Origin of the sequence: Pseudomonas sp. OV546, from assembly GCF_900116845.1 — a bacterium.
GTDB classification, from domain to species: Bacteria; Pseudomonadota; Gammaproteobacteria; order Pseudomonadales; family Pseudomonadaceae; genus Aquipseudomonas; species Aquipseudomonas petroselini.
Map to the genome: position 1 here is coordinate 56578 of NZ_FPCE01000007.1, position 56875 is coordinate 113452.

A 56875-nucleotide genomic window follows, 5' to 3' on the forward strand; every position below is an offset into this window, starting at 1 on the left:
GAGTGTCTTTTGGGGTCCAGAACTCGACCAGGGCCTTACGCAATCGCGGGAAATACAACGCGAGCGCGGTAAGGTCGCGGGTACCGGACAGGTCCAGACCGCCATAGCAGGGCTCGTTCTGGGGGATGTCCTCAAGGGCGAAATCGCCCTCGCATGCCAGCCAGACATCAGCCGAGAGCCAAGGATTTTCAGCATCCACCCACTGACAGAAGTTCAGCCGTCGAACGCTCGATTCCTTGGCGGGCATGCCCCTCGCTTCGGTGACTTGTTCGCGCAGGTACTTCAAGCCCGGCAGGCCACCGTTGGCATCGCCGGGTCGGCCGAACGCCAGGCTCGGGTTGGACTTGTACCAGCAGGCTTCGCCTTTGAACGGGTCGTCGCCTTCGTCCAGGGAGCAGATGAAGGCGAAAAAACTGTCGTCGTGTTGCTGGCCTGAGCAGATCGCTCGGCCGTACTCGTGGTACTCGTAGCAGACCGAAGTGCGGTCGTGGCCGCTATTGGTGATCATCACGATCAGCGCTTGGCGACGGCTCTTGGTACCGGCGCGGATCATGTCCACCACGACACGGGTTTTGTGTTCGTGGATCTCGTCCAGTAGCGCGATATGAGGGCGCGGGCCGGATTGGCCATCGTCGGCGCTGATAGGGCGGAAGAAGCTGCCGGAGGCGAAGTGGGCCAAGTTCCAGACTTTTTCGCCGCGACCGGATTTTTCCAAACGCTCGGCCAGCAAAGCAGATTGATCGACCATCGAGACCGCGTCGCGGAACAGGATCATGGCCTGGTCTTTTTTGGTCGCAGCTGCGTAGATCTCGGCGCGGGCTTCGGCGTCCGAGGTCATTCCGTATAGGCCGATGCCAGCGGCCAGCGGTGACTTGCCGGAGCCTTTCGCGGTTTCGATGTAGGCGGTGCGGAAGCGGCGGAAACCGTCCGAGCCTTTCCAACCGAACAGGCTGCCGACGATGAAGGACTGCCAGGGCAACAGCAAAAATGGCTGGCCTTCGTACTCGCCACCGTTCAGGCAGAGGACGTCTTCGAAGTAGCCGATGGCGCGGTTGGCCGCTTCCTGATCCCAGCGTAGACCTCGTTGGGCACCGTTTTCCAGGTCGTTTAGGTGGCGCTGGCACGTGTGACGAACATCCGGCCCGGCGACGATACGACCTTCGATTACCTCCAGGGCAAAGGCGCTGACGCGATCAGAAATACCTGTCCGCGATGCGCTTTTGCTCATTGGGGAATAGCTCACCTTGAGGTGCTGGTGCTTTCAGAGAGCGACGAGCCAAGGGCGACAAGCCGAACCTGGCGCCTGCCCCGTTGGCACGGCGTTCGGCGTCGTTGCGCAGCTTGCGCCATACCGACAGATCCTGGGCGCCGCTGCGGTAGGTTTGTACATCGCCGCGCAGGGATTGGCCCTGGCTCAGTTCGCGGATTTTCAGGGTCCAGAAGCGGTATTCAGCGACGGCTTCGCAGTAGTGAGCCATGGCTTGGCGGTCCAGGCGGGAGATCAGGCCTAGGGATTCCAGGTCGGGCACGATGCGCTCCCATTCGGAGCGGGCCTCCTCACTGAGCCAATCGGGTTTCGCGGGCGCTTCCACTGGCGCCAGTGGTTTCGCCTGCTCGCGCAGCAGTTCCTCGCGGTTGCGCTTGCTGGGGTTGCCATTGAGCAGGTGGACGATGGCAGGCTTGGCTGGACGCCCAGAGTTTTGATTGCCGGCCATTATTCACCTCAGATTTCACCAGGGAGCGCTGAGTGCGTGAAAGGGGCACCCCTCATTTTTCCCGCCGCTGCATAAAAACCGGGGGGCGGGGTCTTGAAGCTGGAGGCTGCGCAACTTTCACCCCACCCTCCCCTGGTTCCATGGGTGGTTTGGGTCGATGGGTTGGCCGTCGGTTGTGCAGCCGAGGATTACGCCTGACTTTTCGAAGCGTTGTTTGTGCGCGTCGTGGCAGTGTTTGCAGAGGGACTGCCAATTGGCGCGGTTCCAGAAGAGGTGCGTGTCGCCGTGGTGGGGATGGATGTGGTCGACGACTGAAGCTTGGGTGATACGGCCGTGGCGCTCGCATTCAACACATAGAGGATGGTGTCGTAACCAGCCTAGGCGGGCCTGCTGCCAACGGTAGCCGTAGCCGCGCTGGGCGGATGTGTTCATCCATCCTCGTCGCGTCGGGGAATTTTGGCACCGGCGAAGCGTTCAGCCAGATTCCGCACCTTGTCGACGCCGAGTAGGCCGACCATGCCACCTACGAACGCAGCAGCCTCTTGTGGGAGTCCTAGCAGGCTTAGTCCAGAGAGGATTGCCAGGGTGATGCAACCACAGAGGACAGACTCCAACAGCACCGCTTTTCGGGTGCCGCCTCGGTAGATGATTCGTAGCGCAGAAATCAATGCTGACAAGCTGGTGGCGTAGATGACTGAGGCATGTTGAGCCAGCCATGCGAGGGCAACGGCCCAAGCGGTGGGGTCTTTACTGGATGGCATATCGACAGTCCTCCGATACATCAAGATTCGTTAAAAACCAGTTACAACTCATCGGATGCACGCTGACGTATACGGGATTAGCATTGCCGAAAACTAAGCCAATGGCGTACATTAGCTATGATTTTCATCGAGACTTCAGGTTTCACCCGTCGCGTCAAAGAACTGATCGACGACGATGCCTATATGGCGTTTCAGAATGTGCTGATCGTGAATCCATCAGCCGGTGATGTAATTGAAGGCACAGGCGGAGTGCGCAAGATTCGGATTGCGGCCAAGGGCCACGGCAAACGAGGTGGAGCGCGAGTGATTTACTACCACTTCGTCTCGGCATCAAAGATCGTTTTTTTGATGATCTACCCAAAGAACGAACAGCAAGAGCTCACCGCTGACGAGCGTAAATCGTTGAAGGTTGCAATCGAACACTGGAGATAACCATGAGCAAATTTTTTGATGAACTGATGGAAAGCGTTGAGGAAATGAACGAGATCCTGCGCGGTGAACGTGAGCCTTCCCGCGAGTTTCACGTTGACGCAATGCGGGTCAAAGAAATTCGTAAGGCGACCGGGCTGACCCAAGCTAAATTCGCAGCGTTGATTGATGTTCAACTGGGTACGCTGCGTAACTGGGAGCAAGGTCGCCGAGACCCAACCGGGCCAGCTAAGGCGTTGCTGAAGGCGATCCACAATGACCCGGTGCATGTGCTGAACGCATTGGCAGGTTGAGTGGAGCTTCTGGCACAACACTCACAACGTAGCGACGTTCTATCACCGAGCGGAAAATCTGAAAACTGCTATTTCGGAGAAATTCAGTCAACGCGGACTTAACCCAAGGATAACTCACACTTAAGGTACGCCCATCCGACGAGCGGCGACATTCTATTACCACCCAAAACAAGAATTGCTTTAGTCGGCTCTAGCATACCGGCCGCTGGTAACAGAGAGCGCTACATATCATCCCGACACCCAATTGCAAACACATCAGATGTCATTTTATATAATTCAAGTGCTTCCCGATACGATGGCTGATTATCCGTGTATATTGAAAAAAACTTAGTCCCACCTGTCGTTGACAGCAGAGTACCCTCAGGCAATTTACTTTTCTTGCTCTGCAAATCATCATTTACTACAAAACGCACTTCTTCGATGTATTCTTTAATAAACACCTCGACCACTCCCAAAACCTCCCTATATACCATATCACCAAAACTCAGAACCTCCTCAGGTGTAGGTATATGCCCCTGATGGATTATTTTATTCCTAGTCGTCGATATATCCTGATTCAACTTGTAAGTCTTTTTAAAAACAATCAAGTATAAAAATAAAAAAGCCCCAACCTGTCTTTCGGACTGTTTAGACACCTGCTTAAATGCTTCATCAGTTTGCTTACGAGTTATACCATGACTCTTACACAAGACTAAAATTGCGAATTCAAAGAAGCGCTCATATGCAGCAGAAATACTAGATGCTGCCTCCAACGTAAAGCCTGCCAAAATTGCATTCGCAGATGACTCAAGCAGTATTTCAAACTTTTGACTATTAAACAGCACAACGGATTTATGACCGGCCTTACAAGTGGTATAAGTCACTTCACTTTCGTAATACTCAACCTCCATCAAACTTCTGAGCGGATTGCCACCAAACAACTGACACTCATGACACATAGCATGAACTTTCACAACATCACCTCTCAACTGAATCATTGCGACAACATACTACGAACCAGACATATTCTACACGCAAAACCAACAAAACAAACAGCAAAAGTCAAGCACTTAACATTTACCCCCAATATTAAGCATCATCAAACCATATAAGCATCAGCTCACAATACGTTTACAACGTATTGCCAATCTCTCTTGAACTATTTTGTGCAGTCTCTGCACAAAATTTCGATACGTCCGATCAGACGATGCTTGCAAGCCCATCAATCGCATCTGATCGTCGATCGTAAGCTTTGGCTCCGGCAAATACCGTAGGCTCGCTAGCTTCGCCAACTTTTGGCCCCTCGCGCCCTGATGTTGCAGCCACGCCAACACCGCTTCTACCTCGCTTGCCATATGGTCCGGTCCAACCCCACACCCATTCAATAAGTCTCGAGGGCCTGGTGTACCGCGAGGCATTAACCCACCGAAGCGTATCAACGTGCCCAACGGACTGCCAAGACTGCGTTCCGCATTGCAGCGTCGAGTCTGTTCTCCCCAATGGCGCATCAGGGTTTCGATTTCAGGAATCATCGTCTTCACCTCACTCATTGATCTGGTGACATTGGTGACGCTAAAACGCCTTTAAATTCAAAGCTGTCGCCAATGTCACTAGTGTCACCAATTAAAAAGTAATTACACGGTACGCAGCCGGTGACGGGGGCGTACCGTGTATTGCACGCACGAATCGGTAGTGACACCGGTGACATTGGTGACACCGTTGATCTGCAACGTTTTTTGAAAGCGTCGGCTGGTGACAAGGCCGGTGACACTGGTGACATCTACGCAACTCGTTCCTCCGCCTGCGGCCGGACATAGGGGCGAATCCGCTCCAAGGTTCCGGCGACGCGTTTTTGCTTTTCCTTCACCCAGCCCAACCGTCGCAGGATATCTGCCACGCGCCTCTGCTCCAGTTTGTTCATCCTCGCCAGGTCCATTTGCAGGGCGTGTTTGAGCAGGCCCATGACCGTCACTTCAGTGATCGGCCCAAACAACCCGTCGGGGTAATGCAGTTGAGGTGCATGCCCTTCCAAGTATTTGATAATTGGCTCCTCCCACGGATCTTCCACATAGCGGGAATCCTGCTCTTCGCGGGCCAGGTCTTGCGGGTAATCCCACCATTGGAAGCCGGTGCAGTACAGGTGCAGCGCCTCAGCCCAAAGCTGGTCACGCCATTGCCGGATATAGGCGACATCGGCCTTGCGGCACAACACCGGTAGGAATCGTCGTGCGCCAGTTGGGTCGCTGAGGTAGGCATCGGCATTGGTGGTACCCATGAAAATGCACTGCCGTGGATGGCTCCGCGCATGGCGATCATAGGGCGCACGGTATTTGTCATCGCGCCGGGTGATCGCCATTTTCACTTGGTTGATATCGGCCTTGGAGAAGCTCTGCATCTCGCCGATCTCGACCACAGAGTTGCCCTGCATGGTCACGTAAAAATCTTTGTTCGTCGGTGGCTCGCTGGTTTCCAGATACCACTCGAAGCCAAACAACTCAGCGATACAGGAGGATTTACCCTGCCCTTGCCCGCCTTCCAGTACCACCATTTCGTCGACTTTGCAGCCCGGAATGAAGATCCGCGCAATCGAGGACACAGGGATGGATTGGCCGATGTGCGCGGTGTAGGGGTTGATGTCGGCACCGAATACCGTGGGCAACAGCATCTCCAAGCGGGGCTGATCATCCCAGGGCGGTAGAGACTCGAGCCAATTGCGTACGGGGTGAAAGCGATGCTCCCAGGCAACCATCCGCACCGCCTCGTCGGCGACAGCACTGCTGCGCAGGTGCAGGCTCCACACCATCTGCAGCCACACCAGCGTCTTGCTGGCATCGACATCCTGCCACGGGCCTTTTTCACCGTCGGGCGTAGGAGGAGGCTTGAGTTTGTCGATGCGGTCGGCGAATTCGTTGTAGGCAAGGACGCCCTGCCATTCGGGTGTGTGCTTGAGGATCAAGTAAGCATTGGCGAGTTGGGACCGTAAGGCGCCCTCCTCGGTACGCCGTAGAAGCGCTCTCCAGTCATCACTTTCGACGGGGACGGCGCTCGGGCGCTTGCGCGATCTTGGAGCTTTTTCTGTAGGAGTTAGACCTAACAGCTTCGCGGCTGTTTTCACCGCCCGCGATACATCACCGTCATGCTCCAGCAAGCAATACACCGAGAAGGCATCGTTCTGGTGACCATTGGCGAGTGGGTCTGACGCGTGATGTGAATACACGCGGCCCTCAGTTACGGTAATACCGGGTAAGCCTGTGCTGCTATGGGGGCAAAGCCACTTTCGTCCATGCTTGGTGTAGCCGTGATCGGCCAGCATTGCCTCAACGTCATGGGCGCGGTTGAACTCATCGATCACCGACGGGTGCTTTCCTGGCTCAGTTTGCTTCGGTTTGCGCACAGGCGGTTTAGGTGTCGGCTTCCACGGGCAACTTGCGTCGGCATCACGCTTGAACAGCTCCCAGTTCTGCCAGGCTTTAAGTAGCTCGGGAAGCAGCACCGGAAAACCTTCAGCCGACGGTGGGTTCTTCCAGGTGTAAGGCTTGCCTGTTCCGGGATGAATGGAGGGCGGCAGCACGTCCTGAACAAGCCCGGCTCGGAGCTCGAAAACCGTGAACGCCTTGTACTTGTCCGCCAGCGTTCTCGCTGCTGCTTCAGCAGCTTGATCACCAGAAGCCTTGGCCTCTTTCGCCATCGCGATGGCGCTTTTGAATTTCGAACTATCAGGATCACTTTCACGTGGCCACGCTAACGCGTGTCGGCTGAGTTCCACTTCGTCCGGCACACGAAACAGAATCCTCATACGTGCAGGGTTACCAATTACGCACGGGAAGGCGTTCGCCATCTCATCCAGATCAAGGCCCAACTGATCGAACAAAACTTGCCGCGTCCACTGCACATCATCCACGTCCAACGAACACAGACAGCTCGGCCCCAGAACCACGCCCATGTTATGTTTTGGATGGTCACGCCAGAAGGCCGCAGCCTGCTCGGCGTCGGTGAGATAGCCACCCGGCTGATTCCAGGCATTGCCCTTGGGCGCTTTCTGACGGGGTTCAATGGGGACGAGCGCCAGGTTGAACAGTTCAACGTAGCGCTTTGCCCAGTCAGAGGATGTTGGCCGTTGCATCGCGCAACCCTACGCAGCCGTAGCTTTTCTACGGCCGCCGACAGGCCGAATCTCGTAGGCCGAGTAACGGCCCTGCTCATCGACCTGAATGCGGATATCACGACCCGAGCTCAGCATCTGTGACACTGCGCTTTGCGAAACACCCAGCAGTTTTCCGAGTTCCGGCTGGGTGCGACCGTGAGCAAAATCCTTCAGCGAAATACCAATATCATCGTCCATTCCTTGATACCTCGAATGGTTTTGGACTATGGATATTAGTAATCCTTCTTTTGCATCTCAACCGCCAAGATGTAAAAGTATGCTGAAATAAGCCGCCCTTATATTTTCAGCCTATGTCAGATCAGCCACCGCATATCCTTGAAGAAGCTGCACGCTTGCTGGCGATTTACAAGGATCGCAAGGATCTCTATCCAGCTCTGACTCAGAAAAAACTTGGGGAAGAATGTCGCTGGAAAGGGCAAAGCATCGTCAGCCAGTACATGACAGGGAAGATTCCTTTAAACATGCCTGCGCTGCTGAAATTCGCCACCCTGTTGGAGTTTCAGCCCACCGACGTTAGCACCCGTCTCTTCTCCGACTTCCCAATTGAAGGTTTCAACGTTGGCTCCCAGCCGACTACCATTGGCACCTCTTTCCTTCGTGCCCTGGGTGAAACCAACGTGAGCTCACCCCCACCTTCCGGCTTGAACAACAAGATTCCAATGGCTCCTGGCGACATCGAAGTCGACCTCTATCACGAGGTTGAACGCCCCGACGGCAAGGGCACGAAGGTGAAATTAGGTGGCGGAAGGACAATGCCGTGCAGTCGTAGGGACTTGTATCTCAAGAACATCAAGCCTGAAGTGGTTGCAGGTGTTTTAGTCGAAGGAAGCAGCATGGACCCCGTGCTACCCGAGGGTAGCCGCGTTGCCATTGATACCTCGGTAACGCAGATCCAGGACGGGAAGATGTACCTCCTCGATTACAAAGGCCAACTCCGACTATACCTGCTCTACAAACTGCCAGAAAACGGATTGCGACTGCGCAGTTACAACAGCGATGAGTATCCTGAGGAAAATCGAGACGGTGATTTTGTTTCGAAAAATATCCAAATTCTCGGCAAAGTGTTTTGGTATTCAGCGTTGATTTAAAGCCTCCCTCAGAATTCCCTGTCAGCTGTATCCGCATCACTCCATCACCACTTATACACCCCGCTCAGAAAGTGCAGTTGACACAAAAAATTAGTGATCCTAATTTTTAATCGTCATCACTTCGCTGCATGAGGTGTAGCGACCATGAAAGTCAGAAAACTAAATGCACAGCCGGTATACCTCCATCCCGCCGTCTCGCAACGAGCCGAGATTGAGGCCCTTCAAAAGCGTATAGGCCAATTGCTGATCATCATCGGTCAGCGCTCAAGTGCGCCAAAACCACCCGAGCCCATCGCCTATCACGATGACACCAATCCATGGGTGGCGACGCCGCCTGAACCATCGCACGTCAACGCCCAGGAACGCGATGACGGGAGGTAACTACATGAACTCAACCCTCGACCAACTCCGCCGTGAATGGAGCACACCCTGCCCCACGCTGTCGGCTGTGCGTCAGCGATACTTTCCGCACATCAAGACAGACAGATACATGCTCCACGAAATCAACGCGGGTCATATCCCGATCAGATACACGCGGTTGCATGGCTCGATCAGGTCTGCACCGGTGATCTATCTGCATGACCTCGCTGACTATCTGGATGCCATGGGCACATCGATAGAACGCCCGTCGCCAACCCTGACTACATGAGGAGAGCGAAATGACTCACTCACAGACTAAATCCGAAGCTGTCGCCACCAGCGCACAGAGTGATCTCGTGCAACTGCTGCCGCCCGAGCAAATCCACGAGCGCTTCCTGAGCCATCTGCGCTGGCGTATCAACGAAGTGCGCCTGGGCGACAAGAAAATGCGTCAGGTCAATTACTGGATCGTCTACGGGCAGATTGAGATGGGCCTTATGGCACGCTGGATCAGCATCGACGAAACAGAAGGCCTCTACGAAGAGTTGAGCGACGCGAGCTACGCCAGTCGCACGGCGGGCCATGGCCCGGAGGCTAAGGAGGCGGCAGCATGAGCACCGCCGAGAAATTGGAGATCAGCGTTACACCCGGAACCTGGTTTCGCCAAGACCTGCTCTTCCCCGTTTTTGGCCTGAGCACCGAAGCGGTCCGAAAGTACCGCTCGAGGGGTATTTGGCTGGAAGGCAAACATTGGCGATGGGACCCTGCCCACGTAATCGTCTACAACCGAGACGAAATCGAAAAGTGGATGGCAGGCCAGCCGTGAGCGGGAGAATGCCAACGGGTGTGGAGCTGAACGGCAAACAGCTCCGCATCTGCTTCATGCTCCACGGCCAACGCTGTCGAGAGCCTCTGGAAGGCGTTGTAACAGTCAACAAGGCCTCTATCGCCTACGCGGACAACAAGCGGCGGGCGATCCTTACAGAGATCAAGGAGAACCGCTTTGACTACGCCGCACACTTCCCAAACTCCTCGAGGGCAAAGACGCTTCCGGGGAGTGCCGGGCATTCAGCCAAGCGAACCGTCAAAGAAGGCATAGACCGGTGGCTGGAGGTGCAGCGCGCACTCAAGGCTGCCAGCACGGTGATCAACTACGAGAGCAAGGCGGTGCATGTCGAGAACAAGTTCGGGAAGTCCCGGATCGTCGACGTCAGCAAGAGCGACATCGAGCTGTTCCAGGCTCAGCTATTGAAGCAAAAGCTGGCGCCGAAAACGGTGAACGACATTTTTACCGTGGTGCGCGGGGTTTGGGCTGATGCGTTTGGTGATGGGATTCTGAAAACCAATCCGCTGGAGAGGATCAGCAACGTCAGTACGGACGCCGATGAGGAGCATGCTGATCCTTTCAGCCGGGAAGAAATCGAGCGGATTGGTGCGGCAGACACAGAGCGAATGGCCGATGCCAGAATGATCGTGTTCAACTGCTGGACGGGACTTTCGCTGTCCGGGCTGATTGCGCTTGCCGTTGAAGATGTGGATCTGAAGGCTGGCACTGTTCATGTTCGACGCGCATTGGTGGTTGGGCAGTTCAAGGTGCCCAAGGAACGCTCCAGGGTGCGGGTGGTGGAGCTGATTGATCCCGCTCTGGAATTGATGCGGGAGATCCTGGCAGCGGCCAGCGATGAGCCGTACGTCGATATCAACGTCACACAGCGGGACAACATCACGACAAAGCCTGCGAGGGTCAGGTTTCTTTTCCGGAGTTCTGCCAGCGGGCTGCTTTGGAACGGCAAGATTTTGAGTAAGTGGTTTACTGCTCATTTGAAGAAAGCTGAGGTCAGGCATCGCGGGGCCAACCAATGCCGGCATACGTTTGCCAGTCAGATGCTGTCGAGCTATGTACCAGTCGAGTGGGTAGCTCGGCAACTTGGCCACGCGGATACGACTATGGTGAGAAAGCACTATGGCAGGTGGATACCGATAGATACTAAGAGCATGGCGGGGATTGTCTCGAAAATGCTCGGATTCAGAAGCTAAAGAAAATTTTTCAATTTTCTCACCTCAAGACACGTCCCGACTAATTTATGCTTGGTAGAAACCTACTTGTCAGGCGCTCCCTCCTGGACAGGGACCAAGTCAAGGTACTCATACCGAGGTTCAGTACGAAGTCCTTCCAAGGGAGCAGTTTTCACCAACCTAGAGTTTACTTGATCATAACTCATGTTCCCAACCAGGCATGCGTCAGCAAGCCTAGGGTTATGAGAGTGAAGTGCGCCGTAATTACTTCTCACCCAAGAAAGCATGGCCAGATGAAGAGCCCGGCTACTTTTACTGTAATCACCCTTCACTGGGACTAAACCCATAACATTTAAACAAAGAGCAAGAATTTTAGCGCCCCTGAAATTTGGAAATCCATTCATCTCCAAAACCTCATTATACAAAAGACGGCGCACCTTAAATTTAATCACTTTCCCAACGCGGGTGGCCAGTTTATGATTATTAAAAAACTTACTCCACACTGAATTATGCTGAACGACCCAGCACTCCCAATTTGGCGACGTGACATTAGATGCAGCGCAAATAACCTCTAAAATCATATCAGCCAAGTGATCATAAAAAGTTTTTTCAAAAATACCGTTCTCAGGACGATTACGCCTTATCAGATCGTCCGACACACCTTTTGTATCAAGAACCTCAACAGCTTTACTTATAAACTCAATCGTAACGCGTAAGCGCGCAAGCACATCTTTATCCCACGCAGAGCTAAGCACGCCGTTAAGCGTGTAGAGATCCGATGCAGCACTTTCGATGTAACCCTTCGCTCGGTATAAAGCAAAAGGATGCCGCCAGAAATGATTTGAGACGTAATCGCTCAAAGTCATCAACACAATACGACTGTACCCCTCCCACTGACTAGCATCCCAATCTTGCTGGGGCATTATATCTGGATCCAGTAGGGTCCCGATGACTTCAACCATTTTGTAATTCGAGAACATAGCTTGAGTAAGCGGCTTATGATAACCAATCAAGCCAGAATCATAGCTTCCAGCCTCGTGAAATATAAAAGACTCTTTGTTGCTAAGAGCCTGATTAAGAATATTTTTTGAAAAAATCTCGACATGCACACACTTATCCGCGTCCTGCATTTCTTGAAAAATACCTAGCGCAGTTGCTGGTGACGACTCCACAATCACACGACAGAACCTTTTATCTGCAATCAACATTAGTAAATCGTTGGCATAGGACTCCACATCAGAAACTTTTCTTTGCTTCTCATCGCCCGGCCCATACGGGGATTTTTTCTCAGTTGCGTGATGAACAAGCGCTCTGGACGAATATGAAAGCTCATCGGCGATCACTGCTAACTCTTCAGCAGATCCTTTGAGAATGAAGTGGTAAAGACTTCGAGCAAACTGCTTAGCATTCCTTTTGCTGTAAATGGGAGGCCTGATAAATGCGAACCATGCCCACATTAGGAAAGTGAGCAAAAAAAATCCTGCAAGAAGGGCTTGCCACGATGCAGGGCTTAAAAGATTTCCTGCAGGTACAAACCACTGCTCGGCACGCCATAAATCAGTGAGCAGCGTAAGCACACCAACGGTAGCAACCACAAAGAAGGTAAAGCCCCTAAGAGGGATAGGTGCCGTTTGAACTCGAAAACGATAGCGCACGTCTCCGATTGTCCAGGCGAGCACCATGAGCGCTAGGCCTGCCAGAAATTCTGAAAACCCGAATAGCTTTGGCGCATTAGCATCCAAAGGAAAAAAGCATACGCCCATATAGCATCGTTCTGACAACACAGCACTTCCTCCGTTGAAATGCCTGCCATACACAGGCAATACCTATTTGCCCTAAATTTGCCCTAAACCAAACCCCAACAACGAAAAAGCCCCTGAAATGTTCAACCATTTCAGGGGCTTAGCCGTATTCAATAATGGCGGAGAGATAGGGATTCGAACCCTAGGTACCGGTGAAGGTACAACGGATTTCGAATCCGTCCCATTCGGCCACTCTGGCATCTCTCCAACGGCGCGCATCATAACAGCGTGGATCAGGAAAGCAAAGCGCCGAAGCGAATTTTTTCCGTGCTATCAGATGCTTGCGTCGATTACAGCGGTACGCCGAGACGATTGGCGACTTCTTCGTAGGCTTCGATAACGTCACCGAGGCCCTGGCGGAAGCGGTCTTTGTCCATCTTCTTCTTGGTGTCTTTGTCCCACAGGCGGCAGCCGTCCGGGCTGAATTCGTCACCCAGGACGATGGAGCCGTCGTGGAACACGCCGAATTCGAGCTTGAAGTCCACCAGCAGCAGGCCTGCGTCGTCGAACAGTTTGCTCAGCACGTCGTTGACCTTGAGGGACAACTCCTTCATGCGCGCCAGTTGCTCAGCGGTGCCCCAGCCGAATGCCACGACGTGGGATTCGTTGATGAACGGGTCGCCCTTGGCGTCGTCCTTCAGGAACAATTCGAAGGTGTAGGGATTGAGCTTGAGGCCCTCTTCCACGCCCAGACGCTTGACCAGGCTGCCGGCGGCGTAGTTACGCACGACGCATTCAACCGGGATCATGTCGAGCTTCTTGACCAGGCACTCGTTGTCGCCCAGCAGTTTGTCGAATTGGGTCGGAATGCCGGCCGCTTCGAGCTTCTGCATGATGAAGGCGTTGAACTTGTTGTTCACCATGCCTTTGCGATCAAGTTGTTCGATGCGCTTGCCGTCGAACGCCGAGGTGTCGTTGCGAAACAGCAGGATCAGGCGGTTGGCGTCGTCGGTCTTGTACACCGACTTGGCTTTGCCGCGGTAGAGTTCTTCACGTTTTTCCATGATGGGCTCCGCTTGCTAAATGGTGGGCTAGGCGATGTGTCGCCAGTCGAGCCCTGAATCTTGATCGGCCAGTTGCAGCCAGTCCGGGTCGCACCCGAGGGTGTCGACAAAACATTGCCGGGCCAGCTGCGGCAGGTTGTTCTTGCTGCTCAGGTGGGCCAGGACCAAGTGTTGCAAGTCTTGCCAGCCCAACTCATACACCAGGTACGCCGCCTGGTGGTTGTTCAAGTGTCCCAGTTCGCCACCCACCCGCTGCTTGAGAAAGTAAGGGTAATGACCGCGAGCCAGCAGGTCTCGGCAGTGGTTGGACTCGATCATCAAGGCATCGAGGTTCCGGTAACCGTCCAGCACCTTGGCGCAGTAGGAGCCCAGGTCGGTGAGCACGCCGAAGCGCCGCTCACCGTCACTGAAGACATACTGCGTCGGTTCCTGGGCGTCGTGCGCCACGGCAATCACATCGATGCTCAAGGCACCGATTTGCAGCTGCTCGCCACCGGCCAGGAAACCTGCGGGTTCAATGGGTTTGCGCATCCCGCGCAAGGTACCGCGACTGAGGTACACCGGAAGATTGTAGCGCCGAGACAGCAAACCCACGCCATGCACGTGGTCGGCATGTTCGTGGGTCACCAGAATCGCGCTCAGCTGCGCGGGGTGAACCCCCAGGCGCAACAGGCGACGCTCGGTTTCTTTTAACGAGAAACCACAATCCGCCAGCACGTACGTGTCGTCGTGGGCGACCAGCGTACCGTTCCCTTGGCTACCGCTGCCGAGAACGGCAAAACGCACCGGATCAGCCCAGGTTGTCTTGAATCACGCCCAACACTTTGCGCGCTGTTTCAGCGGGCGCAACGGTATTGATGTTCTTCTCGACGGTAACCTGCACGCTTTCGCCAACCTTGCTCAAACGAACCTGGTAACGCTCGGCGCGAGTCTCGATTTCTTCCTTGGTCGGCTTACTGCCGAACAGCTTGCCGAAGAAACCGGGCTCTTCATCTTTACGCTCGGCCTTTTCAGCCACGTTGATGTAGTACAGGCCGAGGCTGCGGTTGATGTCTTCTACGCGCCAAGGGCCCTGCTCCAACGCGCGGCCGACACTGGCCCAGGCGCGATCGAGGTCTTCACCCAGGTTCAGCACCACGTTGCCGCTGCCGTCTTCGGTAAGGCTGACACGGCTCGGGGTGTCGTAATCACGGGCGGCGAGCAGGGACACGGAGCCGCCCTTCTCGGAGATACGGCTCATGCTGGCCAGCATTTCGTCGACCAGTGCCGAGTCGACGCCGGTGTTGACCGAGCGGTTGGTGAAATCAACGTTGGCGGTGCTGCCGGCAGGACGCTCGGCGCTGACCACGTAGACTTCACTGGTATTACGCTGCACGCCTGGCTCGATGCGCACACGCACACGGGCTTCGCTGTCGGCAGCTACACCACCGGCCTGCAGGCGCTTGGCCATGGTGGCGGACAATTCGCTGCCCTGCTGCCATGCCGTGGTGAATTCACCGGTCTGCGGGCGCTGCTCGTCGATACGGAAACCGTTGTCCTGGAAGAACTGCACCGCCACTGGCCAGACTTCGGCAGGTGGACGCTGGGCCACGATCCAGCGGGAGTCGCCGCTCTTCTGCAGGCTGTAGTCGCTGGCATCCGCCACGGCCGAGATCGGCTGTGGACGTGGCACCACGTATTCACCTTTGGTGGTGTCGTCGGCGACGTTGCGCGGGATCGGCAGCAACGGGTCAAGGCGCTTGGCGACGTTGACGCCCGGCGGCAATTCCATCGGTTTGGTGGGTTGTGCTTCCAGGTAATCGCTGCCGCGGTCACGGAAGTAGCCTTCCGGGCCCCAGATCCAACCGCAGCCACTGGTGCTGGAGATAATCAAGGCAAGTGCGGAAAGTCCGGCCAATCGCTTCATGCGTAGTGCTTCCTCAATTAAACCAGGACGCCGGACTGGCGCAGGGCCTGTCGCAGCGGTTCGTGACAGGCTTCGCTGAGACGGGTGAGCGGCAGACGGATACCGTCCGGCATCATGCCCATTTCAGTCAGCGCCCACTTCACGGGAATAGGGTTGGATTCGATAAACAGTGTCTTGTTGAGCGGCATCAGCTTCTCGTGGATCGCGCGGGCGGTCACGGCGTCGCCAGCAATGGCGGCGGCGCACATGTCGCTCATGGCACGCGGGGCCACGTTGGCGGTCACGGAGATATTGCCTTTACCGCCCAACAGGATCAGCTCGACCGCGGTGGCGTCGTCACCGGAATACACCAGGAAATCGCTGCTCACGCCGGCCAAGATGTCCTTGGCGCGCTGCAGGTCGCCGGTGGCTTCCTTGATACCGATGATGTTCGGCACGGTGGACAGGCGGATCACGGTCTCGGCCTTCATGTCGCACGCGGTACGACCCGGCACGTTATAGAGGATCTGCGGGATAGCGACCGCTTCGGCAATGGCGCGGAAGTGCTGGTACAAGCCTTCCTGGGTCGGCTTGTTGTAGTACGGGGTCACCAGCAGGCAGGCATCGGCACCCGCCTTCTTGGCGTTTTTGGTCAGCTCGATCGCTTCACGCGTCGAGTTGGCGCCCGTACCAGCGATCACGGCGATACGGCCCGCGACACGCTTGACCACGAATTCGATCACCTGGATGTGTTCTTCCACATCAAGGGTGGCCGATTCACCGGTGGTGCCGACCGCCACGATGGCGTTGGTGCCTTCTTGCAGGTGGAAGTCCACCAGTTTGCCCAGGCTGTCCCAGTCGAGACGACCTTGTGCATCCATGGGTGTGACCAGTGCCACCATACTGCCCGCAATCATGCAACCGCTCCTGCCGGAAAAAGAGAGCCGTAATGGTACTGGCGCCAAGATGCTTGTACAAGCGAAGTACCGCGTGAGGATGCGTTCTGGCGCAACTAAACGACGGGCAATGCCATCATTGGACAAAAGCATGCTCTGACGCACGATGAAATCAGACCGATCACGTAATGAAAACGCCACCTCCTATCCCTTGGCGGCGGTTTTCGCTACCCTTCATCCTTTGATCGATACAGCCCTCACGGTATCGACCGCTCATCGTTTTAGGAAGGCTGCATGTCCACCCCCACAGTTCGCGAACAATTCCTTGTTATCAGTGCCCTCGGCGCCAACCCCATGGAGCTGACCAACGTCCTGTGCCGCGCCAGCCATGAAAACCGCTGCGCCGTCGTGACCTCCCGCCTGACCCGCCATGGCGAGTGCAGCGCGCTGGTCTTGCAGATCTCCGGCACATGGGATGCCCTGGCGCGCCTGGAGACGGGCCTGCCGGGCCTGGCCAAGAAGCATGATTTCACCGTCAATGTGGTACGCAGTGCTGCCCTGGAGAATCGTCCCCAGGCCCTGCCTTATGTCGCCTATGTCAGTTCCGCCTATCGCTCGGACATCGTCAACGAGCTGTGCCAGTTCTTCATCGACCACAACGTCGAACTGGAGAACCTGACCTGCGACACCTACCTGGCCCCGCAAACCGGCGGCACCATGTTGAACGCCACGTTTACCGTGACCTTGCCGGCTGGCGTGCAGATCAGTTGGCTGCGCGACCAGTTCCTGGATTTCGCCGATGCCCTGAACCTCGACGCCTTGATCGAGCCATGGCGCCCACAGAACCCAATGTAAGGAAGTTTTTCATGACGGTAGTCATCGACAAACCTGTAGCCGATTTCGAAGCCCCGGCCACCAGCGGCCAGACCTTCAGCCTCGCAGCTCTCAAGGGCAAGCAAGTGGTGATCTACTTCTATCCGAAGGACAGCACGCCGGGTTGCACCACCGAGGGCCAGGGCTTTCGCGACCAGTACGCAGCGTTCAAGGCGGCCAACACCGAAGTGTTCGGCGTGTCGCGCGACAGCGTGAAGTCCCACGAGAACTTCAAGGGCAAGCAGGAATTCCCCTTCGAGCTGATCAGCGACAAGGATGAAGCGGTTTGCCAGCTGTTTGATGTGATCAAGTTGAAGAAGCTGTACGGCAAGGAATACTTGGGTGTGGACCGCAGCACCTTTCTGATCGACAGCGAAGGTGTGCTGCGCCAGGAATGGCGCGGCGTGAAGGTGCCAGGCCATGTGGATGCCGTATTGGCGGCAGCACAGGCTTTAAACAAGGCCTGAAACGCGGGCGTTTGTAGTGAGCGGGCTTGCCCCGCGCTGGGCTGCGAAGCAGCCCCAATACAGCCGCCGCGGTCTTTCAGATAAAACGCGAATGCAGGTTTTGGGGCTGCTGCGCAGCCCGGCGCGGGGCAAGCCCGCTCACTACAGTAAGTTATTTGTGACGTTACAACAGCGGCGCTACCACCGGCTCTTGTCGTGGCCATGCATCCAGCACCGCCTTGAACAGTGTTGCCAGCGGGATCGCAAAAAACACGCCCCAGAAACCCCACAGCCCACCAAACAACAGCACTGCGCAGATGATCGCCACTGGGTGCAGGTTGACCGCCTCAGAGAACAGCAGCGGCACCAGCACGTTGCCATCCAGCGTCTGGATGATCCCGTATACCGCCATCAGGTAGATGAACTGATCGCTCCACCCCCACTGGAACAAGGCGATCAGGGTCACGGGCACGGTCACCACCACGGCGCCGACGTACGGTACCACCACTGAAATGCCGACCAGCAATGCCAGCAAGGCCGCGTAGTTCAGGTCCAGGGCGATAAACGCGATGTAGGTCACGCCCCCGCAGATGATGATCTCGATAACCTTGCCACGGATGTAGTTGGCGATCTGCCGGTTCATCTCTTCGGCCACGCGTGTGATCAGCGCGCGCTCGCGGGGCAGATAGCCACGTACCCAGCGACCGATCATGGCGCGGTCCTTGAGGAAGAAGAACACCAGGATCGGCACCAGCACCAGGTAGATCATGATGTTGACCAGCAGCGGCAGGCTGGACAAGGAAAAGGTCAGCGCCCACTGGCCGAATTTTCCGATCTCGCCACGCGCCACTTCGATGGCTTGCAACACCTGCTCGTCCGACACCAGATGCGGGTAGCGCTCCGGCAACAGCAACAACAGCGATTGCCACTTGGCGAGCATGCCCGGCAACTCATTGAACAGCGTGATCAGCTGATGCCATAACAACGGCAATACCACCACGATAAACAGCACCAACAGGCCCATGAACAAGGCAAAGACCAGCCCCACCGCAGCACCGCCCGGCAAGCGCAAGCGTTCCAGCGTGGTCACCAGGCCCTGCATCAGGTAAGCCAGCACCATCCCCGCCAATACGGGCGCCAGCATGCCGCCCAAGGTGAGCACGGCCGTAAAGGCCAGAAACAGCAGGACCGCCAGCACCACGGCCTCCTCATCGGAGAAGTAGCGCTGAATCCAGTCTCGTAACACTTTGAACATCAATCAACCTCGGGTGGTGGGGGCAAACGGTTCAGGCCTTGCGCAACCAATAGCGGTACACACCGGCGGCGTCTTCTTCATGCAGCAGGGTGTGGCCGGCCAGTTTGGCAAAGGTTCGAAAGTCGCGCTGGGAGCCAGCGTCCGTGGCGATCACCTTAAGCACTGCGCCACTGGCCAAACGATTGAGTTCCAGCTTGGCCTTGAGCAAGGGCAACGGGCAATTGAGGCCGCTGGCATCGAGTTCGGCATCAAAGGCTACAGCGTCGGTCATGTTTTTACTCCGGGCACGCGTTTGGGTTGCTTAGAATATCTGGTCCGAAGCTCAGTGTCCGGCTACAGTAAGCTCTTTGTCGAAAGGCTCTGTGCATGACTTTTTTGCGCCCTACCCTGCTGACGCTGGCTTGCCTGCTGGCCTCCCCAGGCTTCGCTGACGACCTACCGTCACTTGGCGACGCCAGTTCTGCCATTGTCTCGCCACAACAGGAATACCAGCTGGGCCGTGCGTGGCTGGCTTACCTGCGGGGCCAGGTCTCGCAGCTCAACGACCCGCAACTCAAGGACTACGTCGAGACCAGCGTGTACAAACTGGTGGAGACCAGCCAGGTCAACGACCGGCGCCTGGAGTTCATCCTCATCAACAGCCCGCAACTGAACGCCTTCGCCGCGCCTGGCGGGATTGTCGGTGTGAACGGCGGCCTGTTCCTCAACGCCCAGACCGAAGGCGAATATGCCTCGGTACTGGCTCACGAACTGGCGCACTTGTCCCAACGCCACTTCGCCCGTGGCGTTGAAGCGCAACAGCGCATGCAGATCCCGATGATGGCCGCGCTGCTCGGCGGCATCATCGCGGCAGCCGCCGGTGCCGGTGATGCCGGTATCGCCGCCATTGCCGGCACCCAGGCCGCCGCGATCCAGGAACAACGCCGGTTCTCCCGCCAGAACGAACAGGAAGCGGACCGCATCGGCATCCTCAACCTGGAAAAAGCCGGTTACGACCCGCGCTCCATGCCGACCATGTTCGAGCGCCTGATGCGCCAGTACCGCTTCGATGCCAAGCCACCGGAATTCCTGCTGACGCACCCAGTCACCGAATCGCGGATCGCCGACACCCGCAACCGTGCCGAGCAGTCCAAGCCTGGTGGCAAGGAAGACAGCCTGCGCTATCAGCTGATTCGCGCGCGGGTGCAGTTGCAATACGAAGACACCTCGGGCCTCGCCGCCAAGCGCTTCCAGGCGCAGTTGGACGAGAACCCGAAGAATGATGTGGCGCGCTACGGCCTGGCTATTGCACAAATCAAAGGCTCTCAGTTCAAGCAGGCACGGGAAAACCTGGCGGCGCTGCTGGCCAAGGCGCCCAACGACATCACTTACAACCTGGCGCAGATCCAATTGGACATCGACAACAGCCGCCTGCCGGATGCCCAGCAACGGACGGATCGGATGCTGACCCAGTATCCGGGCAACTATCCGTTGAATCAGGTGCGCGTGGATCTGCTGCTCAAGCAGAACCGCACGGCGGACGCGGAAAAGGCGTTGGACAGCTTGCTCAAGTCGCGTCCGGATGATCCGGACGTCTGGTACCAGGTCGCCGAAACACGCGGGTTGTCCGGCAACATCATCGGCCTGCATCAGGCCCGCGCCGAATACTTTGCGTTGGTGGGTGATTTCCAGCAGGCCATTCAGCAATTGGACTTTGCCAAGCGTCGGGCCGGTAACAATTTCCCACTGTCGTCGCGCATCGACGCACGCCAGCGTGAGTTGATCGAGCAGGAACGCTTGGTTAAAGGGATGATGAGCTAAACCGACCAGGCACAAAAAAGCCCCGCCCTCGTTAAACGAAGGCGGGGCTTTTTGTTTTTACCGATTTACTCAGCCAGTTTGAAGGTGATGAAGCTGGCACGCCCCTGGCGCAGCACGCGCATCGACACCGAACGGTTCTTCGGCAACGCCTTGGCGATGTCGGTGAATTGCTTGGTGTTGTCGATTGCCTGGTTGTTCAGGTGCGTAATCACGTCACCCGGCTGCAGGCCGATCAGGGAGGCAGGGCCGTCCTGCACTTCCTTGATCACGACGCCGCTCTTGAGGTCGAAGCTCTTCTTCTGCTCATCGGTCAACTCGGCCACGGCGATACCCAGGCGATTGCTGCTGCGCTCGGCACCTGGCTTGGCGTTGCCCAGTGCATCCAGCGTTGCGCCTTCTTCAGGGATGGCGCCCACCGTCAGCTCAACATTCTGGCGCTTGCCTTCGCGGATCACTTCCAGCTTGGCCTTGCTGCCAGCCTTGAGTGCGCCTACCAGATGCGGCAGGTCGGCCGACATGACGATCGGCTGGCCGTTCATGCTCAGGATCACGTCGCCGACTTGCAGGCCACCTTTGGCAGCCGGACCGTCGTCCTGGATCTGCGCGACCAGGGCACCGGCCGGTTTGTCGAGGCCAAAGGACTCAGCCAAGTCTTTGTTCACTTCCTGGATGACCACACCCAACCAACCACGACTGACCTTGCCACCGCTTTTCAGTTGATTGGAAACATCCATGGCGACGTCGATCGGGATCGCGAACGAGACGCCCATGAAACCACCGGAACGCGTGTAGATCTGCGAGTTGATGCCCACCACTTCGCCCGCCAGGTTGAACAGCGGACCACCAGAGTTACCTGGGTTGATCGGCACGTCGGTCTGGATGAACGGCACGTAGTTTTCGTTCGGCAAGCTGCGGCCGATGGCGCTGACGATGCCTTGGGTAACGGTATGGTCAAAACCGAACGGCGAACCGATGGCAACCACCCACTGGCCGGCTTTCAGGTCCTGGGATTTACCCAGTTTCAGCACAGGCAGGTCTTTGCCTTCGATTTTCAGCAAAGCCACATCGGAACGTGGATCGGTGCCGACCAGCTTGGCTTTCAGCTCACTGCGATCAGCCAGGCGCACGAGAATCTCATCGGCGTCGGCAATCACGTGATTGTTGGTGAGGATATAGCCATCCGGCGAGATGATGAAGCCCGAGCCCAGAGACTGAGCTTCACGTTGACCACCGCCGCCGCGCGGTGCGCGCTGTTGCGGCATGCCACGCTCGAAGAACTCGCGCAGCATCGGTGGCAGGCCTTCCAGGTCCGGCATCTGCTGGTTGGAGACTTTGCGATCCGGCAGTTTTTGCGTGGTACTGATATTCACAACTGCAGGCGAGGCTTGCTCAACCAATTGGGTGAAGTCAGGCAGCTCGACTGCTTGCGCAGGTAAGGCCTGACCCAGCACCAACACTGTGGCGACTATGGATAGGTAAGACTTCAAACGTGGTATCGACATACAGCTCCCGTTACGACGAGCAGGGTTGAGCGACAGGGTTCAAGAAACGCCGAAAACTGCGACCGACATCTTTGTTCCGCGAACAAATCAAGGCCAGAGCCGACAAGCCCTGACCTATAAAAAACATGAAGGATTTTTGCAAGTGAAAATGCTGATCCAGACATTTCATGCTCTCGGCAGCCAACCTGGCATGGAAATACAGTGAAAGGTCAGGATGAACATAGGATTAACGACTCACGGCTGGGGGACTGGCTTTTTTTCACCGCGCACCGACAACGCGATACGTTCTGCGGTGCCGATGGGTATCTCACCCACCACCGTCACCATCATCTCGCCGTCCACCGTATTGAGGCGACGCGATACTGCAACCGTAGGGCCCAGCTGAGTGCGGGTTTCGGTCACGCTCACATCGCTGATCGGCTCAAGGAACACCGAGAAACGCGCCAGCCCGTCTTCATACATCAGGCTGTCGACAGTCGCTTTGGTGTGGATGTCTTTGTGGGCGCTGCTACGGGTCAGTTGAAAACCGGGTGGCAACCACTCCATATGCCAAGTCTCGGTAGACTGCACTTCTGGCGCCTTGCCATTAGCGACGGCGATAGGCGTGCATTCACCACTAGGTTGCAGATCACGTTCGTCAGGTACCTGCGAGGTATCCAACCGCGTGAACTGGAAGCGCTCCAGCAATTGCCCTTGGTCGTTCAACAACAGGGATTTGAGCGGCAGCGCGGTCTCTCGATCCAAGTGCAATTCAAACCCATAACGGTACTGGTCACGCGGCGTGATCGATACGATGACCGCATTTCTACCGGCCACACGGGATTTGCCAATGACGGCCAGTTCGTAGAATTCATTGAGTTTTTGCGGATCCAGCGCACGTGAAGGTGCATCACGTGAGTTGCCCAAGCCTGCGACGAGGGTGCCGCTGACACATTGTGTACGACCGTCCAACCGCACGACTTCCTGGGCGGAACCGTCGAGTTGCAAGAGCCGCTCACGGACTTGACCATTCTGGACACGATGCCAGATGTCATGGGTAGAAAAACTGCCGTTACGTTCGTAGACGAACGTACCTTGAAAGCTCTGCTGCTGCTCTGCACGCCCAAGTCGAGTCAGCCAATCTTGGGCTTCATCGGCGTGGGCGGGGAGTGCAAACCAACTACTGAGCAAAAGCGTAAGGAGCGGTATGGCTCGCATAGAGCTCCTTACGGATTAGCGGTTTTCCAGACTTGCTGCGCGAGCGTATGGCAGAGCGCTTTCAGTGCCTTTCAGGGCTGATTCCTGTGCGTGTTGACGCAGGTAACCTGGAAGACGCTGGTCTTGCCAGCCGGATTGCCCTTGCAACACACCGTTAGCCATAGGGCCGGTGGTGTCGGAGCTTTCCTTGTAGCCGGCCAGTACCGCTGGGCCTTTGACTTGCGGACCGGCCATGACCGGCTGCTGAGTCTGTTGGGCGAGCTCGGCACCCGCGATTTCGTCTTGATTGTACAGGCGAACACCGGCCAACACGGCAACAGTCACCGAGGCTGCAACTGCCAGGCGACCCAGGCTACGCCATGGACCACGAGTAGCTTTAGCCGGAACGGCTTCATCAGCCAGCGCAGCAGAAACAGCCGCAGCAATATCCAGACGAGGGATTAGAAGATCCTTGTGCATCACCGCCCGAGCGACTTGGTAACGAGACCAGGTGTCACGGGTTTCGGCATCATCAAATGCATTGAGCACTCGACGAAGTTCCAGTTCATCCGCTTCGTTATCCATCACTGCGGACAGCGATTCCTGCAGGGCATCACGACTCATGGCGGTTCCTCTCTTGGCTGTCGCCGCTGTCTTTAGTTCTCTTGCAACAACGGTTGCAAGGCTTTATCGATGGCTTCCCGGGCCCGGAAAATCCGTGACCTTACAGTCCCCACCGGACACTGCATGACGCTCGCAATGTCTTCGTAACTCAGACCATCGAATTCACGTAAAGTTAACGCCGTACGTAAATCTTCTGGCAGTTGCTGAATTGTGCGATGAACGGTGCCTTCGATCTCGTCGCGCAGCAATGCACGCTCCGGCGACTCGAGATCCTTGAGGCCGTGATCACCATCGTAAAATTCCGCATCTTCTGAACTTACATCGCTATCTGGTGGGCGGCGTCCGCGAGACACCAGATAGTTCTTCGCCGTGTTGATGGCGATGCGGTAGAGCCACGTGTAAAACGCACTGTCACCGCGAAAATTACCAAGTGCACGGTAAGCCTTGATAAAGGCCTCCTGTGCAACGTCCTGCGCTTCATGGGTGTCGTGCACAAACCGCACGATCAACCCGAGAATTTTGTGCTGGTATTTCAGCACTAGCAGATCAAAAGCTCGCTTGTCGCCGCGTTGAACGCGCTCGACCAGCTGCTGATCCTCTTCCTGGGTTAGCATGAACACTCCTCGTTGTACTTGAAGGAGGCTTGCATAACTAAACGATCAGGCTTGCAAACATAGACTCGGTCTTTTCGCAAAAGTTCTCCCCCTTCAAGCAAGTTTCCGGCACGCACTGATTTGGCACACACGAAAAACGCAGTACGGGCAACGCCGACTGCGCGAATAATCTTGTCGTCGGTTTTCTGACGCGTCCAATGCTCCCGACGGGCCAATAAACTCAACGTTTTCCCAGCTTTCGGGCAACCTGCTATTGAGTCGAGGCTTATGCAAAAAGTTCCCGCTTCAATAACCAGCCGATTTTACCCCAAGCTGTGCACCGTAATCTCACATTGCCACGAATGCCCGGCTATTGTGCCGCTCCACCCCTCTATATACTAGTAGCCCGTGTGACCCTTTGATTCGCCGATCCAGGCGTCCTGTTTGCGCCCCCTCTTCGGATCGCTTTTTGCGGAATCCTTCCAATGAGCCAACAGTTTCAACACGATGTCCTGGTGATCGGCAGCGGCGCGGCCGGTTTGAGCCTTGCGCTGACCCTCCCGGACCACCTGCGCATTGCGGTCCTGAGCAAAGGCGACCTGGCCAACGGCTCGACATTCTGGGCCCAGGGCGGTGTCGCCGCCGTGCTGGACGACACCGACACAGTGCAATCTCACGTCGAAGACACACTCAACGCCGGTGGCGGCCTGTGCAATGAAGAGGCGGTGCGATTCACCGTCGAGCACAGCCGCGAGGCGATCCAATGGCTGATCGATCAGGGCGTGCCGTTCACCCGTGACGAACACGCAGGCAGCGACGACGGCGGCTTCGAATTCCACCTGACCCGCGAAGGCGGCCACAGCCACCGTCGCATCATCCATGCCGCCGACGCCACCGGCGCCGCCATCTTCAGAACCCTGCTCGATCAGGCGCGCCAACGCCCCAACATCGAGCTGCTGGAGCAACGCGTCGCCGTCGACCTGATTACCGAGAAACGCCTGGGCCTGGAAGGCGACCGCTGCCTTGGCGCTTACGTGCTCAATCGCGGCAGCGGCGAAGTCGACACCTACGGCGCGCGCTTCACCATCCTGGCGTCAGGCGGCGCAGCCAAGGTCTACCTCTATACCAGCAACCCCGACGGCGCCTGTGGCGACGGCATCGCCATGGCCTGGCGCTCCGGTTGCCGCGTGGCCAACCTGGAATTCAACCAGTTCCACCCCACCTGCCTGTATCACCCGCAGGCCAAGAGCTTCCTGATCACCGAAGCCCTGCGCGGTGAAGGCGCACACTTGAAATTGCCCAACGGCGAACGCTTCATGCAGCGCTTCGACCCACGCGCCGAGCTGGCCCCACGGGATATCGTCGCCCGCGCCATCGACCACGAAATGAAACGCCTGGGCGTCGACTGCGTCTACCTGGACATCAGCCACAAACCCGAAGATTTCATCAAGACCCACTTCCCCACCGTCTATGAGCGCTGCCTGGCATTCAACATCGATATCACCAAAGGGCCGATCCCGGTGGTGCCGGCCGCTCACTACACCTGCGGCGGCGTGATGGTCGACCAGCACGGCCGCACCGACGTGCCCGGCCTGTACGCCATTGGTGAAACCAGCTTCACCGGCCTGCACGGTGCCAACCGCATGGCCAGCAACTCGCTGCTCGAATGCTTCGTCTATGCGCGCTCGGCGGCGGCGGACATTCTCGAACAGCTGCCACGCATTGCGGTGCCTGCCGCCCTGCCCCGCTGGGACGCCAGCCAGGTCACCGACTCGGACGAAGACGTGATCATCGCGCACAACTGGGACGAGTTGCGCCGATTCATGTGGGACTACGTAGGGATCGTGCGCACCAACAAGCGCCTGCAACGCGCGCAACACCGGGTGCGGCTGCTGCTGGATGAGATCGACGAGTTCTACAGTAACTACAAGGTCAGCCGCGACCTGATCGAATTGCGCAACCTGGCCCAGGTCGCCGAACTGATGATCCGCTCGGCGATGGAGCGCAAGGAGAGCCGCGGCCTGCATTACACCCTCGACTACCCCCAGATGTTGCCCGAGGCCCGCGACACTATCCTGGTGCCAACCACCTACGGCGGCTGAACTTCAGGCGAACCCGCAGGCGCCGGTGTGCATCGGCCGCCTGCGCATCCCTGGGCACACACATCGAACGCGCCCACCACCCACCCGGCACCCTGTAGCGCAGCACTACGACCAGCGGCAACGCCAGGCTGTCGGGAAGTAGCTGCACGCTGTGCCAGCCCCGCTCTTCACTGAACAGGCACCAGCCATCGTCATCGCGACGCAGGCCACGAATCGACGAACGGTGAGTCAGCAGGATATGGCGCGGCAGCACCCAGGCGGCATGAGCCAGGCATAACAGCATGGCGAGGCTTGAATACGTCAGATCGAGCAACGAAAGCGCACCCAACGCGAACAGCTGGGCAAGGAGATACGCCGCCAGCAACAGCCGTGAGGCCTGCCAGCGGCATTCGAAGCGATTACTTGGGCTGGACACGGTCCAGGATCATCCGGACCATGCGCTGCAGCTCCGGATCTTCAGATTCGGCGCGCTCCATGAACCAGCCGAACATGTCCTGATCCTCGCAAGTCAGCAGCCTGACGTAGAGGTCGCGGTCCACCTGGTTGAGCGTCGCGTACACTTCTTTGGTGAAAGGCACCAACAACACATCCAACTCCAGCATGCCACGACGGCTGTGCCAGTAGAGGCGATTGATTTCAACTTCTTCGACCATGGAGCGCTCCTCAAATAGGCGGCAAGTATACAGCCCCGACGGCACCGGAACAGTCGGCTTTGGTCGCCCCCTACGGAAACTATCCATTTGCCGGGCGCCCCTCTATGATGCACCCATGACTTTTTGACCTGCGATGACCCATGGCTGACTCTGCTTTCTTCTGCCCCCTGTCCCACGAAGGCGTTCTCGCCGTCCGCGGCGCTGACGCTGCTAAATTCCTTCAGGGCCAACTGACCTGCAACCTCAATTACCTGAGCGACACCCAGGCGAGCCTCGGTGCGCGGTGCACGCAAAAAGGGCGCATGCAGTCGAGCTTCCGCATCCTGCTGCAAGGTGACGGCGTGTTGCTGGCCATGGCCACCGAGCTGCTGGAACCGCAACTGGCAGACCTGAAGAAATACGCCGTATTCTCCAAATCCAAACTCACCGACGAAAGTGCCGCCTGGGTGCGTTTTGGCCTGGCGAATGCCGACCAGGCCTTGTACGGCCTTGGTCTGGAACTGCCGGCCGAGACCGACAGCGTTGCCCGCACCGATGCCTTGATCGCTGTTCGTGTGTCCCCCGGCCGCGCCGAACTGTGGGCGCCCGCCGAGCACGCCGATACGGTGCGCAGCCAGCTGACAGAAAGGCTGCAACAAGCGGACTTGAATGAATGGCTGCTGGGGCAAATCCGCGCCGGCATCGGCCAGGTCATGCCGCAAACACGCGAACTGTTCATCCCACAGATGCTCAACCTGCAAGCCGTGGGCGGCGTCAGCTTCAAGAAAGGCTGCTACACCGGCCAGGAAATCGTCGCGCGCATGCAGTATCTGGGCAAACTCAAACGTCGCCTGTACCGCTTGAGCCTCAATGCGACTGAAATGCCCGCGCCAGGCACACCGCTGTTTTCACCCAGCCATAACAGCGCGATCGGCGAAGTGGTCATTGCCGCAAAAGCTGACCAGAGCGTTGAACTTCTGGCCGTATTGCAAGCCGAAGCTGCCGATAGTGGCGATGTGCATTTAGGCAATCTGGAAGGTCCCGGCTTGCAACTGCTTGACCTGCCTTACACGCTCGACCGTGATCGAGAGATCCAGCGTTAGTCGCCGCACCCTTTTGCAACACCCTAGAGATCATGAATGAACAAGCTGGCGGAAAAAGTCCAACAGGCTTTAGTGACGGCCATCGATAACGATGACCTGGTTCTGCCGACATTGCCGGAAGTGGCCCTGAACATTCGTCAGGCCGCCGAAGACCCGGAAATCAGCATCAGCCACTTGAGCAAAGTGATCGGTCGCGATACCGCGCTGTCGGCGCGCCTGATCAAAGTGGTCAACAGCCCGTTGTTGCGCGCGACCCAGGAAGTCACCGACCTGCACACCGCCATCACCCGGCTGGGCACCAATTACAGCAGTAACCTGGCGATCGGCCTGGTGATGGAGCAGATATTCCACGCCCGCTCCGACGTGGTCGAACAAAAGATGCGTGATGTGTGGCGCCGCAGCCTCGAAGTCGCGGGCGTGAGTTACGCCTTGTGCCGCAGCCATAGCGAGCTCAAACCGGACCAGGCAGCCCTCGGCGGCCTGGTGCACCAGATCGGTGTGCTGCCCATCCTGACATACGCCGAAGACCACTACGAGCTGCTCGCGGACCCGGTCAGCCTCAACCACGTCATCGAGAGCATCCACCCGTTACTGGGTGACAAACTGCTGGGTGGCTGGGACTTCCCGGAAATGCTGGCGAAACTGCCCGGCCAATACCTCGACCTGGAGCGCGATTCGCCCAGCCTCGACTACATCGACCTGGTGCAGGTCGCCGTGCTGTATTGCCATCGCGGCACCGATCACCCGCTGGCTAACATAGCGGTTTCCACGCTGCCGGCGATCAAAAAGCTGCGGTTCGACCCCTACAGCGACGCCTTGCGGGCCGAGTTGGATGAAGCCCGCTCGATGTTCTACTGATCAACCCGCGATAAAACTCACCCGCACCTTCAACCCGGCCTGCTCCCCATCGTGCAGGCTGATCTGCGCCAGATGCGCCCGGCAGATTTCGCCGACAATCGCCAACCCCAGCCCCGAGCCCATGCCCTGCTGACTGCGTCGGTAAAAACGCTCGAACACTCGGTCCCGCTCGTCCAGCGGAATGCCTGGACCATCATCTTCCACTTCCAGCACCGCCGGCGCCGTCACCCGCAGGATCACATTGCCACCCGGTGGCGTGTGGGCCAGGGCGTTGTCCACCAGGTTGCTCAACAGCTCATTCAACAGGGTGGGCTCACCGCGCAGCCACACCGGCTCATCGGCCTCCAGCGCCAATGCCACGCCACGTGCGTGAGCCAACGGTGCCATGGCCATGCCCAGTTCACGGGCCAATTGGCTGAGGTCGAGTAACTGTGCGCCACCCTCGGCAATCGCGCGGGCACCATTTTCGATGCGGGCCAGGGACAACAATTGATTGGCCAGATGAGTCAGGCGGTCAGTGCCCTGGGCGGCGGTTTCCAGGGTGCTGCGCCACGTGGCGGGCTCTTCGGCACGCAAGCCCAGTTCCAGCCGGGCCTTGAGCGCGGCCAGTGGCGTGCGCAACTCATGGGCAGCGTCGGCAATAAACTGCGCCTGGCGCTCGAACTGGCCGCGCAAGCGCTCGGTGAAGTGGTTGAGGGACCGCACCAGCGGGCCAAACTCGTGCTGCACTTCCACCAAGGGCAACGGCCGCAGATCGTCGGGTTGGCGCTCTTCCACCGCCGTGCGCAATCGCTCCAGCGGGCGCAATGCCGCGCTCACCGCAAACCACACCAATAACAAGGCGCCAATCGCAAGCATGCCCAGGCGCAGCAACGTGTCCGCTGCCAGGCTGCGGGCCATGCTGACGCGTGCTTCGTCGGTTTCAGCCACGCGTATCTCCGCCATGCCGTTCATGTTCGGCTCGGAAACGGCCTTGAGCAGGCTGACCACCCGCACCTCCTGCCCTTGGTAGATGGCGTTGTAGAATCGTGCCAAGGCCGGGTAATCATCGGTTCGTGGGGTACCCGGCGGTGGGCCAGGAAGGTTTTCGTAGCCGGAGATCAACTTCTGGTTGATGTCATTGACCTGATAGTAAATACGCCCGGCGCTGTCGTACGCGAACGTGTCGAGCGCGACATACGGCACATTCGCGCTGAGCGTACCGTCCACCTGGGTCAACCCGGCGGCAATGGTACGCGCCGAGGCCAGCAGCGTACGGTCGTAGGCCGTATCGGCGGCCTCGCGACCATTCCAATAGGCACTCAGGCCACTGGCGATCATCAACAACACCAGCAACAGCGCCAAGTTCCACAACAGGCGCCAGCGCAGGCTGCTGGGCTTATGCATCGCGGGCTTCCAACAGGTAGCCAAGGCCGCGGAAGGTCACGATGGCGATGGGCTGGCCGTCGAGCTTCTTACGCAGTCGATGCACATAGATTTCGATGGCGTCGGGGCTGGCCTCTTCGTCCAGGCCGAATACCTGGGAAGCCAACTGCTCCTTACTCATCACCCGGCCCGGACGGGCGATCAGCGCCTCAAGCACCGCTTGCTCACGGGAAGTGAGCGTCATCAGCTCGCCGCCCACGGTAAAACGCCGGGTATCGAGGTCATATACCAGCACACCACAGGCCTGCTGACGCTCGCCACCCAACACGCTGCGCCGCAGCAGCGCCTTGACCCGCGCCTCCAACTCCGTCAGCTCGAAAGGTTTAGCAAGGTAGTCGTCCGCCCCCAGGTTCAGGCCGTGCACGCGGTCTTTCACGTCACTGCGCGCCGTCAGCATCAGCACCGGCAGATTTTTCCCACGGGCCCGAAGGCGCGCGAGCACCTCGAAACCGTCCATGCGCGGCAGCCCCACATCGAGGATCGCCGCGGCGTATTCCTCACTGCTCAGGGCCAGGTCCGCGGCCACGCCATCGTGCAGCACGTCAACGGTCAAACCCGTGCTCTTGAGCGCTTGCGCGACACTTTCAGCGAGTTGCAGATGGTCTTCAACCAGCAAGACACGCATGGATTTCTACCTCAGTCAGGGGTGGTTGGCACCACGCTTTGCCGGGCAGTTTACAGGCGCCGACTGCCCTGTGAAGCCCGAAAACATTGAAAGGCAGCTGAAAGGTTAGTGAAAGCTTCGCCCTTTAGCATCCAGTCACGGTGGTCTATGCCCACCGAGTTGCCTGAACCGCAGCGCCCGAAAAACGCCTCGAAGCGTTTTCGCCAAAATAAGAACAATAACGGAGTACACAACGATGCTGTCGACACAGCCCCAGGCCCCCTCGCCTGTTCGTTCTTCTCGCCTGACCCAAACCGCCCTTGCCAGTGCTGCTACCCTTGCCGGCTTTTCGCCGCTTAGCCAGGCTGCCCTCTTCGAAGACAGTAGCGCGACCCTGGAAACCCGCAACATGTACTTCAACCGCGACTTCCGCGACGGCACTAGCGCGCAGCAATCCAAGCGCGATGAATGGGCCCAGGGCTTCATGCTCAACCTGCAATCGGGCTACACCGACGGCACCGTCGGTTTCGGCGTGGATGCGCTGGGCATGCTCGGCGTCAAGCTCGACTCAAGCCCCGACCGCACCGGCACCGGTCTGCTGCCCACGCATGACGACGGTCGCGCCGCCGATGAGTACTCCAAGCTGGGCCTGACCGGCAAAGTGAAGATCTCGGCCACCGAGCTGAAAATCGGCTCGCTGATCCCCGAACTGCCGATCCTCAAGCCCAACGACGGTCGCATCCTGCCGCAGACCTTCAATGGCGGCCTGATCACGTCCAAGGAATTCAAGAACCTGGTGTTCACCGGTGGTCGCCTGGACAAAGCCAAGGACCGCGACGACAGCAACTACGAAGACATTGCCCTCAACAACAAGAACAGCCGCTTCCTCAGCGGGGCCACCGGCAAGCACTTCAATTTCGGCGGGGCCGACTATAAGTTCGCCGACAAAATCACCGGCAGCTACCACTTCGCCCAACTCGACGACGTGTACCGCCAGCACTTCCTCGGCCTGGTGACCGCGCGCCCGATGGGCCCCGGTACGTTCGGCACCGACCTGCGCCTGGCGATCAGCGATGACACCGGCAGTGCGCGTGGCGGCAAGATCGACAACACCTCCCTCAACGGCCTGTTCAGCTATGCCCTCAATGGTCATAAGCTCAGCGCCGGTTACCAGCACATGTCCGGCGACAGTGCGTTCCCGTATGTGGATGGCAGCGACCCGTACCTGGTCAACTTCGTGCAGATCAACGACTTTGCCGGCGCCGAAGAGCGCTCCTGGCAAGCGCGCTACGACTACGACTTCGCCAAGCTGGGGATCCCCGGCCTGAGTTTCATGAGCCGTTACCTCTCAGGTGACAACATCAAGCTCAAGAACGGCGAGACGGGCAAAGAGTGGGAACGCAACAGCGAGATCAAGTACGTGGTGCAGACCGGCACGTTCAAAGACGTGGCCGTGCGCCTGCGCAACGCCACCTACCGTTCCAACTACTCAGCCCGTGATGCGGATGAAATGCGCTTGCTGGTGAGCTATAGCGTTGCGCTTTGGTAGTAACAACTCATAACAACAAAGACGGAGATAACCATGACCCCTTCACTGCGTAAATTGGCCCTCGCCGCCGGCTGCATGCTGTTCGCCGGCCAACTGCTGGCCGCCGACGAACCCAAGCGCCCGGAATGCATCGCCCCGGCCTCGCCTGGCGGTGGTTTTGACCTGACCTGCAAACTGGCGCAAAGCGCGCTGGTCAACGAGAAACTGCTCAGCAAGCCGATGCGCGTGACCTACATGCCTGGCGGCGTAGGCGCGGTGGCCTACAACGCCGTAGTGGCCCAGCGTCCTGCAGACGCCGGCACCTTGGTGGCCTGGTCCAGCGGTTCGCTGTTGAACCTGGCCCAGGGCAAGTTCGGTCGTTTCGATGAAAGCGCCGTGCGTTGGTTGGCCGCCGTCGGCACCAGCTACGGGGCTATCGCGGTGAAAGCCGATTCGCCCTACAAGAGCCTCGACGATCTCGTCAAAGCACTGAAGAAAGATCCGGGCAGCGTGGTGATCGGTTCCGGCGGCACCGTCGGCAGCCAGGACTGGATGCAAACCGCGCTGATCGCGAAGGCCGCCGGGATCAACCCGCGCGAACTGCGTTACGTGGCACTCGAAGGCGGCGGTGAAATTGCCACCGCCCTGCTCGGTGGCCATATCCAGGTGGGCAGTACCGATATCTCCGACTCCATGCCGCACATCTTGAGCGGCGACATGCGCCTGCTGGCGGTGTTCTCCGAGCAACGCTTGGACGAGCCAGAAATGAAGAATATCCCGACCGCCAAGGAGCAAGGCTACGACATCGTCTGGCCAGTGGTACGTGGCTTCTACCTCGGGCCAAAAGTCAGCGATGCGGACTACGCCTGGTGGAAAGACGCCTTCGACAAACTACTGGTCTCCGAGGAGTTCGCCAAGCTGCGTGACCAGCGCGAGCTGTTCCCGTTCGCCATGACCGGCCCGGAGCTGGACACCTACGTGAAGAAACAGGTGGCTGACTACAAAGTGCTGGCCAAAGAGTTCGGCCTGATCCAGTAATCGCCCCTCTGTGGGAGCGGGCTTGCTCGCGAAAAACGTCAACGATGACGCGTGTGGCCTGATACACGCGACGTCCTTGCGTCCTTCGTGAACAAGCGCGCGCCTACAAGAGTCTCCAAGGAGTTTCCTATGCTCTTACAACGCATTTTCGCCGCCGTGCTCTTGCTCGCCTGCGCTGGCCTGGCGCTGATGGCCTGGCCGTATCAAGCGTCGTTTTCCTACGAGCCGGTAGGGCCACGTGCCTACCCGCTGCTGATGCTCGGGCTGATGAGCCTGGCACTGATCTACATGCTGTTTCGTCCACAGCCGACCCAGCACACCGAAGAAGAGCCTGCGCTGGACCGCGACACCCTGATCAAGATCGGCGTGTGCGTCGCGCTGTTGATCGTGTTCGCCGCCACCTTCGAACCCCTGGGTTTCATCCTCAGCAGCATGCTGATCGGCATCCCGATGGCGCGCCTGTATGGCGGCCGCTGGGTGCCCAGCGTGGTGATCGTCAGCCTGATGGCGATTGGTCTTTATCTGCTGTTCGATAAAGCCATGGATGTGCCGTTGCCCCTCGGCCTGCTCGACGTTCTGGAGAACTGATATGGATACTTTCGGCTACTTGGGCCAGGGCTTCGGCGTTGCACTGTCCCCTTACAACTTGGTGACCGCACTGTGCGGCACCCTGATCGGTACTGTCGTCGGCTTGTTGCCGGGCCTGGGCCCAATCAACGGCGTGGCGCTGTTGATCCCCATCGCCTTCGCCCTGGGCCTGCCGCCGGAATCGGCGTTGATCCTGCTGGCAGCCGTGTACCTGGGCTGTGAATACGGCGGCCGTATCAGCTCGATTCTGCTGAACATCCCAGGCGAAGCTTCCACCGTAATGACCACACTCGACGGCTACCCGATGGCCCGTAAAGGCCTGGCCGGCGTGGCACTGTCGTTGTCGGCGTGGAGTTCGTTCATCGGTGCGTTTATCGCCACCTGCGGCATGGTGCTGTTTGCGCCGCTGCTGGCTAAATGGGCGATTGCCTTCGGCCCGGCGGAATATTTCGTACTGATGGTGTTCGCGATTGTCTGCCTGGGAGGCATGGCCGGTGACAAACCGTTGAAGACCTTTGTGGCGGCGCTGATCGGTCTGTTCCTGTCGGCGGTCGGCATCGACGCCAACAGCGGCGTGTACCGCTTTACCGGCGATAACATTCACCTGACTGACGGCATCCAGTTTGTGGTGCTGGTGCTGGGTTTGTTCTCCATCAGCGAAATCCTGTTGCTGCTGGAAAAAACCCACCGCGGCCAGGAAGCGGTAAAAGCCACCGGGCGCATGATGTTTAACCTGAAGGAAGCCGGCGCCGTCTTCGTCGTCAACATCCGCTGCGGTCTGCTTGGCTTCATCATGGGCGTGTTGCCGGGTGCCGGTGCTACCTTGGCCTCGGCCGTTGCCTACATGACCGAGAAACGCCTGGCCGGTGCCAGCGGTAAATTCGGCCAAGGCGACATGCGCGGCCTGGCGGCTCCGGAAACGGCCATCGGCGCCTCTGCCTGCGGCGCCCTGGTGCCGATGCTGACCCTCGGCGTACCCGGTTCGGGCACTACGGCGGTGATGATCGGCGCGCTGTCGCTGTACAACATCACCCCGGGCCCGCTGCTGTTCCAACAGCAGCCGGACATCGTCTGGGGCCTGATCGCCTCGTTGTTCATCGCCAACATCATGCTGGTGATCCTCAACATCCCGATGATCCGCATCTTCACGCGCATCCTCGCCGTGCCGAACTGGGCGCTGGTGCCGGTGATTGCCATCATCACCGCGATTGGTGTGTACGCGGTTCACGCCACCACCTTCGACCTGTTCCTGATGGTCGGCATCGGCATCTTCGGTTACATCCTGCGCAAGCTGGACTTCCCGCTGTCGCCGGTGTTGCTGGGCTTTATCCTCGGCGGCTTGATGGAACAGAACCTGCGCCGTGCACTGTCGATCTCCAACGGTGACCTGCAGATCCTCTGGTCGAGCCCGATCACCTTTGGTGTGTGGGTGCTGACCGCGCTGATGCTGGCCTTTCCGCTGATCCGCATCTACCGCAAACGTGCCCTGCAGCGTCGTGCCGTGGCCGATGTCTGAGGTCACCTTTAAGCAATGGTGGGGAACACCGCTGGTCGGCCTGGCCGGCGGTTACCTGGCTAGCCTCGTCGGCTGGCCTTTGCCGTACATGGTCGGCTCGTTGCTGGCGATCATCCTGGTGCGCTGCCTAACCCCCTGGCAGTTGGCGGAGATTCCCGGCGGACGCAAATGCGGCCAATGGGTAGTGGGCATCGGCATCGGCCTGCATTTCACGCCCGTGGTGATCGAGCAGGTGATGAGCCACTTCGGGCTGATCTTTTTCGGCGCGCTGGTCACCAGCCTGTCGAGCGTGGTCGGCGTATGGTTGATGCGCCGCAGCGGTGAAGACCGCGCTACCGCGTTCTTCTCCAGTATGCCGGGCGGTTCCGGCGAGATGGTCAACCTCGGCGCCCGCAATGGCGCCGTGCTCAGCCGTGTCGCGGCAGGGCAGAGTCTGCGCGTGCTGGTGGTGGTGCTGTGTGTGCCGGCGATCTTCAAGTACCTGCTGGAAGGCGGTACACCGCAGTTTCATCCGGCGCCCGTGAGTTGGCCTTGGCTGTTAGCGCTGTTTCCGATGGGCGCACTGGTCGCCTGGGGTTGGCAGCGTTTGCGTCAGCCGAACCCGTGGCTGTTCGGGCCCTTACTGGTAAGCGCCACTGCCAGTGTGGTCTGGAACCTGCACATCGGCCTGCCCGATGGCGGCAGCCAAATCGGCCAATGGTTGATCGGTAGCGGTTTGGGCTGCCACTTCAACCGGCAGTTCTTCCGTCGGGCGCCGTCGTTCATGGGCCGCACCCTTATCGGCACGGCCTTGACCATGGCGCTGGCGACCCTGGCAGCGGTGGGTTTGAGCGCCTTGACCCACCTGGACCTGCGCTCGCTGACCTTGGGCATGATGCCGGGGGGGATTGCCGAGATGAGCCTGACCGCCGAGACGCTGCAGTTGTCCGTCCCCCTGGTAACGGCCATGCAGGTGATGCGTTTGTTGTTCGTTCTGTTTCTCGCCGACCCCCTGTTCCGGCACTGGAACCGCCAACCCTGACCACCGCAACGTGAACGGCTCGCCAGCGGGCCGTTGCCGTTTGTCGGCACTGTCATTTCTCACAGCTGGTTGCTCCCCAGATTCCGCGTTACACCTCTTCGCAACTACTCCCACTCAGTATATGGGCCGTAGACATTGAGTTCCTCACTGACTGCAGAGGGTTTCATCATGGGTAACGACGAAGAGCTTTCCAACCATCCAAACCAGCGCTTGATCAAGCTCCCAGAAGGGCGCTCACTGCTTGCGTCTTACTCAAACCAGCAGCCACCTGAAAAGACGCCGCCCGTGCAGCGTACTTTCATCGACCCTCGTTACCTGGTGCCATGCCCCTCCGACCTGTCTCTCAATTCGACGGAAGCCTTCAAAAAGGTTCGCCTCGAAGATTTGGTACTGTACATCCCCGCAAATACCCAGCCGGTGCAAGGCGTCGATGCAGGTATCAATCTCGTCGCGATCACGATGCACAAGGAGGGACTACTGATTGCCTTGCTGCCATTTCTGGAGATGGCAGCCCTGGATTTCGTGGAACTGTTCTGGGGCGATCTGAGCAACCCCGTCGCATCCACCACCATCCACCAGCATGAAGTGGATAACGCTGAGGTGATTCCCCTGTTCGTACCGTCGGGTGCGATCACCGACGGTAATGTCTATCCGGTGTTCTTCCGGGTGACACGCCTCGGCCTGGCGGTAGGAGAAACAAGAAAATTCGCACTGAAGGTTGATAAGGTGAAACCCGCCGGGGACAACCCGGACGGCTACAGTTTTGTAAACACGAACCTGCCCAAGCCGATCATTCCCCAAGCGTTTCTCGACTTTGGCGTTACAGAAGAAGATGCCCAAAACTGCATAGAGATTCGCGTCCCCTACTACCCTGCCGATACCTCATTGTCACCACGCACCCACCGCGCGGTGCGTGATGTTGTTCGCCTGAAAATCGGCGACGCACTATTCGAGCACACCGTGTCGCAGCCAGAAGCGGATCACCATGACGACATTGTCTTCAGGCTGTGCATCGAACACTGGCTTCAGATCGGCAGCGGCTCTCACGTCGCTGAGTGGAACGTGATTGATGAGTGCGGAAACTACTCGGATGGCTGGTCGGTCGCCGAATTCCTCGAGGTCTTCCTGAACGATGGTTCAGAGCCATTGTTGCCCCATTGCTTCTTCGATGAGGCTCCGGAAGACATCCTCAACCTCGATGAAGTCAGTGGCGATTTTGTGACGATCGTCGTTCCAATCGCGGGTAACGGCTACCGATTGGGCGACGTGATCAAGGTGACCCTCACCGGCAGGACGGCGGATGGGCAAACGGTGAGGAAAACCTACAGTTCCGATCCACTGACATCCACCACGACGCGCCAACTCAGAATTCCATGCCCGGTAAGCGACCTGATACCGTTGATCAGAGGGCAGGCTCGACTTCGCTATGAGCGAATCCGCTTTGGCGCGCCGAATAGAGGCTCACACCTCACGCTGGTCAGTGTGATCGGCACCGCCATTCCCGGTGGGCTTTACGCCCCGACATTTCGGGAGGCTGTCGATGGGATTCTGATTGCGGATACCCCCATCATTAACATCGACATCCGTAAATATCATGGACAGGACTTCTTTGACCGCATCACGCTGAAGCTGTTGGGCCGCTACCCTAACGGTAAATTTTACTACCACGAAGAATTCAAAAATGCAGGTACAGGCAATGTGGTGTTCTCGATTATCAATGGCCCCGAGGGTGATATTGCCAAATTGGCAGGTGGCAGCCTGACTGCTTCTTATACCCGTCAGAATAGCGAGGGAACAATACCATCCCCGGACACAACCGTTTATGTCGGTGCCTCTACGGCCGTACTGCCCGAACCGAGGGTGCATGAGGCTCCGCCGCCTGATTACGTATTTGATCCGAACCAATCCACCGGTGATGCCACCATTGAGGTTGACCCCCACAACGATATCAAAGTGGGGGATACGGTCACCCTGCACGCTGAAGGCACTGCGCCAGGTGGAAGCGCTCCGCCACAACCCTTCTTTGTCTCAAACATTTGGAAAGACCGGCCGCTGCCTTTCACGCTTAAGCGCCAGTACATCCTGCTCAATCAAAGCATGAATATTTTCTACGACCGCGCCCGCCCAGGCGTTGCACCACGCACGTCGAACACCGCACCCATGAAGATCCTCGCAGTGCGCCATTTGCCCGCGCCTTTGGTTTACAACAGCACCCCCGTGGACGACGGAAACGCGACCATCAACCCGGTCATTGCTGACAACACGCCAGAGGTGACGGTACGCGTGCAATTTGCACCGATGTCTTCGAACGACTTCATCAAGCTCGAACTGCAAGGCAAGCCCGGTGCGACGCTGCCGTCCATAACGCCCCAATACGGCAACCCAACTACGGGTTTCGTCGATTTCAAATTCTCCAACAGCGTCATCGGCGACTACATTGGAAGCGTCCTGCGTCTTCAGTATCACGTCACAACCAACGGCGTCACCGATGACTCAAGGGTGCTGAATCTGCGCGTACTGGACTTCAATGAATTACCCGGCGGCAATCCACTGCCGCAGCCAAGACTCAATGGCCTGCCATCCGGCTCAACCATCGACTTGAATACATTCAACACCGATTGCTGGGTGAGCCTGGTGCGCTGGACGCTGAGCCGGAAGGGCCAACGGATCTGGCTCAAACTCCATAGTGTTGGCGCAACCCCTTTGACACTGTTGAACGGCCATCCGATCGACCAGACGCAGGTCGATAATGGGATAGTGAATGAAAAGGCAATGCGTGATTGGTTTACCGTACTTGCGGATAGCAGCCAGGTGACGGCAACGGCAGCCGTCACTTTCAATGGCGATTCAAATGAACTGACCGCCAAGCCCTTTCCGTCGAGCAACTACACCATCACAGCGCTTCGGCTCTATGATTTGACAGACTTTGAGTTATTGTCCTGGAATGGCTGGGTCAACATCATCAATGTCTTGGGCGCGATCAGAAACGTCAACAACAACAATTTCTGGTATGTGAAACTCAATAATGGCAGCCCTCTCTTTCCCGGCGTCATTAAAACCTTTTATATCAAGAGCGGTAAAACCTACGACTTGAGCTTCAAAATGAAGGTGGACTTGAACCCCTATCTACCCCAGGTATTCATAGAGTTCGGCACTCAGTCACAATCTTTCACCCATGTTAATCCCGGTGTGTGGACCTCACACTCCCGGACCTTTGCATTGCCTGCCGGGGTTCCCTCTCAGTTCTTGCCTATGCGCATCTACTTCAAGAGTATTACCTCAGGGGCAGAGTTTTCACTGGATGATATTTTGGTTGTGGAGCGGCCATAGATTCATTGCTCAAGACCGCTGCCGGGTGGCGACATAGCCACCCGACAGCAGCACATTGAAGGCAATAAAAAAGGCCTCTCTACCGTCAGGAAGAGAGGCCTTTCAATGGGTTATTATCTGGGTATGCATCGTTGAAGAGTTTCATTGAAATCTTGTCCAGCCGGGCACTGTCTTGGCTGCCTTATCCACCGTTGGGAATCAGTGTCGTACCTGCAGGTGTAATACCAACCCGGCGATATGCTTTTGAAGGTGCCTGCACGAGTGCAGACAGGATCAAGCCCTGGGTACTCACTCGACACCGTCTCGGAAGGGCCACTGGCACAAGCGGCAAGCAGCACAGCGACACCTGCCGCCAGTAATACCTTGGGGACAGTACGCATAACTTTCTTACTCATAAAATGATGCATGGGAATCTCCTGATTAGGAATGCCCCTCCAGTTAGCCCCCAAAAAAATAAACCGCCTACTGTCAGATTTGACAGGTTGGCGGTTTGTCCGACAAGCGGAAAGTACTGCACCGGCCGCGCTTAGAACGCGTAGCGCAGCCCCACATTCACACCCAGGGGTTGCTTGATGTTCTTGCCCACGCTGCGCTCCAGGTCCGCATGCATGCTCAAGTTCTGCGACACCGACATCGCCATACCCGCCCCCAGCTTCAAACGTGAGCCCGACAGGTCGTTGTTGAACGAGTTGTCATTAACAAACACTTTGTTGCTCTGGTCGAACTCATGGGTGACTGCGGCTTTCAAGTAAGGCTGCAGCACGCCGCCGCTGTCGAGTTGGATATTATTGCCGGCAGTGACGCCCAACTCACCGATCACCGAACTCGAACGATCCCCTTTGGCGCTCAGGCCGTTGTCCAGTGTGTAGCTCTGGGCCTGGGTGATCACCGCCGCCAATTGGCCGTAGGGTTCGACGAAATAGCCGTCATCCAGCGTGATATGACGACCGAACTCAGCCGAGGCACCTGTGGCATTTTGCGTGTAGTTGCCCTTGCTCTTCTTGCCATCGCTCATGGCCACGTTGGACTCATTGTGCAGGCGGTTGAACTTGAGCACGCCGTCGAAGTAAAAGCCGCTTTCGCTATCCAGCCACGTTGCATAGCCGCCCACGTAGTAGCTGTTGATGGTGGCTTTGCTGCCCAGGTTCAAGTCCAGGTCCGATTGGCTGTGGCCGGCCATTGCACCGATCAGCCACTGCCCATCGCCGGCCTCCAGCGGTGCATCCGCACCCAAAGTGAAACCGCGTTGGGTCTGGTTATAACCCAAGCCAGTCTTGTCGTTGGACACTTCATACTTATTGCCGTAGGCACGGGTCCACAAGCCAGCGGTCTGTCCACCGTTGAAACGCAGTTCGCCCATGCGCGTACGCAGGTTAGTCATTTCCCCCAACAACACGCTCGGCGCCGCGTTGAACAAGGCCAACACCGAGTTGGTGCTCGGGCTGATGACCTTGCTATCCGGGTCCAGGTACCAATCATGATTCTGGTTATCCGCCGCCAGGTCGTAAGAATAGGTACCGCGGTCGACCCGACCGCCCACCAGGCTGAAATCCGCCACACCGTCGGCGGTGTGCACCATGTGCAGGCGCTCGTTCAACGGGTCGGCCCCCGTGGCGGCGAGCAGCAACTGATGGTGACCAGCAGACGTGCCCGTGACGTTTAGGAAGTCGCCGGTCAGCGAGCCGAAATCCGCCTTCATGATGAACGTACCGCCGGTGCCGGAGAGGTTAGCCACGTCCAGCTTATAGAAGGCTCCGGACTCGCCGAACTTAACGTTACCGCCGTTCATCGACAATGTGTTGAGCGCTTGTTGGCCATCCACCATCACCCAGGTGGCGTCGCTGTTGACCGACAGTTTGTCGACATTGTCCAGGCGACCGGTCAGCACCGAGCCATTGTTCAGGCCAACGTTGGCGCTGCCGCCGCTGTTGATGATGTCGCCGTTCATGAAGGCGAAATCCATGTTCATGTCCAGGGCGCTGTCTTTGCCGACTTGGATATTGCCACCCAGCGTCGTGTTGGAGACATTGACATCGGCCGCGCCGCCGTGGGCAAGCTCAAGCATGTTGCCGTTGCCGCCGACCAAGGTCGTGCCATTGTTGATGTTGATCTCGGTGCCACCGGGGTAGTCCACCAGGATGGCAGCCCCTGTTCCGCCCACCACTTCAGTCTGGTTGAGGTTCAGCACGGAGGGGTTATCCACCGTAGGCAGGCGATACGCCACAATGCCGTTGGTGCCGCCGTAAATTCGGCCGCCCTGGGTGGTCAATTGCCCGTCGTACGCTCTCAAACCAGCGTTTGCACCGCTGACCTGAGTGTTATGCAGGGCCAAAGTGCTGGAGCCGCTGAGCACAATGCCATCTGTGGCGCCAGTCACGTCGCTATCGAACACTTCCACGGCAGAGCCGCGGTCCGAATTGGTGCCGACAATCATGCCTTCGGCACCGCCGCTGTAGATCGAAGCATCGCGCACGGTACCTTTACTGCCATAAAGCGCCACACCCACTTCAGTACCGGCGGTGTTCTTGACAGTGCCACCGCTCATCGTAAAGGTCGAATCATAGGCTTTAACCCCCAGGATCCTGGCCCCATTCGAGGTCAGGGTGGCCTCGGTCACGTGGTAGCGATCAACTAACGTGTCAGCGTCAATGACGACGTTTTGCCCAGGGTAGATATTCAACGCCTTGACCTGTGTCGCCGCCAAGGCAACAGGCATGACGGCCAATACTCTAATAGCTAGTGATAAACGAGAAAGAAGAAATGTTTTTTCAGTGGACATGCTTAAGTACCTCTAGTCGGTGACTGAACAAGCCAAGCGATTTAAAGGTCCATCGACTCTGGCTTTCAGAAGCGGCAAGGGTACGGATCAGGCAGGGAGGTTCATGTAGGGATCGTCCAAGGCGACGTAGGACTTTCCTTAATCACAGCAGGTCGTGAAATTTGAGCCTGCAGGGGCTCGCTAAAAAAGAACGGTACAAACCGTCACGGCTACCCATGACGGTTCATACCGGGCGACGCGTTTAAGGAGTAGGCAGAGCACCGCAAACGGTGGTATCGGCGTTACGGCGGCTGACATAGAGAATCGTCGGTAGGGATTGGCCTGTCGTCACCCCGTCGGCTTTGAGTACGGTGTAATAGAACTCTACTCGCCCCAAAATCGCCGGTTGGACATACGTGGCGAAATCCGCGACGAATTCTTCGCCATTGTGGCCCGGCAGGCTGTGATCATTTACGACCACAATCGGAGGCAGCATTTCTGCTTGGACCAGTATGTTGGAGGACTCCAAGCCCTCTCCATACAGGGTCCAGAAACGCCTGATCGTGTCACCTGTTTTCAGATTGACCGCATCCTTGATTCTAGTGTCGATGCCAAGCTCAACAAACTGCTTGCAACTGATCGAGCGCAAGGTGCCGCCCGCACTCACGGATTTAGGGAATTGTGCCAGCGCCAGGTTCGTCAGTTCACTGGCAAACACATCAACCGGCGTAGACAGGGACGTGTCCACGTTGGGGTTCACACCATTCGTCAGGCTGTACCAGACGGGTTTGTCCAGTCCGTTAAGGCCGGCAGCGATGATTGAGGCAGGAATAGTGAAGGAAAACGTCCCTGAGTCAATTTCAGGCTGCGTCACGGTATGAGGGGTAGGGGTGAAAATCGGTATCCCGTCCCAGTAGAGCTGAAGTTGGTGCCCTGGCATCGCTCCGATATACACACCAAATGCGGCGGTAGCAGGGCCGTCATCACCCGGTCCAATCTCGTTGGTGAGTCCGTCGAAGGAGGTTACCGTAATCTGCGGCAGGTAATCCCGGATGGGACCGGGGCCTCCAGGTTCTCCAGCGGCTGACCGGAAGTCTGCAGCCACCGAAATAGAGTTGGACCATGCTGAAGCCGTGCCGCCATCCACCACTTGGTAACGTAGGTTGGCTGTACCGGCAACAGTGATCCCATAGGCCGCGAAGAGAATGAGCCATGGAATTTCAATCTTTGCGGGGTTTGCAAGGGTCGGCTCGGACGACAATGCAGCCGGGAACACGTGCCCACCCAAGTCGATGTTCAGGGTTTGGCCAGGTCTATAATTGGTCCAGCCAAAAATATACACTTCCGCCAATTTCAACTGCGCGTCCCGAAGGTCCAACGGTGCCGCCGGTACTGCGGGGTCGGTCAAGTTCGTCGGCTGGGGCGTTAAAAGATACTCAACCTCTCTCAACTTCGTCGGATAAATTGTTGAGTTCTCGGAGTAGTCAAAGTAACGGAACGACAGGTGCTCTACACGTGACCCCTTAGCGACAACTTCATCTTTAGTGAGAGAGACAACGACAGGCAAAGTATTAACCGGCAGACTGCTAACAACTTTTATTGGATCCGCATCTGTAACATTCCCATACAACCAAAGCTCATCCATTGCACGTGCAATTAGACGCCCTGGAACAGTAATATCAAGTGCATCGCCATTCGCGGCCAGTGACTCCAGCGTGACCTTCCCACCCACTGCACCGCCTGTCAACGTCACAGCATCCAATAAAATCCCACCGGCAGGGCCAATAGTATCGACGTTCACCAATGTAGTGTTGGACTGCTCGTTACCCCCCGATCCCAAAGCGATCTCATAACTGACACGATACTCCCCATGGTTCGATACATCGACATCCTTGATAGTTACTGCCAATGGCCAAACCAGACTCGACAATGGCTTAGGTCGTTCTATAGGATCTCCATAAACGACGCCATTCACGAACAACCGAAACACATCAGGGTTGCTTCCAGGAAGCGGAAAGGTATCGTCCCACATATCAACTTCAAGCTTGACGCCTTCCGTTTGCGCAACGATAGTTTTCATCAGATTAGGCGGTAAACCGACCACTGGAGGCAGGGCATTGGTAACTCTGAGGTCATCCACAGCTCTAGGTCCGTGGGGCGCAAGACCATGGGGAACAGGGGCCTCCAAGGGATTGACGCATTGAGTAGCGCTACTATCGTTGCCCTTCGACTTCTTTTTTTGATCGACTGAAGCTGCTTGAGTGTTATTTGACTTAGCCATCACTGCTTACTCCTGTAAGTTAAATGATTCACGCTCGTCACCCGACGCACGCGAGGGATGAGAGCTTAATTAGACATCACTCAATCAACTTGCACAGCCTGTGAAACTTGACAGCTGCACAAATGCACAAACTATGCATCTGAATGACAGACCACTTAAACAGCTGCCTTAATAACAAACACGCTAAAAACCAAACACCTTTAACACCAATTACTCTAAACAAACCTAAGTCTTCGGCTCACTCCAATGCAAAAACATCATCAGATTTTTCATAAATAAAAAAGAGGGCTTTCGCCCTCTTTTATTTCAGCCAACGTTTAAACGCCGCCACTATGCGGCCCCAGGCACGTTCCACCACCCGGTATCTTCAAATCGATATAGATAAGTTTCCTGGAGGACAACCCGGTCTCCCCCGTTGCCTTGAACAGACGATACTGCACAACCGCCGAGCCGAAATCCTTCACCAAACCCGGCAATGTGATCAAGCTGAATGGCTCGATACGGATCTCAACTTGGCCTCTGTCACGATCATCCGATGTCAGGCGATGCTCAAAACTCACCTCGGTACCACTGAAGGGCTCACCACTGCCATTTTTTGACGGGTAACTTTTCCAATATAAATGCACGTAATCACCGGTACTGAAATGAGTAAAATCCCAGAGTATGCCAATGAACACCCCTTCATAAGGTTCCGGTTTGGTACCGCACGCAATAAAGAACAGAGGGCTGTCATTCAATAGCACCGGACTCTTGAGGCCGGTCAGCGTGTCGAGGGTTACCCGTACAGGCGTTGAAGGGCTGCGCTGCCGGTTTATGCCGTTGTCTGTCCAGTAATAGACTTCAGCGAGGTTGACGGACGACGCCACTGCCCAGGGCACCCACAGCGTGATCAACTTCCCGGCCACGTCCCCCAGCTGTACGTCATAGGCCGCGACGATAACGTCGTCGCTGTTCCAGCACAGTTCAAGGCGTTCGCCTTGTTGCGGGTTTTCAAACAATCGCACTTCTACCCGCACCGGCCCGGGGCTATCAACGGAAGTCAGCACATTGTCGCCGGTCTTGCCCTTTATGATGGGGACGGCCAGCTTGCGATTGATCGGATCAGGCCCGCTGGGGTCCGGACCGGCCACACGCATATCTACATCATAAAAGCTGTCCGGTGACGGCTTGGAAGCGCTGCCTTGCTCATACACATAGCGCACACGCAATGGATAACGCGTAGAGAAACCACCGGCAGCAATAACAGACCACGGCACAGGCCTGAGAATCGGCCAGTGCTGCACATCGCCAATCTCTTGGATGCCGAGGGAATGAGTATTCCAATAGGTGTAAATTTTGGCCCCCGCTTCTGCGCCCTCTATCCGAGGGATGGTGACCGCCAGCTCTTTCGGCGGCCAGGTATCTTCAAAGAGGACCACACCCGTCAGCTCAGCCGGCTCAATGTAAGGACGAGGCAGGTCCGGCAACACAACCGGAGAGGCCTTGAGCTTGAGTGCATCAGAAAACTGCCCCACATTGCCGCCTCGATCCTCAAGCCGACAGGACACGAACCTGTCACCGCTACCGCTGGCACGCACGTGCGCCTCAGGAAGGGTGAACGCGATGGGCGCGCCTTGCACATGCGCTCTCGTAATGACAAAGGTGGCAGCCAGGCTTAGATCAGGAAGTGTTCCGTAATAGACGTAGATCAAATCGCCAATACGCATATCAAACCAACGCACCAGCCAGAACGGTATGCCACCGTGCGTGACCAAGTACCCATCCGTCACCTCAGTGCGAGCCTCGTCATCCACCTGCACATCCGGGGCAGGGTTACCACCATTCGGAGCGGTTTTGTCGACATTGACGAAGGTTGGAAATGAGTCGCTCGGCCCAATCAATCTGGCGCTGACATTATAAGTCAGCCGATGGATGCCCTCGGTCGACAAGATCGATTTGGGTAAGTACTGCACCAACGGAAAGATGTCGTCAGGGTTGTACGGACCTTTAATAGGGTGGGTATGCACAGTGTCGCCATTCCAACGATATTCCACCGTTGTCACCATGTCCTCCTCATGGAGGTTGAATGGCCAGACCCGTGCAATCGTAACTTCCAGATCCTGATCATGAAGAGCAAGCGGCAAGGTCCGAGCTGCTTCGTCCCACTCCAAATCCAGTGCCTGGGAAGGGTTAGGCGCGTCCAGCTCAAGTATCGTCGGGTCACGCATCGGCTTCGTGGCCGCTCTTGACCCATGAGGGGGCCGCCGGCCTGAGGGCAGGTTCGAATCAGACATGGTCACGCTCCTTGAGCAATCAATCGAGGATCGACCCGGGCGATCAGCGCGCTCAGGTCCGGATACTTATTGAATGCGCAAAAAAAGCGCGCGGATACTGTCAGAAATAACAGGGCTCCGCCGTTACCGATGAACGGCAGCCTGCCGCCCCAGGGGATTCAGGCAGGTGGCAACACCCAATTGATCGGCGTCTCGCCATTCTGCTCAAGAAACTTGTTGGTGCGACTGAAATGCCCGCACCCGAGGAACCCGCGATATGCCGACAGCGGCGACGGGTGCACCGAGGTCAACACCAGGTGCTTGGTGGCATCGATCAGCTTCTGCTTGCTCTGGGCATGGGCGCCCCACAGCAAAAACACCAGGTGCGGTTGATGCTCGCTGACCACTTCGATAATCCGATCGGTAAAGAACTGCCAGCCCTTGCCCGCATGGGCGTTGGCGTTGGCGCGCTCGACGGTCATGGTGGTGTTGAGCATCAGCACGCCCTGGTCCGCCCAGCTTTGCAGGTAGCCGTGATTGGGGATGTCGATGTTCAGGTCGCGCTTGAGCTCTTTATAGATATTGACCAGTGAAGGCGGCGCCGGCACGCCCGGTTGCACCGAGAAGCACAGGCCGTGGGCCTGGCCGGGGCCGTGGTACGGGTCCTGGCCGAGGATCACGACTTTGACCTTGTCCAGCGGCGTGGAATTGAGCGCGTTGAAAATCAGCGGGCCGGGCGGGTAGATCTCTTTGCCGGCGGCATGTTCCTGGCGCAGGAACTCGCGCAACTGCGCCATGTACGGCTGCTCGAACTGATCCCGCAGGGCGTGTTTCCAGCTGGGTTCGAGTTTGATACGGTCGTCTTCGGTCATGGTTGAATAGTCTTGTCAAAAAGAATGAGGCGAACCCTAGGAAAGCCGACCCCGCTTGTCAATTGATCTGACACACCACCGACACTTTCCTACGAAGCGATCATACTCATCCTTCAACGTATCGATTGAGGTCACGATGAACCTGCACTTCGAAGAGCTGACCGGCAGCGACGGTGCCCGCATCGGCATCGCCAGCCTCGACGCTGAAAAATCCCTCAATGCCCTTTCCTTGCCGATGATCCTCGCCCTGGGCGAACGCCTGGATACCTGGGCCAAGGACCCGAACATCGTCTGTGTACTGCTGCGCGGCAACGGCCCCAAAGCGTTTTGCGCCGGTGGCGAAGTCCGCAGCCTGGCGCAGGCCTGCCGGGAACAGCCAGGGGTTGTGCCGGACCTGGCCGCGCAGTTTTTTGCCGCGGAGTATCGCCTTGATTACCGCCTGCACACCTACCCCAAACCGCTGATCTGCTGGGGCCACGGCTACGTGCTGGGTGGCGGCATGGGCCTGCTGCAGAGTGCGGCAGTGCGCATCGTCACCCCCAGCAGCCGGTTGGCCATGCCGGAGATCAGCATCGGCCTGTACCCGGACGTCGGCGCCAGTTGGTTCCTGTCACGCCTGCCAGGCAAGCTCGGGCTCTTCCTGGGCCTCACGGGTGCCCATATCAACGGCCGCGACGCTTTGGACCTGGGCCTGGCCGACCGCTTCCTGCGCGACGACCAGCAAGACGAACTGCTCGATGGCCTGCTGCAGCTGAACTGGCAGGAACAGACCTCGATGCAACTCAACAGCCTGCTCAAGGCGCTGGCCCAGGAAGCCGTCGATCAGCAACCCGAAGCACAATGGCTGCCGCGCCGGGCACAGATCGACGAATGGCTGGACGTGGGTGATGTGCGATGCGCCTGGCGCGCCTTGAGTCAATTGCGCGAACACGCCGACCCACTGTTCAGCCGGGCCGGCAAGACGCTCAGCGAAGGCTGCCCGTTGACCGCGCACCTGGTATGGGAACAGATCCAGCGTGGCCGGCATCTGTCCCTGGCGCAGGTGTTCCAGATGGAATACACCCTGAGCCTCAATTGCTGCCGTCACCCCGAATTCAGCGAAGGCGTGCGTGCGCGGCTGATCGACAAGGACCAGGCGCCGCATTGGCATTGGCCGGATATCAACGCGATTCCGGAGGCGGTGGTGCAGGCGCACTTCAATAAGGCGTGGGAAGGCCGCCATCCGCTGGCAGACCTGTCCGATTATTGATTAATTGTGGCCAATAAAAAGCGGCGCTTCCTGCGCCGCTTGCACTACAGACCGGTCAGCGATGACCGCCGCGACCGCCTCCATGGTCACCGCGGCCGTGCCCGCCATTGCCCCAACGATCGCCGCCCCAGCCTTGGTTCGGATAAGGCCGGTAACCGGCACGCGGTCCGTAGTAACGCGGGGCCGGCTGGTAGTAGCGCGGGGCCGAGTAATAACGCGGTTGGGGCGCGTAATAGCGCTGCGCAGGGTAGTAATCACGGCGGTACGGGTACGCCGTGCCACCCCCGTAGTAATACACCGGTGCCGGTGAGGTGTAGACCTCGGATCGATAGTAGCTCTGGCCTCCATCGTAATAAGGCACACAAGCAGAAAGGGTCAGACCGAGTAAAGCGCTGAGCAGCAGTCGTCGATACATGGCGGCCTCCTGGACCGCGGAAGAGCACCTCCAGCGACGCGGGAGGGCGGCATCCAGCTTTCGCTGAATGACGAAATATCTGACATCAAAAACGGAATCTGGTGCGTTCTTGCAACAGCTTGATACATCTGCGCAGGCTTTATCGATTCAGTTAATTTGTCTGGATCGAAACTTTGTCGATTGCGATGATGTCACTATGACACTGCACCAGGCCAGGGAGGCTCTACCGTGCGTCCTCCGTTACTACCGTCGGATTCAAGCCATGAAAATCTCAACCAAGCTGCTGCTTTCATTTCTACTGTGTGCGCTGGTCACCCTCGGGGTCGGCTTGTTGGGCATCAAAGGCGTGGTGCGCCTCGCCACGGCATTAGAGCTAACGTTCTCCAACAACCTGGTTTCCGTGAGCAACACCGCCGCTACCCTCAATGGCTTGGTGGCCCATAACCGGGGCCTGTACCGATTGATGGATGCCAGCAAAGGCGAAGTGTCCGCCCAGGATCGTGAACGCGTGCGCCAGGATATCGCCCAGGAACTCAAGCGCAGCCAAGCTGCGTACGCCACCTACCGCGCAACGCCGCTGGAAGATGATGAACGCGCAGCGGGAGACAAACTCGACCAGATCCTGCCCACCTACATCAGCAGCTCCGAACGCATCATGTCGCTGCTCGACGGCAACAAGGTCGATGAGGCCCGCACCCAGCTCAATACCACCAACAATGAAGTCTTCCGTCAGGCGCGCGAGCTGATCCGCGTGATGATCGAATCCAATAACCGCCAGATCAAAGAGGGGGCGGTCGCCGCCGACGAACTGCGCAACAGCGCGTTGACGTGGATGATCAGCGGCATTGTGCTGGCCTTCATCATCGCCCTGACTGTCGGTGTATTGATCACCCGCCTGATCACTCGCCCCATCGCTCAGGCCGTGCAGAGTGCACAACGCATTGCCAAGGGCGACTTGACCCAAGCCATCACCACCGAGCGTACCGACGAAGCCGGGCAACTGTTGGTGGCGCTGTCGGATATGCAGGGCGGCTTGAAAAGCACCCTGGTGGAAATCGCCAACGCGTCCGACCAGCTTGCATCGGCCGCCGAAGAACTGAGTGCGGTCACCGATGAAAGCAGCCGTGGCCTGACCCGTCAGAATGATGAGATCCAGCAAGCGGCCACCGCCGTCAACCAGATGACCGCAGCCGTGGACGAAGTGGCCAGCAACGCCGTCTCGACCTCTGAAGCCTCGCGCCAGGCCACCACCGAAGCCGAAGATGGCCGTCAGCAAGTGGAACAGGCCGTGTCCGGCATGAGTTCGATGGTGGTCGAGATTAACGACTCCACGCAGTCGGTCGCAGACCTCGCCGGCCAGGTGCGGGAAATCGGCAAGGTGATCGATGTGATCCGCGGCATCGCCGACCAGACCAACCTGCTGGCCCTCAACGCCGCCATTGAAGCGGCGCGGGCGGGAGAGCAAGGTCGTGGCTTTGCGGTGGTCGCCGATGAAGTGCGAGCGCTGGCCCATCGCACCCAGACGTCCACGGTCGATATTGAAAAGATGATTGGTGAAGTGCAGACCGGCGCCGACGATGCGGTTGCGGCAATGAATAAGAGCCTGACCTGGGCCAACAACACCCAGACCCTGGCGCAGAACGCCGGCGAAGCGCTGCAACGGATCACCGCCAGTGTGGCGAAGATCAATGAACGCAACCTGGTGATCGCCTCCGCCTCGGAAGAACAGGCCCAGGTGGCCCGCGAAGTCGACCGCAACCTGCTGAACATTCAGGACCTGTCCACCCAGACGGCGGCCGGTGCCCATCAGACCAGCGCGTCCAGCCAGGACCTGTCGCGCCTGGCCACCTCGTTCAACGTACTGGTCAGCAAGTTCCAGCTCTAAGTAGCCCGGGCGGGGTCGGCCCTGTATCGTACAAGGCACAGCGGGATTCTCCGCAACCTTGCCCGATCCAGCCCGAACCTGCCCATGACCACGCCAACCCTTTGCCCCGCCTGCGGGGCCCGCAACGACTGCACCCTGGCTGACCCACGTACGGTCGACCAGGCCTGCTGGTGTTACAGCGTCACCATCGACCCCGCCGTGCTCCAAGCCCTGCCCGATGAGTTGCGCAACACAGCCTGCCTGTGCCCGCGTTGCGCCCAGGTCGATGCGCAGTTGCGTGGCGCTGAGCCGACGTAATGCGGGTTGATCGCTTCCTCAGCAACCTGCCTCGGTTCAATCGCAAGCAAGTGCGCCTGTTGCTGGTTGAGCGGCGCGTGTCGATCGACGGCATGGCCGTCAGCGATCCTCATCATGAGGTGCGGACATTCAGCCGCGTATGCGTGGACGATGAAGTGCTGCAGGCGGGCAAACCGGCGCGCTACTTCATGCTGCACAAGCCCCAGGGTTGCGTGAGCGCCACGGCGGATCCGCAACACCCGACCGTCCTGGATTTACTCGACGAGCCGGACAAAGATGAACTGCACATCGCCGGTCGCCTGGATTTCAACACTACCGGCCTGATGCTGATCACCAACGACGGCCAATGGTCGCGGCGCCTGACGCAGCCGCAGACCAAACTGCCCAAGATCTACCACGTGGAGACCGAACAGGACATCGGCCCTGAGTATGCGACCACCTTTGCCGACGGCCTGTACTTCGCCTTCGAGGACCTCACGACTCAACCCGCCGAGCTGGAATTGCTTGGGCCAACAACGGCGCGGCTGAGCATCATCGAAGGTCGTTACCATCAAGTGAAGCGCATGTTCGGACACTTTGATAACAAGGTAATCGGCCTGCATCGCGAGCGCATGGGCCCGTTGGTACTGGATGCGACCCTCGCGCCGGGCCAATATCGTGCACTGACTGACGACGAAATCCGCCAGGTCTGACGACCGTTCAGCCGGTGATGGGCAAAAAACGGCTCCATCGCCTTGCGGGGCACCCGCTCTGCTGCTTGAATCAGAATCACCAGTTTAAATATGACTGGCGAGTCGCCTATAACCTCCAAGAAACACCTTGCCCCGCCCGCGCTTGATCTACGGGCCTTCCCGGCAAACAGCCCGCCATAACAACACCCGTCGGCCAGCCGTCATCGGATCGACATGGGCCCTCACTTTCCAGGCGTATGCCTACCTGTCACATAGCTCGTGCAGAGTGATCTGCGCGCCCTACCCGCTTGCCAGGAGTCTTACGACATGAGGCCAGAAATCGCTGTGTTGGATATACAGGGTCAATACCGGGTTTACACGGAGTTCTATCGCGCGGACGCTGCTGCAAAGACCATCATCCTGGTCAACGGCTCCATGGCCACCACGGCATCCTTCGCCCAAACCGTGAAAAGCCTGTACCCACAGTTCAATGTGGTTTTGTACGATCAGCCCTACGCCGGTCGTTCCAAAATCCATAACCGCCATGAGCAAATGCTGACGAAGGAAGTCGAAGGCCAGCTCCTGCTGGAACTCATCGACCACTTTGCCGCCGAACACGTGCTGTCATTTTCCTGGGGCGGCGCCGCCACCCTGGTCGCCCTCGCGCACCGCCCTCGTCGCGTGGAAAAAGCCGTGATCAGCTCGTTCTCCCCGGTGATCAACGCACCGATGCGCGACTACCTGGAACGAGGCGTCGACTACCTCGGCAACCTCGACCGCGACCGTGTCGGCCACCTGGTCAACAGCACCATCGGCAAACACCTGCCGTCACTGTTCAAGCGGTTCAACTACAAACACGTGAGCAGCCTGGCCGAGCATGAGTACGGGCAGATGCACTTTCACATCAGCCATGTGCTGAACAGCGATCGCCTGTGCTACCTCAAGGCGGCCAAGCAGATCGATATTCCGGTGTTGTTCCTGAACGGCGAATGGGACGAGTACACCAGCGCCCAGGATGCCAAGTTGTTTGGGCAGCATGTTTCTAACAGCAGCTTCAGTACCATCCAGGCTACCGGGCATTTTCTGGACATGGAGCACAAAGCAGCATGCCGCGACAGTCGGGATGCGGTGGTGGGCTTCTTGAAACCGGAGCGGCAGGTCAGCCGGTTGCGTTATCAACATGGCCAGACGCAGCATGCATTTGCAATCTGAGGTACAAGCTTGTGTCGGAGCTGGCTTGCCTGCGACAGCCTTACTGAAGTGTGACTGACACACCGAGGTGTCGATATTGCAGGCAAGCCATCTCCCACACACATTTTTGAAGAAAAACTTCAAATCCCGGTGAACATCTGGTACAAAGTCAGCCGCTCTGAGCGGGTATAGTTTAATGGTAGAACAGTAGCTTCCCAAGCTTCCGACGAGGGTTCGATTCCCTCTACCCGCTCCACTCAAATTCGTGTTCCACGCCAGGTTGTTTTTGACGGGGGATGCATAAAAAAACCGGTCCTTTGAGACCGGTTTTTTTATGGCCGCGATTTGACGTATCAGCGACTTGCGTCGAGCATACCTGTACAAATCAATATTTTTGTACAACTATCACTCCAAGCACTGACACACCATCACGGAGCCGAGCAATGACACGTCTATTGGTTTCATTGTTGCTGGCCTTGAGCTTGGGCAGTTGCGCCAACGTAGGCGTCGAGCACTACGCTGGCCAACAGCCGCAACTGGACCTGGAGCGATTCTTCAGCAAGCCCGTCAAGGCTTGGGGGATTTTCCAGAAGCGCTCGGGCGAAGTGGCCAAGCGCTTTGAAGTGAATATCGCCAGCCGACGCGAGGGGAACGCCCTGATTCTCGACGAGCGCTTCCTGTACAGCGACGGCACGCGTCAACAGCGGGTGTGGACGCTGACACCGGACGGCCCGGGGCGCTGGCGCGGTCGAGCGGGTGATGTGGTCGGCGAGGCGATCGGCGAAGTGGCGGGTAACGCACTGCGTTGGCGCTACCGACTCAACCTGCCGGTGGACGGCTCGGTCTACGAGGTGAGCTTTGATGACTGGATGTACCTGATGGACGAAGACACCCTGATCAACCGCTCCAGCATGACCAAGTTCGGCGTCGAATGGGGCCAGGTCACGTTGTTCTTTCGTCGTCAGTGAATGACCCACCACGGGAGAGAATCATGAATCTGCACAGGCTGACTGAATTGGCAGTGAAAGGTGAAATTCGCGAGCTTCAGCTGCTGTCGCTGGAGGGTGGTTTCTACCTCGCGCGCGTCAAGCTGGATCATGCCGAAATGACATTGCAGGGCGATGATGCCAAGCCGCTGCGCATCCGCTCCACCACGCATTTGCGCGATTTGTTGCAACGGGTTCCGCCGTTTCCCTGTGTGCTGGTGCAGCACTGCGTACACGATGAAATGTGCGGTGTTCGGGAAGGGCCTATTGGTGCGTTGCGAATTCCGTTTACGCTGGATTCGTCCGTTTAGGGCTGCGTATGTGTAGGACAGAACTGCGTTTCCGGAAAAGAGGCAATCAATCCTCCCTCTCCATCCCCCGCTGCACCACCCACGCCAACGGCAACGTCACCCACAACACCCCCGCCAGCACCATCACCGCTACCGGCACGCCCAATGCGTCCCCCACCCCGCCAAACACCACCGGCGCCAGCGCCCCACCACCAATCGTGCCGGTGTAGAACACCGCAAACGCCTGCTCCCGCTTACCTGCACCCGCCAGGTCTGGCACCGCGCCGTACAGCACCGACGACGTGCCATTGAGCACTAGGCCCAGCAACGGCAACATCACCATCAGCCTGGTCAGCGGCAAATACACGGCGGCGACGATCAGCAACGCCGTGCTGCTTTCCGTCAACCACACCGTCCTCATCATGCCGATGCGCGCGCCCAGGTAGCCGCAGAATAATTTGCCGAACGCGCCACCGATAAACAGCAGGGTCAGGGCCAGGCCGATACCGGCGGTGCCCGCACCTTTGGCTTGCAGCAGAAACGGCAGGAAGGTAAGAAATCCCATGCGCACGGCGCTGTCGAGGGTGCCGGTGAGGATCAGTGCGCGCAGGCCGGTGACAGAGCCGGCTCCGATAGGCGACTTGTTTTTTTGGGTCGCCAACGAGGCGTCCGGCTGACGGGGAATCAGCCACCACAACAAGCCCGCCGCAGCCAACCCCAGCAATCCCAGGAACGTGGCACTGGCGCGCCAACTGATGACCGTGAGCAACAAGCCGACCAGACCGGGAACCAGGGTTTTGCCAATGTCACCGGAGAAGTTGTACTGGGCCAAGGCCTGCTTGATTCCGCCACCGTCCTCATAGGCATCGCTGATCATCGAGGACGCCAGTGGGTGTTGGGTACTGGCGCCCAATCCGCCCAACAGCAACGCCAGCAGTAGCATCACCAGTCCAGTGGCTTGCCCCACCATTAGATAAGCCGCCCCCGCGAGGGCGGTTCCGCCCACTAGCATCGGCACACGGCCCCAGCGTTTCGCGGCGCGGCTGGCCATGAGCTGGAACACCGCCATCATTCCCGAATAAGCCCCACGTAAAAGTCCGACCTGAGCGTAGGACAGCGCGAACTGCGTTTGCCAGATCGGCAGCAGCACGTAGATGACGTCGGTAAGGCCATCATGCACGGCATGGGCGCTGCAGCCGGCGATCAGCGTGCGTCGACGGGTTGATGAGGCGGGAGCGGGCATAGCGACAGTGTCGTTCATGGCGTCGGGATCAGTTCAGGTTCAGAGGGCTTCCAGCCGTTCAGGGCGATCAGCAAGGTC

At 57.9% G+C, this 56875-nt stretch carries 57 protein-coding genes and 2 tRNA genes (2 of these 59 running past the window's edge); 29 read left to right on the forward strand and 30 right to left on the reverse strand.

The annotated features are described in order from the left end of the window. The 4 genes from BM403_RS16990 to BM403_RS17005 all read right to left on the reverse strand — a co-directional run. On the reverse strand, window positions 1–1228 hold the 5' portion of the coding sequence (locus BM403_RS16990; RefSeq protein WP_093543879.1) for a terminase large subunit. Its footprint begins 533 nt before the window's first position; only the first 1228 of its 1761 coding nucleotides appear in the window; it begins with the start codon at window positions 1226–1228; the stop codon falls past the left edge of the window. Beyond that, window positions 1194–1715, reverse strand: a complete 522-nt coding sequence (locus tag BM403_RS16995) for a phage terminase small subunit P27 family (RefSeq protein WP_093543881.1) — start codon at window positions 1713–1715, stop codon at window positions 1194–1196. Before BM403_RS16995 ends, BM403_RS16990 begins: the two co-directional genes overlap by 35 nt. 117 nt (window positions 1716–1832) lie before the next feature. Then, entirely contained in the window at window positions 1833–2147 is a 315-nt protein-coding gene (locus BM403_RS17000; RefSeq protein ID WP_093543883.1) for an HNH endonuclease, read from the reverse strand. Then, a complete protein-coding gene (locus BM403_RS17005; protein ID WP_093544173.1) occupies window positions 2144–2476 on the reverse strand; it encodes a phage holin, lambda family in 333 nt (110 codons plus the stop codon). The genes BM403_RS17000 and BM403_RS17005 overlap by 4 nt, the downstream gene beginning before the upstream one ends. A gap of 117 nt (window positions 2477–2593) precedes the next feature. Between BM403_RS17005 and BM403_RS17010 the strand changes: the two genes are divergently transcribed. Then, entirely contained in the window at window positions 2594–2908 is a 315-nt protein-coding gene (locus BM403_RS17010) for a type II toxin-antitoxin system RelE/ParE family toxin (protein WP_016975179.1), read from the forward strand. A gap of 2 nt (window positions 2909–2910) precedes the next feature. Beyond that, complete coding sequence (gene nadS, locus BM403_RS17015; protein ID WP_016975178.1) at window positions 2911–3198, forward strand: NadS family protein; 288 nt, start codon at window positions 2911–2913, stop codon at window positions 3196–3198. 221 nt (window positions 3199–3419) lie between these two features. Here nadS and BM403_RS17020 read toward each other — a convergent pair whose 3' ends face one another. From BM403_RS17020 to BM403_RS17035, 3 genes are all read right to left on the reverse strand, one after another. Continuing rightward, window positions 3420–4151 (reverse strand): hypothetical protein, encoded by a 732-nt coding sequence (locus tag BM403_RS17020; RefSeq protein ID WP_139237986.1) that lies wholly within the window; start codon window positions 4149–4151, stop codon window positions 3420–3422. Between the two features lie 806 nt (window positions 4152–4957). Further along, complete coding sequence (locus BM403_RS17030) at window positions 4958–7300, reverse strand: VapE domain-containing protein (protein WP_093543890.1); 2343 nt, start codon at window positions 7298–7300, stop codon at window positions 4958–4960. Window positions 7301–7309: 9 nt separating this feature from the next. Continuing rightward, complete coding sequence (locus BM403_RS17035) at window positions 7310–7519, reverse strand: Cro/CI family transcriptional regulator (protein WP_093543892.1); 210 nt, start codon at window positions 7517–7519, stop codon at window positions 7310–7312. 155 nt (window positions 7520–7674) lie between these two features. Here BM403_RS17035 and BM403_RS17040 point away from each other — a divergent pair, with 155 nt between their 5' ends. The 6 genes from BM403_RS17040 (at window position 7675) to BM403_RS17060 (ending at window position 10827) form a co-directional block, all read left to right on the forward strand. Continuing rightward, window positions 7675–8430 (forward strand): S24 family peptidase, encoded by a 756-nt coding sequence (locus BM403_RS17040; protein WP_093543894.1) that lies wholly within the window; start codon window positions 7675–7677, stop codon window positions 8428–8430. A 144-nt stretch (window positions 8431–8574) separates the two neighbouring features. Next, a complete protein-coding gene (locus tag BM403_RS31585; protein WP_139237988.1) occupies window positions 8575–8811 on the forward strand; it encodes a hypothetical protein in 237 nt (78 codons plus the stop codon). Between the two features lie 4 nt (window positions 8812–8815). After that, entirely contained in the window at window positions 8816–9079 is a 264-nt protein-coding gene (locus BM403_RS17045; RefSeq protein ID WP_065886457.1) for a pyocin activator PrtN family protein, read from the forward strand. A 10-nt stretch (window positions 9080–9089) separates the two neighbouring features. Continuing rightward, window positions 9090–9404 (forward strand): hypothetical protein, encoded by a 315-nt coding sequence (locus tag BM403_RS17050; protein WP_093543896.1) that lies wholly within the window; start codon window positions 9090–9092, stop codon window positions 9402–9404. Next, window positions 9401–9616 (forward strand): excisionase family protein, encoded by a 216-nt coding sequence (gene xisR / locus BM403_RS17055; RefSeq protein WP_093543899.1) that lies wholly within the window; start codon window positions 9401–9403, stop codon window positions 9614–9616. The genes BM403_RS17050 and xisR overlap by 4 nt, the downstream gene beginning before the upstream one ends. After that, window positions 9613–10827, forward strand: a complete 1215-nt coding sequence (locus BM403_RS17060) for an Arm DNA-binding domain-containing protein (RefSeq protein ID WP_093543901.1) — start codon at window positions 9613–9615, stop codon at window positions 10825–10827. The genes xisR and BM403_RS17060 overlap by 4 nt, the downstream gene beginning before the upstream one ends. Window positions 10828–10889: 62 nt before the next feature. On the opposite strand, the gene BM403_RS17065 is transcribed toward BM403_RS17060, so the two are convergent. The 6 genes from BM403_RS17065 to dapA form a co-directional block, all read right to left on the reverse strand. Continuing rightward, window positions 10890–12590, reverse strand: coding sequence for a hypothetical protein (locus BM403_RS17065; RefSeq protein ID WP_175538083.1), 1701 nt, complete (start codon window positions 12588–12590; stop codon window positions 10890–10892). Window positions 12591–12725: 135 nt separating this feature from the next. Continuing rightward, window positions 12726–12815, reverse strand: a tRNA-Ser gene (locus BM403_RS17070). Between the two features lie 83 nt (window positions 12816–12898). Continuing rightward, window positions 12899–13612 carry a phosphoribosylaminoimidazolesuccinocarboxamide synthase gene (purC, locus tag BM403_RS17075; RefSeq protein WP_010212191.1) on the reverse strand — a complete coding sequence of 238 codons (714 nt, stop codon included), beginning with the start codon at window positions 13610–13612 and terminating at the stop codon, window positions 12899–12901. A 27-nt stretch (window positions 13613–13639) separates the two neighbouring features. Beyond that, a complete protein-coding gene (locus BM403_RS17080; RefSeq protein WP_093543903.1) occupies window positions 13640–14398 on the reverse strand; it encodes an MBL fold metallo-hydrolase in 759 nt (252 codons plus the stop codon). 4 nt (window positions 14399–14402) lie between these two features. Beyond that, complete coding sequence (gene bamC / locus BM403_RS17085; protein WP_012722775.1) at window positions 14403–15518, reverse strand: outer membrane protein assembly factor BamC; 1116 nt, start codon at window positions 15516–15518, stop codon at window positions 14403–14405. A 17-nt stretch (window positions 15519–15535) separates the two neighbouring features. Then, window positions 15536–16414 (reverse strand): 4-hydroxy-tetrahydrodipicolinate synthase, encoded by an 879-nt coding sequence (dapA, locus tag BM403_RS17090; protein WP_012722774.1) that lies wholly within the window; start codon window positions 16412–16414, stop codon window positions 15536–15538. Window positions 16415–16687: 273 nt separating this feature from the next. Here dapA and BM403_RS17095 point away from each other — a divergent pair, with 273 nt between their 5' ends. Further along, window positions 16688–17248 (forward strand): glycine cleavage system transcriptional repressor, encoded by a 561-nt coding sequence (locus BM403_RS17095; protein WP_012722773.1) that lies wholly within the window; start codon window positions 16688–16690, stop codon window positions 17246–17248. 11 nt (window positions 17249–17259) lie between these two features. Then, the gene (locus BM403_RS17100) at window positions 17260–17733 is read left to right on the forward strand and encodes a peroxiredoxin (protein ID WP_046034529.1); all 474 of its coding nucleotides are present in this window, start codon (window positions 17260–17262) and stop codon (window positions 17731–17733) included. 163 nt (window positions 17734–17896) lie between these two features. Here BM403_RS17100 and BM403_RS17105 read toward each other — a convergent pair whose 3' ends face one another. Then, a complete protein-coding gene (locus BM403_RS17105) occupies window positions 17897–18967 on the reverse strand; it encodes an AI-2E family transporter (RefSeq protein WP_012722771.1) in 1071 nt (356 codons plus the stop codon). 31 nt (window positions 18968–18998) lie between these two features. Beyond that, window positions 18999–19238 (reverse strand): sulfurtransferase TusA family protein, encoded by a 240-nt coding sequence (locus tag BM403_RS17110; protein WP_010212198.1) that lies wholly within the window; start codon window positions 19236–19238, stop codon window positions 18999–19001. A 95-nt stretch (window positions 19239–19333) separates the two neighbouring features. Here BM403_RS17110 and BM403_RS17115 point away from each other — a divergent pair, with 95 nt between their 5' ends. Further along, window positions 19334–20767, forward strand: coding sequence for a M48 family metalloprotease (locus BM403_RS17115; RefSeq protein ID WP_012722770.1), 1434 nt, complete (start codon window positions 19334–19336; stop codon window positions 20765–20767). Window positions 20768–20832: 65 nt separating this feature from the next. Here the strand turns inward: BM403_RS17115 and BM403_RS17120 are convergent, their stop codons facing one another. After that, window positions 20833–22269 (reverse strand): DegQ family serine endoprotease, encoded by a 1437-nt coding sequence (locus BM403_RS17120; RefSeq protein ID WP_046034528.1) that lies wholly within the window; start codon window positions 22267–22269, stop codon window positions 20833–20835. A gap of 25 nt (window positions 22270–22294) precedes the next feature. On the opposite strand from BM403_RS17120, the gene BM403_RS31590 reads away from it, so the two are divergent. Then, entirely contained in the window at window positions 22295–22474 is a 180-nt protein-coding gene (locus BM403_RS31590) for a hypothetical protein (protein WP_102061808.1), read from the forward strand. Between the two features lie 29 nt (window positions 22475–22503). Here the strand turns inward: BM403_RS31590 and BM403_RS17125 are convergent, their stop codons facing one another. Genes BM403_RS17125 through rpoE form a run of 3 tightly spaced genes read right to left on the reverse strand, consistent with a single transcriptional unit; the run spans window position 22504 to window position 24683 of the window. Further along, window positions 22504–23466: a MucB/RseB C-terminal domain-containing protein gene (locus BM403_RS17125; RefSeq protein WP_046034527.1), complete on the reverse strand. Its 963-nt coding sequence runs from the start codon at window positions 23464–23466 to the stop codon at window positions 22504–22506. A gap of 15 nt (window positions 23467–23481) precedes the next feature. Then, the gene (locus BM403_RS17130; protein WP_012722767.1) at window positions 23482–24069 is read right to left on the reverse strand and encodes a sigma-E factor negative regulatory protein; all 588 of its coding nucleotides are present in this window, start codon (window positions 24067–24069) and stop codon (window positions 23482–23484) included. Between the two features lie 32 nt (window positions 24070–24101). Then, window positions 24102–24683, reverse strand: coding sequence for an RNA polymerase sigma factor RpoE/AlgU (gene rpoE, locus BM403_RS17135; RefSeq protein WP_003172477.1), 582 nt, complete (start codon window positions 24681–24683; stop codon window positions 24102–24104). Between the two features lie 464 nt (window positions 24684–25147). Between rpoE and nadB the strand changes: the two genes are divergently transcribed. After that, window positions 25148–26764: an L-aspartate oxidase gene (nadB, locus tag BM403_RS17140; protein ID WP_093543905.1), complete on the forward strand. Its 1617-nt coding sequence runs from the start codon at window positions 25148–25150 to the stop codon at window positions 26762–26764. Here nadB and BM403_RS17145 read toward each other — a convergent pair. Next, window positions 26733–27179: a protein YgfX gene (locus BM403_RS17145; RefSeq protein WP_093543908.1), complete on the reverse strand. Its 447-nt coding sequence runs from the start codon at window positions 27177–27179 to the stop codon at window positions 26733–26735. The two genes, nadB and BM403_RS17145, sit on opposite strands and share 32 nt — an antisense overlap. Then, window positions 27163–27417: an FAD assembly factor SdhE gene (locus BM403_RS17150; RefSeq protein WP_012722757.1), complete on the reverse strand. Its 255-nt coding sequence runs from the start codon at window positions 27415–27417 to the stop codon at window positions 27163–27165. The genes BM403_RS17145 and BM403_RS17150 overlap by 17 nt, the downstream gene beginning before the upstream one ends. Window positions 27418–27557: 140 nt before the next feature. Between BM403_RS17150 and BM403_RS17155 the strand changes: the two genes are divergently transcribed. Then, on the forward strand, window positions 27558–28499 hold the full coding sequence (locus BM403_RS17155) for a CAF17-like 4Fe-4S cluster assembly/insertion protein YgfZ (protein ID WP_093543911.1): 942 nt from the start codon (window positions 27558–27560) through the stop codon (window positions 28497–28499). 36 nt (window positions 28500–28535) lie between these two features. Beyond that, the gene (locus BM403_RS17160; RefSeq protein WP_093543914.1) at window positions 28536–29357 is read left to right on the forward strand and encodes an HDOD domain-containing protein; all 822 of its coding nucleotides are present in this window, start codon (window positions 28536–28538) and stop codon (window positions 29355–29357) included. On the opposite strand, the gene BM403_RS17165 is transcribed toward BM403_RS17160, so the two are convergent. Both BM403_RS17165 and BM403_RS17170 read right to left on the reverse strand, forming a co-directional pair. Beyond that, window positions 29358–30743, reverse strand: a complete 1386-nt coding sequence (locus tag BM403_RS17165) for a sensor histidine kinase (protein ID WP_093543917.1) — start codon at window positions 30741–30743, stop codon at window positions 29358–29360. Beyond that, entirely contained in the window at window positions 30736–31407 is a 672-nt protein-coding gene (locus BM403_RS17170) for a response regulator (protein ID WP_010212220.1), read from the reverse strand. Before BM403_RS17170 ends, BM403_RS17165 begins: the two co-directional genes overlap by 8 nt. A 235-nt stretch (window positions 31408–31642) precedes the next feature. Between BM403_RS17170 and BM403_RS17175 the strand changes: the two genes are divergently transcribed. The 6 genes from BM403_RS17175 (at window position 31643) to BM403_RS17200 (ending at window position 40407) form a co-directional block, all read left to right on the forward strand. Beyond that, window positions 31643–32935, forward strand: a complete 1293-nt coding sequence (locus BM403_RS17175) for an OprD family porin (RefSeq protein WP_093543919.1) — start codon at window positions 31643–31645, stop codon at window positions 32933–32935. Window positions 32936–32968: 33 nt separating this feature from the next. Continuing rightward, window positions 32969–33952, forward strand: a complete 984-nt coding sequence (locus BM403_RS17180; RefSeq protein WP_012722752.1) for a Bug family tripartite tricarboxylate transporter substrate binding protein — start codon at window positions 32969–32971, stop codon at window positions 33950–33952. A 129-nt stretch (window positions 33953–34081) separates the two neighbouring features. Next, window positions 34082–34540: a tripartite tricarboxylate transporter TctB family protein gene (locus BM403_RS17185; protein WP_043204945.1), complete on the forward strand. Its 459-nt coding sequence runs from the start codon at window positions 34082–34084 to the stop codon at window positions 34538–34540. Window position 34541: 1 nt separating this feature from the next. Next, window positions 34542–36056: a tripartite tricarboxylate transporter permease gene (locus BM403_RS17190; protein ID WP_012722750.1), complete on the forward strand. Its 1515-nt coding sequence runs from the start codon at window positions 34542–34544 to the stop codon at window positions 36054–36056. Continuing rightward, window positions 36049–37077 (forward strand): AbrB family transcriptional regulator, encoded by a 1029-nt coding sequence (locus tag BM403_RS17195; RefSeq protein ID WP_093543921.1) that lies wholly within the window; start codon window positions 36049–36051, stop codon window positions 37075–37077. The genes BM403_RS17190 and BM403_RS17195 overlap by 8 nt, the downstream gene beginning before the upstream one ends. A 168-nt stretch (window positions 37078–37245) precedes the next feature. Continuing rightward, window positions 37246–40407, forward strand: coding sequence for a hypothetical protein (locus tag BM403_RS17200; protein WP_093543923.1), 3162 nt, complete (start codon window positions 37246–37248; stop codon window positions 40405–40407). A gap of 526 nt (window positions 40408–40933) precedes the next feature. On the opposite strand, the gene BM403_RS17205 is transcribed toward BM403_RS17200, so the two are convergent. From BM403_RS17205 to ung, 4 genes are all read right to left on the reverse strand, one after another. Then, window positions 40934–43123 (reverse strand): autotransporter outer membrane beta-barrel domain-containing protein, encoded by a 2190-nt coding sequence (locus BM403_RS17205; protein ID WP_371914026.1) that lies wholly within the window; start codon window positions 43121–43123, stop codon window positions 40934–40936. 304 nt (window positions 43124–43427) lie between these two features. After that, window positions 43428–45446 (reverse strand): hypothetical protein, encoded by a 2019-nt coding sequence (locus BM403_RS17210; protein ID WP_093543927.1) that lies wholly within the window; start codon window positions 45444–45446, stop codon window positions 43428–43430. A 317-nt stretch (window positions 45447–45763) separates the two neighbouring features. Continuing rightward, entirely contained in the window at window positions 45764–47719 is a 1956-nt protein-coding gene (locus tag BM403_RS17215; protein WP_093543929.1) for a hypothetical protein, read from the reverse strand. 158 nt (window positions 47720–47877) lie between these two features. After that, complete coding sequence (ung, locus tag BM403_RS17220; RefSeq protein ID WP_093543931.1) at window positions 47878–48570, reverse strand: uracil-DNA glycosylase; 693 nt, start codon at window positions 48568–48570, stop codon at window positions 47878–47880. 136 nt (window positions 48571–48706) lie between these two features. On the opposite strand from ung, the gene BM403_RS17225 reads away from it, so the two are divergent. Further along, complete coding sequence (locus BM403_RS17225) at window positions 48707–49819, forward strand: enoyl-CoA hydratase/isomerase family protein (RefSeq protein WP_012722743.1); 1113 nt, start codon at window positions 48707–48709, stop codon at window positions 49817–49819. A gap of 55 nt (window positions 49820–49874) precedes the next feature. On the opposite strand, the gene BM403_RS17230 is transcribed toward BM403_RS17225, so the two are convergent. After that, the gene (locus BM403_RS17230) at window positions 49875–50234 is read right to left on the reverse strand and encodes a hypothetical protein (RefSeq protein ID WP_093543933.1); all 360 of its coding nucleotides are present in this window, start codon (window positions 50232–50234) and stop codon (window positions 49875–49877) included. Between the two features lie 262 nt (window positions 50235–50496). Here BM403_RS17230 and BM403_RS17235 point away from each other — a divergent pair, with 262 nt between their 5' ends. From BM403_RS17235 to BM403_RS17265, 7 genes are all read left to right on the forward strand, one after another. Continuing rightward, window positions 50497–52119, forward strand: coding sequence for a methyl-accepting chemotaxis protein (locus tag BM403_RS17235; RefSeq protein WP_093543935.1), 1623 nt, complete (start codon window positions 50497–50499; stop codon window positions 52117–52119). An 84-nt stretch (window positions 52120–52203) separates the two neighbouring features. Then, entirely contained in the window at window positions 52204–52416 is a 213-nt protein-coding gene (locus BM403_RS17240) for a cysteine-rich CWC family protein (RefSeq protein ID WP_046034519.1), read from the forward strand. Beyond that, window positions 52416–53108: a 16S rRNA pseudouridine(516) synthase gene (locus tag BM403_RS17245; RefSeq protein ID WP_093543937.1), complete on the forward strand. Its 693-nt coding sequence runs from the start codon at window positions 52416–52418 to the stop codon at window positions 53106–53108. Before BM403_RS17240 ends, BM403_RS17245 begins: the two co-directional genes overlap by 1 nt. A 306-nt stretch (window positions 53109–53414) precedes the next feature. Next, a complete protein-coding gene (locus tag BM403_RS17250) occupies window positions 53415–54299 on the forward strand; it encodes an alpha/beta fold hydrolase (protein WP_012722737.1) in 885 nt (294 codons plus the stop codon). A 161-nt stretch (window positions 54300–54460) separates the two neighbouring features. Continuing rightward, window positions 54461–54534, forward strand: a tRNA-Gly gene (locus BM403_RS17255). A gap of 187 nt (window positions 54535–54721) precedes the next feature. Further along, window positions 54722–55246 (forward strand): DUF3833 domain-containing protein, encoded by a 525-nt coding sequence (locus tag BM403_RS17260; protein WP_046034517.1) that lies wholly within the window; start codon window positions 54722–54724, stop codon window positions 55244–55246. A 23-nt stretch (window positions 55247–55269) separates the two neighbouring features. Further along, the gene (locus tag BM403_RS17265; protein ID WP_046034516.1) at window positions 55270–55575 is read left to right on the forward strand and encodes a DUF6482 family protein; all 306 of its coding nucleotides are present in this window, start codon (window positions 55270–55272) and stop codon (window positions 55573–55575) included. Between the two features lie 46 nt (window positions 55576–55621). Here the strand turns inward: BM403_RS17265 and BM403_RS17270 are convergent, their stop codons facing one another. Then, complete coding sequence (locus tag BM403_RS17270) at window positions 55622–56815, reverse strand: MFS transporter (RefSeq protein WP_093543939.1); 1194 nt, start codon at window positions 56813–56815, stop codon at window positions 55622–55624. After that, window positions 56812–56875, reverse strand: the 3' end of a protein-coding gene (locus BM403_RS17275; RefSeq protein ID WP_046034514.1) for an MFS transporter. It continues 1100 nt past the right edge of the window; 64 of the gene's 1164 nt are visible here — the last part of the coding sequence; the start codon falls outside the window, past its right edge — the gene reads right to left on this strand; it ends in the stop codon at window positions 56812–56814. The genes BM403_RS17270 and BM403_RS17275 overlap by 4 nt, the downstream gene beginning before the upstream one ends.

Excerpts from the sequence above, each read along its gene's own strand:
- BM403_RS16995 (WP_093543881.1), bottom strand. The coding sequence starts at position 1,715 with ATGGCCGGCAATCAAAACTCTGGGCGTCCAGCCAAGCCTGCCATCGTC.
- BM403_RS17000 (WP_093543883.1), bottom strand. The coding sequence starts at position 2,147 with ATGAACACATCCGCCCAGCGCGGCTACGGCTACCGTTGGCAGCAGGCC.
- BM403_RS17005 (WP_093544173.1), bottom strand. The coding sequence starts at position 2,476 with ATGCCATCCAGTAAAGACCCCACCGCTTGGGCCGTTGCCCTCGCATGG.
- BM403_RS17010 (WP_016975179.1), top strand. The coding sequence starts at position 2,594 with ATGATTTTCATCGAGACTTCAGGTTTCACCCGTCGCGTCAAAGAACTG.
- nadS (WP_016975178.1), top strand. The coding sequence starts at position 2,911 with ATGAGCAAATTTTTTGATGAACTGATGGAAAGCGTTGAGGAAATGAAC.
- BM403_RS17030 (WP_093543890.1), bottom strand. The coding sequence starts at position 7,300 with ATGCAACGGCCAACATCCTCTGACTGGGCAAAGCGCTACGTTGAACTG.
- BM403_RS17035 (WP_093543892.1), bottom strand. The coding sequence starts at position 7,519 with ATGGACGATGATATTGGTATTTCGCTGAAGGATTTTGCTCACGGTCGC.
- BM403_RS31585 (WP_139237988.1), top strand. The coding sequence starts at position 8,575 with ATGAAAGTCAGAAAACTAAATGCACAGCCGGTATACCTCCATCCCGCC.
- BM403_RS17045 (WP_065886457.1), top strand. The coding sequence starts at position 8,816 with ATGAACTCAACCCTCGACCAACTCCGCCGTGAATGGAGCACACCCTGC.
- BM403_RS17050 (WP_093543896.1), top strand. The coding sequence starts at position 9,090 with ATGACTCACTCACAGACTAAATCCGAAGCTGTCGCCACCAGCGCACAG.
- xisR (WP_093543899.1), top strand. The coding sequence starts at position 9,401 with ATGAGCACCGCCGAGAAATTGGAGATCAGCGTTACACCCGGAACCTGG.
- purC (WP_010212191.1), bottom strand. The coding sequence starts at position 13,612 with ATGGAAAAACGTGAAGAACTCTACCGCGGCAAAGCCAAGTCGGTGTAC.
- bamC (WP_012722775.1), bottom strand. The coding sequence starts at position 15,518 with ATGAAGCGATTGGCCGGACTTTCCGCACTTGCCTTGATTATCTCCAGC.
- dapA (WP_012722774.1), bottom strand. The coding sequence starts at position 16,414 with ATGATTGCGGGCAGTATGGTGGCACTGGTCACACCCATGGATGCACAA.
- BM403_RS17095 (WP_012722773.1), top strand. The coding sequence starts at position 16,688 with ATGTCCACCCCCACAGTTCGCGAACAATTCCTTGTTATCAGTGCCCTC.
- BM403_RS17100 (WP_046034529.1), top strand. The coding sequence starts at position 17,260 with ATGACGGTAGTCATCGACAAACCTGTAGCCGATTTCGAAGCCCCGGCC.
- BM403_RS17105 (WP_012722771.1), bottom strand. The coding sequence starts at position 18,967 with ATGTTCAAAGTGTTACGAGACTGGATTCAGCGCTACTTCTCCGATGAG.
- BM403_RS17110 (WP_010212198.1), bottom strand. The coding sequence starts at position 19,238 with ATGACCGACGCTGTAGCCTTTGATGCCGAACTCGATGCCAGCGGCCTC.
- BM403_RS17115 (WP_012722770.1), top strand. The coding sequence starts at position 19,334 with ATGACTTTTTTGCGCCCTACCCTGCTGACGCTGGCTTGCCTGCTGGCC.
- BM403_RS17120 (WP_046034528.1), bottom strand. The coding sequence starts at position 22,269 with ATGTCGATACCACGTTTGAAGTCTTACCTATCCATAGTCGCCACAGTG.
- BM403_RS17125 (WP_046034527.1), bottom strand. The coding sequence starts at position 23,466 with ATGCGAGCCATACCGCTCCTTACGCTTTTGCTCAGTAGTTGGTTTGCA.
- BM403_RS17130 (WP_012722767.1), bottom strand. The coding sequence starts at position 24,069 with ATGAGTCGTGATGCCCTGCAGGAATCGCTGTCCGCAGTGATGGATAAC.
- rpoE (WP_003172477.1), bottom strand. The coding sequence starts at position 24,683 with ATGCTAACCCAGGAAGAGGATCAGCAGCTGGTCGAGCGCGTTCAACGC.
- nadB (WP_093543905.1), top strand. The coding sequence starts at position 25,148 with ATGAGCCAACAGTTTCAACACGATGTCCTGGTGATCGGCAGCGGCGCG.
- BM403_RS17150 (WP_012722757.1), bottom strand. The coding sequence starts at position 27,417 with ATGGTCGAAGAAGTTGAAATCAATCGCCTCTACTGGCACAGCCGTCGT.
- BM403_RS17155 (WP_093543911.1), top strand. The coding sequence starts at position 27,558 with ATGGCTGACTCTGCTTTCTTCTGCCCCCTGTCCCACGAAGGCGTTCTC.
- BM403_RS17160 (WP_093543914.1), top strand. The coding sequence starts at position 28,536 with ATGAACAAGCTGGCGGAAAAAGTCCAACAGGCTTTAGTGACGGCCATC.
- BM403_RS17165 (WP_093543917.1), bottom strand. The coding sequence starts at position 30,743 with ATGCATAAGCCCAGCAGCCTGCGCTGGCGCCTGTTGTGGAACTTGGCG.
- BM403_RS17170 (WP_010212220.1), bottom strand. The coding sequence starts at position 31,407 with ATGCGTGTCTTGCTGGTTGAAGACCATCTGCAACTCGCTGAAAGTGTC.
- BM403_RS17175 (WP_093543919.1), top strand. The coding sequence starts at position 31,643 with ATGCTGTCGACACAGCCCCAGGCCCCCTCGCCTGTTCGTTCTTCTCGC.
- BM403_RS17180 (WP_012722752.1), top strand. The coding sequence starts at position 32,969 with ATGACCCCTTCACTGCGTAAATTGGCCCTCGCCGCCGGCTGCATGCTG.
- BM403_RS17185 (WP_043204945.1), top strand. The coding sequence starts at position 34,082 with ATGCTCTTACAACGCATTTTCGCCGCCGTGCTCTTGCTCGCCTGCGCT.
- BM403_RS17190 (WP_012722750.1), top strand. The coding sequence starts at position 34,542 with ATGGATACTTTCGGCTACTTGGGCCAGGGCTTCGGCGTTGCACTGTCC.
- BM403_RS17195 (WP_093543921.1), top strand. The coding sequence starts at position 36,049 with ATGTCTGAGGTCACCTTTAAGCAATGGTGGGGAACACCGCTGGTCGGC.
- BM403_RS17200 (WP_093543923.1), top strand. The coding sequence starts at position 37,246 with ATGGGTAACGACGAAGAGCTTTCCAACCATCCAAACCAGCGCTTGATC.
- BM403_RS17205 (WP_371914026.1), bottom strand. The coding sequence starts at position 43,123 with ATGCCTGTTGCCTTGGCGGCGACACAGGTCAAGGCGTTGAATATCTAC.
- BM403_RS17210 (WP_093543927.1), bottom strand. The coding sequence starts at position 45,446 with ATGGCTAAGTCAAATAACACTCAAGCAGCTTCAGTCGATCAAAAAAAG.
- BM403_RS17215 (WP_093543929.1), bottom strand. The coding sequence starts at position 47,719 with ATGTCTGATTCGAACCTGCCCTCAGGCCGGCGGCCCCCTCATGGGTCA.
- ung (WP_093543931.1), bottom strand. The coding sequence starts at position 48,570 with ATGACCGAAGACGACCGTATCAAACTCGAACCCAGCTGGAAACACGCC.
- BM403_RS17225 (WP_012722743.1), top strand. The coding sequence starts at position 48,707 with ATGAACCTGCACTTCGAAGAGCTGACCGGCAGCGACGGTGCCCGCATC.
- BM403_RS17230 (WP_093543933.1), bottom strand. The coding sequence starts at position 50,234 with ATGTATCGACGACTGCTGCTCAGCGCTTTACTCGGTCTGACCCTTTCT.
- BM403_RS17235 (WP_093543935.1), top strand. The coding sequence starts at position 50,497 with ATGAAAATCTCAACCAAGCTGCTGCTTTCATTTCTACTGTGTGCGCTG.
- BM403_RS17240 (WP_046034519.1), top strand. The coding sequence starts at position 52,204 with ATGACCACGCCAACCCTTTGCCCCGCCTGCGGGGCCCGCAACGACTGC.
- BM403_RS17245 (WP_093543937.1), top strand. The coding sequence starts at position 52,416 with ATGCGGGTTGATCGCTTCCTCAGCAACCTGCCTCGGTTCAATCGCAAG.
- BM403_RS17250 (WP_012722737.1), top strand. The coding sequence starts at position 53,415 with ATGAGGCCAGAAATCGCTGTGTTGGATATACAGGGTCAATACCGGGTT.
- BM403_RS17260 (WP_046034517.1), top strand. The coding sequence starts at position 54,722 with ATGACACGTCTATTGGTTTCATTGTTGCTGGCCTTGAGCTTGGGCAGT.
- BM403_RS17265 (WP_046034516.1), top strand. The coding sequence starts at position 55,270 with ATGAATCTGCACAGGCTGACTGAATTGGCAGTGAAAGGTGAAATTCGC.
- BM403_RS17270 (WP_093543939.1), bottom strand. The coding sequence starts at position 56,815 with ATGAACGACACTGTCGCTATGCCCGCTCCCGCCTCATCAACCCGTCGA.